Annotated in this window: 51 protein-coding genes and 1 pseudogene (2 of these 52 running past the window's edge); 19 read left to right on the top strand and 33 right to left on the bottom strand. The window is 72.0% G+C overall.

The genetic code is table 11. From position 1 onward, the window contains the following. Positions 1–2,576, bottom strand: the 5' portion of a protein-coding gene (gene lanL, locus OG393_RS06535; RefSeq protein ID WP_327373672.1) for a class IV lanthionine synthetase LanL. The gene continues 109 nt to the left of window position 1, outside the view; 2,576 of the gene's 2,685 nt are visible here — the first part of the coding sequence; its start codon is at positions 2,574–2,576; the stop codon falls past the left edge of the window. 1,566 nt (positions 2,577–4,142) lie between these two features. Here lanL and OG393_RS06540 point away from each other — a divergent pair. Together OG393_RS06540 and OG393_RS06545 are read left to right on the top strand one after the other, a co-directional pair. Further along, positions 4,143–5,261, top strand: coding sequence for a sugar ABC transporter substrate-binding protein (locus OG393_RS06540; RefSeq protein ID WP_327373673.1), 1,119 nt, complete (start codon positions 4,143–4,145; stop codon positions 5,259–5,261). Between the two features lie 620 nt (positions 5,262–5,881). Then, positions 5,882–6,097, top strand: a complete 216-nt coding sequence (locus OG393_RS06545) for a DUF6243 family protein (RefSeq protein ID WP_327373674.1) — start codon at positions 5,882–5,884, stop codon at positions 6,095–6,097. Positions 6,098–6,243: 146 nt separating this feature from the next. Here OG393_RS06545 and OG393_RS06550 read toward each other — a convergent pair whose 3' ends face one another. Continuing rightward, entirely contained in the window at positions 6,244–6,645 is a 402-nt protein-coding gene (locus tag OG393_RS06550) for an SHOCT domain-containing protein (protein ID WP_327373675.1), read from the bottom strand. Between the two features lie 301 nt (positions 6,646–6,946). Beyond that, the gene (locus OG393_RS06555; RefSeq protein ID WP_327373676.1) at positions 6,947–9,301 is read right to left on the bottom strand and encodes an arylsulfatase; all 2,355 of its coding nucleotides are present in this window, start codon (positions 9,299–9,301) and stop codon (positions 6,947–6,949) included. Between the two features lie 240 nt (positions 9,302–9,541). On the opposite strand from OG393_RS06555, the gene OG393_RS06560 reads away from it, so the two are divergent. Then, positions 9,542–10,906 carry an anaerobic sulfatase maturase gene (locus OG393_RS06560; protein WP_327373677.1) on the top strand — a complete coding sequence of 455 codons (1,365 nt, stop codon included), beginning with the start codon at positions 9,542–9,544 and terminating at the stop codon, positions 10,904–10,906. 46 nt (positions 10,907–10,952) lie between these two features. On the opposite strand, the gene OG393_RS06565 is transcribed toward OG393_RS06560, so the two are convergent. The 6 genes from OG393_RS06565 to OG393_RS06590 form a co-directional block, all read right to left on the bottom strand. Next, positions 10,953–11,150 carry a hypothetical protein gene (locus OG393_RS06565; RefSeq protein ID WP_327373678.1) on the bottom strand — a complete coding sequence of 66 codons (198 nt, stop codon included), beginning with the start codon at positions 11,148–11,150 and terminating at the stop codon, positions 10,953–10,955. Positions 11,151–11,264: 114 nt separating this feature from the next. Next, positions 11,265–13,961 (bottom strand): LuxR C-terminal-related transcriptional regulator, encoded by a 2,697-nt coding sequence (locus tag OG393_RS06570; protein WP_327373679.1) that lies wholly within the window; start codon positions 13,959–13,961, stop codon positions 11,265–11,267. Positions 13,962–14,061: 100 nt separating this feature from the next. Further along, a complete protein-coding gene (locus OG393_RS06575) occupies positions 14,062–15,294 on the bottom strand; it encodes a PP2C family protein-serine/threonine phosphatase (RefSeq protein WP_327373680.1) in 1,233 nt (410 codons plus the stop codon). A 555-nt stretch (positions 15,295–15,849) separates the two neighbouring features. Continuing rightward, positions 15,850–16,062, bottom strand: a complete 213-nt coding sequence (locus tag OG393_RS06580; RefSeq protein ID WP_327373681.1) for a hypothetical protein — start codon at positions 16,060–16,062, stop codon at positions 15,850–15,852. Between the two features lie 165 nt (positions 16,063–16,227). After that, positions 16,228–17,682, bottom strand: a complete 1,455-nt coding sequence (locus tag OG393_RS06585) for a PepSY-associated TM helix domain-containing protein (protein WP_327373682.1) — start codon at positions 17,680–17,682, stop codon at positions 16,228–16,230. Positions 17,683–17,771: 89 nt separating this feature from the next. Further along, on the bottom strand, positions 17,772–18,323 hold the full coding sequence (locus tag OG393_RS06590; RefSeq protein WP_327373683.1) for a hypothetical protein: 552 nt from the start codon (positions 18,321–18,323) through the stop codon (positions 17,772–17,774). A 395-nt stretch (positions 18,324–18,718) separates the two neighbouring features. Here OG393_RS06590 and OG393_RS06595 point away from each other — a divergent pair, with 395 nt between their 5' ends. Genes OG393_RS06595 through OG393_RS06605 form a run of 3 tightly spaced genes read left to right on the top strand, consistent with a single transcriptional unit; the run spans position 18,719 to position 20,990 of the window. Then, positions 18,719–19,354: a metal ABC transporter ATP-binding protein gene (locus tag OG393_RS06595; RefSeq protein ID WP_327373684.1), complete on the top strand. Its 636-nt coding sequence runs from the start codon at positions 18,719–18,721 to the stop codon at positions 19,352–19,354. After that, positions 19,351–20,220 carry a metal ABC transporter permease gene (locus OG393_RS06600; protein ID WP_327373685.1) on the top strand — a complete coding sequence of 290 codons (870 nt, stop codon included), beginning with the start codon at positions 19,351–19,353 and terminating at the stop codon, positions 20,218–20,220. Before OG393_RS06595 ends, OG393_RS06600 begins: the two co-directional genes overlap by 4 nt. Continuing rightward, positions 20,178–20,990, top strand: coding sequence for a metal ABC transporter solute-binding protein, Zn/Mn family (locus tag OG393_RS06605; protein ID WP_327373686.1), 813 nt, complete (start codon positions 20,178–20,180; stop codon positions 20,988–20,990). Before OG393_RS06600 ends, OG393_RS06605 begins: the two co-directional genes overlap by 43 nt. A 289-nt stretch (positions 20,991–21,279) precedes the next feature. On the opposite strand, the gene OG393_RS06610 is transcribed toward OG393_RS06605, so the two are convergent. Further along, complete coding sequence (locus tag OG393_RS06610; RefSeq protein ID WP_327373687.1) at positions 21,280–22,965, bottom strand: class I adenylate-forming enzyme family protein; 1,686 nt, start codon at positions 22,963–22,965, stop codon at positions 21,280–21,282. Beyond that, complete coding sequence (locus tag OG393_RS06615; RefSeq protein ID WP_327373688.1) at positions 22,962–24,758, bottom strand: CoA transferase; 1,797 nt, start codon at positions 24,756–24,758, stop codon at positions 22,962–22,964. Before OG393_RS06615 ends, OG393_RS06610 begins: the two co-directional genes overlap by 4 nt. A 146-nt stretch (positions 24,759–24,904) precedes the next feature. On the opposite strand from OG393_RS06615, the gene OG393_RS06620 reads away from it, so the two are divergent. Then, positions 24,905–26,113, top strand: coding sequence for an acyl-CoA dehydrogenase family protein (locus OG393_RS06620; protein WP_327373690.1), 1,209 nt, complete (start codon positions 24,905–24,907; stop codon positions 26,111–26,113). Here the strand turns inward: OG393_RS06620 and OG393_RS06625 are convergent. The 6 genes from OG393_RS06625 to OG393_RS06650 all read right to left on the bottom strand — a co-directional run bounded on the left by OG393_RS06625 (position 26,100) and on the right by OG393_RS06650 (position 30,832). After that, positions 26,100–27,179 (bottom strand): sugar ABC transporter permease, encoded by a 1,080-nt coding sequence (locus OG393_RS06625; protein WP_327373691.1) that lies wholly within the window; start codon positions 27,177–27,179, stop codon positions 26,100–26,102. The genes OG393_RS06620 and OG393_RS06625 overlap by 14 nt on opposite strands. Next, on the bottom strand, positions 27,176–27,670 hold the full coding sequence (locus OG393_RS06630; RefSeq protein WP_442817269.1) for an MFS transporter: 495 nt from the start codon (positions 27,668–27,670) through the stop codon (positions 27,176–27,178). The genes OG393_RS06625 and OG393_RS06630 overlap by 4 nt, the downstream gene beginning before the upstream one ends. Positions 27,671–27,813: 143 nt before the next feature. Then, positions 27,814–28,080 (bottom strand): metal-sensitive transcriptional regulator, encoded by a 267-nt coding sequence (locus OG393_RS06635; RefSeq protein WP_327373692.1) that lies wholly within the window; start codon positions 28,078–28,080, stop codon positions 27,814–27,816. Between the two features lie 171 nt (positions 28,081–28,251). Further along, positions 28,252–28,836 carry a rhodanese-like domain-containing protein gene (locus tag OG393_RS06640; RefSeq protein WP_327373693.1) on the bottom strand — a complete coding sequence of 195 codons (585 nt, stop codon included), beginning with the start codon at positions 28,834–28,836 and terminating at the stop codon, positions 28,252–28,254. A gap of 178 nt (positions 28,837–29,014) precedes the next feature. Continuing rightward, complete coding sequence (locus tag OG393_RS06645; protein WP_327373694.1) at positions 29,015–30,403, bottom strand: MBL fold metallo-hydrolase; 1,389 nt, start codon at positions 30,401–30,403, stop codon at positions 29,015–29,017. A 102-nt stretch (positions 30,404–30,505) separates the two neighbouring features. After that, complete coding sequence (locus OG393_RS06650; protein WP_327373695.1) at positions 30,506–30,832, bottom strand: rhodanese-like domain-containing protein; 327 nt, start codon at positions 30,830–30,832, stop codon at positions 30,506–30,508. 192 nt (positions 30,833–31,024) lie between these two features. Here OG393_RS06650 and trxA point away from each other — a divergent pair, with 192 nt between their 5' ends. The 6 genes and pseudogenes from trxA to OG393_RS06680 all read left to right on the top strand — a co-directional run bounded on the left by trxA (position 31,025) and on the right by OG393_RS06680 (position 35,694). Then, positions 31,025–31,396, top strand: coding sequence for a thioredoxin (gene trxA / locus OG393_RS06655; protein WP_327373696.1), 372 nt, complete (start codon positions 31,025–31,027; stop codon positions 31,394–31,396). A gap of 190 nt (positions 31,397–31,586) precedes the next feature. Continuing rightward, positions 31,587–31,985, top strand: a complete 399-nt coding sequence (locus OG393_RS06660; protein ID WP_327373697.1) for a DUF302 domain-containing protein — start codon at positions 31,587–31,589, stop codon at positions 31,983–31,985. Between the two features lie 284 nt (positions 31,986–32,269). Then, complete coding sequence (locus OG393_RS06665; protein WP_327373698.1) at positions 32,270–32,626, top strand: carboxymuconolactone decarboxylase family protein; 357 nt, start codon at positions 32,270–32,272, stop codon at positions 32,624–32,626. 185 nt (positions 32,627–32,811) lie between these two features. Further along, on the top strand, positions 32,812–34,209 hold the full coding sequence (locus tag OG393_RS06670) for an MBL fold metallo-hydrolase (protein ID WP_327373699.1): 1,398 nt from the start codon (positions 32,812–32,814) through the stop codon (positions 34,207–34,209). Next, complete coding sequence (locus OG393_RS06675; RefSeq protein ID WP_327373700.1) at positions 34,206–34,949, top strand: sulfite exporter TauE/SafE family protein; 744 nt, start codon at positions 34,206–34,208, stop codon at positions 34,947–34,949. Before OG393_RS06670 ends, OG393_RS06675 begins: the two co-directional genes overlap by 4 nt. A gap of 149 nt (positions 34,950–35,098) precedes the next feature. Next, positions 35,099–35,694: pseudogene (locus OG393_RS06680) on the top strand (nucleotidyl transferase AbiEii/AbiGii toxin family protein). On the opposite strand, the gene OG393_RS06685 reads toward OG393_RS06680, so the two are convergent. The 3 genes from OG393_RS06685 to OG393_RS06695 form a co-directional block, all read right to left on the bottom strand. Next, the gene (locus tag OG393_RS06685; RefSeq protein ID WP_327373702.1) at positions 35,695–35,898 is read right to left on the bottom strand and encodes a DDE-type integrase/transposase/recombinase; all 204 of its coding nucleotides are present in this window, start codon (positions 35,896–35,898) and stop codon (positions 35,695–35,697) included. A 144-nt stretch (positions 35,899–36,042) separates the two neighbouring features. Continuing rightward, the gene (locus OG393_RS06690) at positions 36,043–37,371 is read right to left on the bottom strand and encodes a class I SAM-dependent RNA methyltransferase (RefSeq protein ID WP_327373703.1); all 1,329 of its coding nucleotides are present in this window, start codon (positions 37,369–37,371) and stop codon (positions 36,043–36,045) included. Between the two features lie 103 nt (positions 37,372–37,474). Continuing rightward, positions 37,475–39,523 (bottom strand): APC family permease, encoded by a 2,049-nt coding sequence (locus OG393_RS06695; RefSeq protein ID WP_327373704.1) that lies wholly within the window; start codon positions 39,521–39,523, stop codon positions 37,475–37,477. Between the two features lie 234 nt (positions 39,524–39,757). On the opposite strand from OG393_RS06695, the gene OG393_RS06700 reads away from it, so the two are divergent. Together OG393_RS06700 and OG393_RS06705 are read left to right on the top strand one after the other, a co-directional pair. Then, positions 39,758–40,426: a potassium channel family protein gene (locus OG393_RS06700; protein WP_327373705.1), complete on the top strand. Its 669-nt coding sequence runs from the start codon at positions 39,758–39,760 to the stop codon at positions 40,424–40,426. After that, positions 40,426–41,109 carry a potassium channel family protein gene (locus OG393_RS06705; protein WP_327373706.1) on the top strand — a complete coding sequence of 228 codons (684 nt, stop codon included), beginning with the start codon at positions 40,426–40,428 and terminating at the stop codon, positions 41,107–41,109. The genes OG393_RS06700 and OG393_RS06705 overlap by 1 nt, the downstream gene beginning before the upstream one ends. A gap of 241 nt (positions 41,110–41,350) precedes the next feature. Here OG393_RS06705 and OG393_RS06710 read toward each other — a convergent pair whose 3' ends face one another. The 7 genes from OG393_RS06710 to OG393_RS06740 form a co-directional block, all read right to left on the bottom strand. After that, positions 41,351–42,097, bottom strand: coding sequence for a DUF3159 domain-containing protein (locus OG393_RS06710; RefSeq protein ID WP_327373707.1), 747 nt, complete (start codon positions 42,095–42,097; stop codon positions 41,351–41,353). Positions 42,098–42,100: 3 nt separating this feature from the next. Further along, complete coding sequence (locus OG393_RS06715; protein WP_327373708.1) at positions 42,101–42,499, bottom strand: OB-fold nucleic acid binding domain-containing protein; 399 nt, start codon at positions 42,497–42,499, stop codon at positions 42,101–42,103. Positions 42,500–42,588: 89 nt separating this feature from the next. Further along, positions 42,589–43,275: a response regulator gene (locus tag OG393_RS06720; RefSeq protein WP_327373709.1), complete on the bottom strand. Its 687-nt coding sequence runs from the start codon at positions 43,273–43,275 to the stop codon at positions 42,589–42,591. 152 nt (positions 43,276–43,427) lie between these two features. Then, on the bottom strand, positions 43,428–45,986 hold the full coding sequence (locus tag OG393_RS06725; protein ID WP_327373710.1) for an ATP-binding protein: 2,559 nt from the start codon (positions 45,984–45,986) through the stop codon (positions 43,428–43,430). Between the two features lie 476 nt (positions 45,987–46,462). After that, positions 46,463–47,233, bottom strand: coding sequence for a DUF3710 domain-containing protein (locus OG393_RS06730; RefSeq protein ID WP_327373711.1), 771 nt, complete (start codon positions 47,231–47,233; stop codon positions 46,463–46,465). A gap of 1 nt (position 47,234) precedes the next feature. Continuing rightward, a complete protein-coding gene (dut, locus tag OG393_RS06735; protein WP_327373712.1) occupies positions 47,235–47,747 on the bottom strand; it encodes a dUTP diphosphatase in 513 nt (170 codons plus the stop codon). Then, on the bottom strand, positions 47,747–48,331 hold the full coding sequence (locus tag OG393_RS06740) for a PaaI family thioesterase (protein ID WP_327373713.1): 585 nt from the start codon (positions 48,329–48,331) through the stop codon (positions 47,747–47,749). Before OG393_RS06740 ends, dut begins: the two co-directional genes overlap by 1 nt. 58 nt (positions 48,332–48,389) lie before the next feature. Here OG393_RS06740 and OG393_RS06745 point away from each other — a divergent pair, with 58 nt between their 5' ends. Continuing rightward, positions 48,390–48,863: a DUF3093 domain-containing protein gene (locus tag OG393_RS06745; RefSeq protein ID WP_327373714.1), complete on the top strand. Its 474-nt coding sequence runs from the start codon at positions 48,390–48,392 to the stop codon at positions 48,861–48,863. Positions 48,864–48,950: 87 nt separating this feature from the next. Here the strand turns inward: OG393_RS06745 and OG393_RS06750 are convergent, their stop codons facing one another. The 4 genes from OG393_RS06750 to OG393_RS06765 form a co-directional block, all read right to left on the bottom strand. Next, entirely contained in the window at positions 48,951–49,922 is a 972-nt protein-coding gene (locus OG393_RS06750) for a hypothetical protein (protein ID WP_327373715.1), read from the bottom strand. Between the two features lie 12 nt (positions 49,923–49,934). Next, positions 49,935–50,231: a DUF4193 domain-containing protein gene (locus OG393_RS06755; RefSeq protein WP_003955561.1), complete on the bottom strand. Its 297-nt coding sequence runs from the start codon at positions 50,229–50,231 to the stop codon at positions 49,935–49,937. 394 nt (positions 50,232–50,625) lie between these two features. After that, positions 50,626–51,852 carry a sensor histidine kinase gene (locus OG393_RS06760; RefSeq protein ID WP_327373716.1) on the bottom strand — a complete coding sequence of 409 codons (1,227 nt, stop codon included), beginning with the start codon at positions 51,850–51,852 and terminating at the stop codon, positions 50,626–50,628. Between the two features lie 4 nt (positions 51,853–51,856). Then, positions 51,857–52,510, bottom strand: a complete 654-nt coding sequence (locus tag OG393_RS06765; protein ID WP_327373717.1) for a response regulator transcription factor — start codon at positions 52,508–52,510, stop codon at positions 51,857–51,859. A 400-nt stretch (positions 52,511–52,910) separates the two neighbouring features. Here OG393_RS06765 and OG393_RS06770 point away from each other — a divergent pair, with 400 nt between their 5' ends. Beyond that, a complete protein-coding gene (locus OG393_RS06770) occupies positions 52,911–53,084 on the top strand; it encodes a hypothetical protein (protein ID WP_327373718.1) in 174 nt (57 codons plus the stop codon). A 225-nt stretch (positions 53,085–53,309) separates the two neighbouring features. Here OG393_RS06770 and OG393_RS06775 read toward each other — a convergent pair whose 3' ends face one another. Together OG393_RS06775 and OG393_RS06780 are read right to left on the bottom strand one after the other, a co-directional pair. Further along, a complete protein-coding gene (locus tag OG393_RS06775; protein WP_327378332.1) occupies positions 53,310–54,119 on the bottom strand; it encodes an inositol monophosphatase family protein in 810 nt (269 codons plus the stop codon). 69 nt (positions 54,120–54,188) lie between these two features. Next, the gene (locus OG393_RS06780; protein ID WP_327373719.1) at positions 54,189–55,316 is read right to left on the bottom strand and encodes a ferrochelatase; all 1,128 of its coding nucleotides are present in this window, start codon (positions 55,314–55,316) and stop codon (positions 54,189–54,191) included. A gap of 133 nt (positions 55,317–55,449) precedes the next feature. Between OG393_RS06780 and OG393_RS06785 the strand changes: the two genes are divergently transcribed. Next, positions 55,450–56,703, top strand: coding sequence for an MFS transporter (locus OG393_RS06785; protein ID WP_327373720.1), 1,254 nt, complete (start codon positions 55,450–55,452; stop codon positions 56,701–56,703). Next, on the top strand, positions 56,684–57,671 hold the 5' portion of the coding sequence (locus OG393_RS06790; protein WP_327378333.1) for a D-arabinono-1,4-lactone oxidase. The gene runs 320 nt beyond the window's last position; 988 of the gene's 1,308 nt are visible here — the first part of the coding sequence; the start codon lies at positions 56,684–56,686; its stop codon lies off the right edge, out of view. The genes OG393_RS06785 and OG393_RS06790 overlap by 20 nt, the downstream gene beginning before the upstream one ends.

The raw sequence follows: 57,671 nt of genomic DNA on the forward strand, positions 1-57,671 counted from the left end.
TACTCGTTGGGGAAGACGACGTGGCGGTGGCGGTGGGCCCGTTCGGCGAGGACGAGGCGGGCGAGGTCCTCGGCCGCCGCACGGTAGGAGTCATCCCCCGTCGCGGTGAACATGTCGAGGAGGAAGTCCCCGTTGCCCGCCAGTCCGTGGCATTGGGTGAGGGCGGCGCGGGAGGCGCGCTCCACGACGGCCCGTGTGGCGCGGCGGGCGAGATCACCGAACCGTTCGTCCCCGGTGGTCTGCCACAGCCGGACCAGGAAGGACCCGATACCCGCCGAACCGTGGCACCAGTACGGTGCCGTGGGCAGGTCGCCGGCCTGGGCCGGCCACTGGGCCGCCTCGCCGACCATCACGGCGTCGGCGATCAGGTGCTCGCCCACCGCCACGGCCAGGTCGAGGTGCTCTTGGCGCTGGGAGACGGCCGCGGCGGCGAGGAGGAAGCAGCCGATGCCGGATGCTCCGTGTGCGAAGCCGAGATAGCGTTTCCCGGCTTCCGCGGAGGCGGCCTCCGCGGGGACCGGCCAGCTCACGCCGGACGGTTCGGACCGCGCGGCGGCGGCCAGTCGGTCGGCCGCGTCGACGACGAGTCCGGCGAGGCGCGGGTCACGGGTGCGCTGCCACAGATGGGCGGCGGCCAGTCCGCTGCCCGCGGAGCCGTGGGTGATGTCATGACTGGGTGTCTGTTCCTGCGGGGCCAGGGCCAGCGCCATCGCGTGGTCCATGAGGGCCCGGTCGTCGACGGCGTGTCCGGCGTCGTACAGCGCCCAGGCGGTCCCTCCGCCGCCGAAGTGCAGGCCGGGGCGGATGGAACGGGTGTCGGTCCGGGCCGCTATCCAGTGGCCGGCGGTGGAGATCAGCTCCGGCAGCCGCGGGTCGCCGGTGAGTTCGAAGTACCGTGCCAGGACCGCCAGGACACCCGCCGCGCCCTGCTGCACGGTGCAGGGATCGGTCTCCCCCGCCAGGGTGGACACGGGCCACAGCCGCTCCTCGTGCGGGGTCATCGAATCGACGAGGTGGTCCACGATCCCCGCCACCGCGTCCCGCGCCGTGTCGCGCCACGGGGCCTCGTCCGCCGGGCCGGCGGCCGGGCGCTCCGGGCGTGCCCCCTCCGTGTGCGCCCCCTCCGTCCGGCGGAGGGCCGCGCGCGCCTCGGCCGGGTCCCAGCGCTGGGCCGGATCGTCCTTCATGAGCCCGAGGATCATCTCGGTGAGGCCGTCCGGCAGGCGGAGCACCCCGTCGCAGACGCTCAGCCACTCGGCGAGGCGTCGCTCCGCCGCCCGGTCGGCTGGTTCCTCCGACAGCAGGTTCGGTACCTTCCCGGCGAGGACGAAGCAGACGGTGGCGCCGAGGCTGTAGTAGTCGGCCGTCGGGGCGACGGGCGCGCCGGCCAGACGCTCGGGAGCGCTGAAGCCGGGGGTGCCCACCGTCGTCGGGAGGGCGTCGTCGTCCTTCAGGACGGCGAGTTCCAGGTCGATCAGGCGCAGTTCGCCGTCCGGCCGGACCATGATGTTGGCGGGTGTGAAGTCCCGCAGGACACAGTCGTGGGCGTGGGCCTCGGCCATGAGGTCCACCAGGCGCCCGGCCTGCGCCAGCGCCTCGGTGCGGTAGCGCGAGCTCCCGGCGTCGCGGAAGCGCTCGGCGACCCAGTTACGCAGAGGGATGCCCGGAATCTCCTCCTGGGCCAGGAACAGGTGTCCGCCGTGCTCGAACATGGCGAGGGGTTCCGGTGCCAGGCCCGTGCCGCGCAGGGTCTCCAGTGCCCGCGCCTCGGCGCGCAGCCAGTCGCGTACGTCGCGGCCGGACGCGTCGGCCTCCACGTGCGGCCGGGCCTCCTTGATGACCACGGGCGCCCCCGTGGTGACGTCCGTGCCCCGGTAGACGCCGCCCTTGTTCGTGTGGCGGATCGCCTCCCGTACCGAGAACCGGCCGCCGAGCACCACGTCGCCCGTCCGTGCCTTCTCGGTGCGCGGTGGGGCCGGCGCCGGGTCGGGGAAGGGACTGACCGCCCAGGACGGCGGAGCGTACCGGCCGACGCGTACGTCCTCCACGGGGTTGCCGTCGGGGTCCTCGATGAACCACACCAGCAGTCCCTCTTCGGACAGCCGCCGCCGGCCGACGAAGGCGCCGTAGCGGTAGTGCACCAGGCTGTTCACGGCATACGCCTGATCGGACAGGATCCGGGGGCCGGCCAGCCCCGCGGTGGCCTGGTGCAGTGCCTGCGCGATCCGGGCGGCGTCGGCGTCGGAGCGCGGATAGACGGTGATGAACTTGCCCGAGCTTCCCCGCGGCGTGGCACGGGAGTTGAGCGCGCTCACCTTCTCAAGGGACCGGGCGAACTTGAACGGCGATTCCTCCCGCAGCAGCACGTCCAGGGCCTTGGCGAGAACGGCCGGCGCGGAGGCGGACGTGGCCGACACGTGCAGCTTCCAACCCTGCTCACGCCGCGTCGTGCGCGGGGGTGTGAGGCGGCACCACATCTCGTCTGCGTCGGAGGTCCAACGCGCCCCCGAACCCGTGGCGTCCAGGGCGCGGCGGAGTACATCTTCGAGGTCGACTTCGGTTGCGTGGCTCGTCATGCCTGTCCCTCTCAACGGCGAGGACCGCTGGTTGGAATATGCCTTCGGTGAGAAGAACATATAATCCGGGCCCTGAAAACGTCAGTGAGTGCGGCGAGCGCACGGGGTCATTCGGATGCCGGGCGATGTCAACCGGCGCATAAAAGTGGCGTACAGGAGCGCACGGGGCGGGAATACCCCATGAATACGTACTCGTTGATGTGACTGAAGGGACTCGTGAGCGTGAAGTAGACGGAGTTGACCTGCCCCGATCCTGCGCATACCACGGATACCGAATCACGGTGAACCGTCGGGGAGCGCCTTTCCGTAATCCATGACATCAGGCCTTCGCACCGAATATCGACCGACCAAGCTCTTGACATCGACACCTGCCGGCCTGCCTCTCCGGAGCACCGAATGCCGGCCGAGCAACGACCCTGACCATGACGAACACCGCCAGGGCGCCGTTTCCGCACCGAATCCTTCCTCCGAGCCGGGCCGCAGTAAAGAGTCCGATCACGCCACGAGAACGATCAGGCCCGAGATGCGCACCACCAGCGCTCACGATCAGGCATGCGAGCCGTCACTTCGCCCGCAAACGTCGGCCACTCAACAATTTCCGAACAGCCGCTCGGACTTGACTCGAAATAGCGAATCCCGAATCCTCGGACCCGGTCGGGCACACGACACTCCGGACACCAATCCACCACGCGCCCGTGTCCGCGACCGGAAAACGGAAGAAGAAGACGCGCCGGACGACCTGTGGCGACGGAAGTCGACGGAAGTCCTTGACGCCTCCGGCTCCTTTCACCGGCACGGCACGCGGCACCCCGACCGGTGGCGGCGACACTCGCGGCGGCCGATGACGCGAATCCGATCACGCCCGGCGGCCCGGCCGTCGCCACGCGGCTGGCCGAGAGGTGCGGTCCGCCGGACGGGCTCCTGCGGCCGGTCAGGACGCCGGGCGGGTCCGAGTCGGCCGCCGCCTCGGCGATCCTGGCGGTCGGGTGGATGCGGCCCATCACTTCGGGACGGACGCGCGCGACATCCAGGCAGCCGAATGCGCGCGGCACGGGCTGCCCCCCGCACGGGTGAGAACTTCACGACCGGTGAGGGCACAGGTCGACGACCTGATGACCGGCCGGGGGACCGACAAGCGCCGGGAGCAGGCCGGCAGGCCGCTCGATCAGGCTGGCGAAAGCGGACAGGGGAGGCCCTCCGGCGGTCTCGTGCCGGCGAGCGCACACGGTCAAGCGGTCACGCCCGCGGTCATGCCGTGGGAGGGGTCTCCGCCCCCTCGCGTCCTCAGAGCCTCGGCCCTCACCGGACTCCGGCCCCGGAGCCTCCGGCTGCGACACCGGGCCGGGAGCCGTCGCGGCATCGACCGACGACTCTCCGGCCCCGACGGAACGCGCCCCGGGGCTCCTTTCCCTCCCACACACACAACTGCTTGAACGATTGATCACAGAGAATCACGTTGCCATCACGTTAACGGAAGACCTCTTGACCCTCAGCCACCCAACGGCTTCACTTTCGGCCACCTTGGCTGTAAATGATGCAGCCTGTCAGGGAGGTTGGATTCAACCAATGAACGCACATCTGCGTCGTGCCGCCGTCACAGCCGCGGTCACCGCCATGCTCATACCCCTCGCGGCCTGCGGGACCGAGGAGGAGCCGGGCGTGAGGCTGAGCGACGACATCATCGTCGGACTTCTCCTCCCTGAGAACCAGGCCACCCGCTACGAGCAGTTCGACAAACCGGTCATCGAGGAGCGGATCGCCCGGCTCACCAACAACAAGGGCACGGTCCGCTACGCCAATGCCCGCAACGACGCCGCGCTGCAGGCGCGCCAGCTCGAATCCATGATCACGACCGGGGTCGACGTGCTGATCGTGGACGCGGTGGACTCCAAGTCCATCGCCGACGCGATCAGGAAGGCAGACGAGGCCGGCGTCCCCGTCGTCGCGTTCGACCGCCTCGCCGAGGGCCCCATCGACGGCTACGTCTCCTTCGACAACGAGCAGGTCGGCCACATCCAGGGCAAGGCCCTGCTGGAGGCCCTCAGGAGCGGCGCTTCTTCGGGGTCCGGCTCGCCGACAGGCAAGATCGTGATGATGAACGGCTCGCCGACCGACCCCAATGCCGCCGTCTTCAAGAAGGGCGCGCACACCGAACTCGACGGCGAGGTCGAGGTGGGCATGGAGTACGACACCCAGGACTGGAAGCCGGAGAACGCGAAGGCCAACATGGAGGCCGCGATCGCCTCCCTCGGCAAGGACACCGTCATCGGCGTCTACTCCGCCAACGACGGTATGGCGGGCGGCGTCATCACGGCGCTGAAGTCCGCGGGGGTCACCGACCTCCCACCCGTCACCGGTCAGGACGCGGAGCTGGCCGCGGTGCAGCGCATCGTCGCCGGAGACCAGTACATGACCGTCTACAAGCAGTACGCGCCGGAGGCCGCCGCCGCCGCCGAGATGGCGATCCTGCTGGCCCGGCACATCGGGCTCGGCCCCGCCGCCCACACGGACATCGAGACGCCCACCGAGAAGTCGGTGCCGACCGTGCGTGTCCCGGTCATCGCGCTGGTCAGGGACAACATCAAGGACACCGTCGTCAACGACGGTGTCTACACGGTGGAGCAGATCTGCGTCCCGGAGTTGCTGGATGCCTGCGCAGAACTCGGGCTCACGCCGGAAGCGTGAATGCCGCGCGTGACGGCGGGCGCGTGAACCTCGGCGACACCGCGAGTCGCCCCACCGCGCGTCGTGACGGAGCGAACACCGCCTGACGCGGCACCGCCGGTCCTCGGGAGCCGCCCGCATGCCCCCGGCGCGGGCGGTCCTCGATGCCACGTCGGAGCCGAGGTCAAGGACGTTCACGGGCGAGGCCCGGCCGGCCGGAGGCGGCCGATACGCCCCCGCCGAACGTCGAGCCGATGGCGGTGTCACCTCGCTGCGGGCCGATGACGACGCCGTCTCATACCGCCGGTGTGTCGCGACCACTGACGACACCCACGGCCGCCCGGTACCGCGCATCCGGACCTGCCGCGGGCGGGCGGCGACCGCGGCAGGTGCCGGCCGTGCCGAGAACCCCGGAAGGAAACGGCTGGCCCCGGGCGCCCGCCGAAGGTCCCGCCGACGCCGGGGCGCCGAAATGATCGGCGTGCGGGGTCGACGGAACCGGGTAACGTCCCTGCCATGTTCTTCCAGACGCCGATTCACGGGTGAGAGCGTGACGGGCACCCGCCGACGTCCCAGGACGTCGCCGCCCGTCTCCCACCGATGAATCCGTAGACCACTTCACACCATGACCGGGAGAACCCGTGACCGACAGCAAGAACATCAACAACCCCGTGGGCCAGGGCGGCGGCCAGCGCAAGAAGCTGTCCCGCGCCGAACGGCAGAACAACGGTCCGCACCGCAACCTCGACCGCCGGAACGCAGCCGACCGGAAAGCGGAGCTGGTACGCAAGATGCGCCAGAAGACAGGCGCCAGTGAGGGGACCGGGCAGACGGGCGACGACACCGCACAGAGCTGACGCACCGCCGGCCGCAGAGCGGCCCCGGTACGGCGGCAGGGCTGCCCTGGCGGGCCGCTCACGCCTCGCGGTGGACCGCCAGGGGTCGCCCCGTTCCGAACAGGGTCGGAGCCTGTCGGTCGAAGGCCGCCCGACAGGCTCTCGGCTCAGTGGAGGATCTTCTCCTTGGCCCGCTGGAACTCGGCGTCGGTGATGTCGCCCCTGGCGCGGATCTCGGAGAGCTTGGCGAGTTGATCCGCCTCGTTCCCGGACCCACTGTCGGCGGTCTCGCGGATGTAGTCGTCGAGTGCCTTCTGCTGGGCTTGGACGTGCCTCGTCTCGCGCTTGCCCATGCCCTTGCCCCGGGCGAGGACGTAGACGAACACGCCGAGGAAGGGGACCAGGACCACGAAGACGAGCCATCCCGTCTTGGCCGCACCGCTGAGCTCGTCGTCACGGAAGACGTCGCCGATCACCCGGAAGAGCAGAACGATCCACAGGACCCACAGGAAGATCCACATGACCGTCCAGAACGCTCCGAGCACCGGGTAGTCGTAGGCCAGAGTCATGTCACCACTCCTTCTTCCTCGCCTCCGCCGGCCAGCGGGGGCAGCCCGGGACCCTCTCCGGTGTCGAGCGGGCACGAGGCGGGTGAGGCCCCCCTGGCCACCGGCACGGCGACGGGGGTCAGCACGTACGTCTCGGGAGCCCGGCAGGATCGCTCGAAGACATTGCGCGTCGTCCGGGCAGGTGTGTCAGCCTCGGGCGCGTCTGCCTCACGTGAGTCACCGACCCCCGCGACACCGGTCCTGTTCCGGGGCATCCTCCCGCTCCCTTCCCGTAGCTGCTGGTCCGATGGGCTCCGGACGTTCAGTCGATCATGAACCAGCCGCGTACCTGCGCCTCGTGATCGACGTAACGCGCGCCGGAGACGTCGACGACGACCTTGTCGATCGTGCCTCCGGTGAACGGGAACGGCCCCTGGTAGTCGGGCGTGACCGGCGAGGCGTCGTCGCGGCCCACGCAGATCCCGTCCCCGACGACGCAGAAGGCGCCGGGCTGGGTGACGATGTCGTCGTGGCCCACTTCCTGGTCGTCCACGTAGAGCGTGAGGGTCCCCGTGGCACCGGGCATCGCCGGGTCCGTGCTGCGGCCGTTCGCCGCGAACTCGGCCGTGAGCACGTGCCTGCCCGGCGGGACCTCCCGGTCGGCCGCCACGACCTGCAGGTGGGTGCCGACCCAGTTGAACGCGTAGTGCAGGCGATGGTCCTTGACATAGAGGCTGTGGCCCCCGGCGACACCTCCGTGGGCGTAGAGGACGCCCTCGGCATCCGCCGATCCGACGTCCACCCCTGCGGCGATGGTGTACGACCGGCCACTGGTCACCACGCCGGACTGTTCGGGCACCGCCGGGGAGTCGGGGTAGTACACGTACCGGTCCCGCTCGGGGCTTCCGTGCGGGCGCTCGGCGAGCACCTGTTCCAGGGCGCTGCGGTCGTCGAGCGGCAGGCCGTTGTAGAGGCCCGCGTGGTAGTACCAGAGGCTCTTGAGGGTCTCCAGCCGTTCCGGCTCCCGCGCGGCGAGGTCCGTCGACTGCGCGCGGTCGGTGGTGAGGTCGTAGAGCTCCCACACGTCGTTCTCGAAGTTCCCCCAGCCGCTCAGGGGCGGGTGAACCGTGCAGGCCAGCCACCCTTCGTGGTAGAGGGACCGCTGCCCCAGCATCGCGTAGAACTGGGTCCGGCGCCCCGGCGCCGCGGGGTCGGTGAGCGAGGCGGCGAAGCTCTCGCCCTCGATCGGGTTCTGCGGGCAGCCCTTGATCACCTCGGGAGGTTCGATGCCGAGCAGGTCGTAGACCGTGGGCACGACGTCCACCGCGTGGACGTACTGCCCCCGCACCTCTCCCCGGGCCTCGATCCCCGCCGGCCAGGCGACCAGACACATGTCGGCCACTCCGCCCTCGTAGCCGGCCCAGCGCTTCCAGTACGGGAACGGGGTGTCGAACGCCCAGGCCCACCCGGTGTTGTAGTGGTTGTAGGAGGACGGACTGCCGAGCTCGTCGATGCGTTCGAGGGAAAGCGCGGTCGGCGTGTCCACGCCGTTGAAGAACCGCCACTCGTTGAACGTTCCGTTCGGCCCGCCCTCACCGCTGGCCCCGTTGTCGGAGACGGCCACGATGATCGTGTTGTCGAGCTCGCCGGAGGATTCGAGGAAGTCGAGCACCCGGCCCAGCTGGTCGTCGCTGTACGAGACGTATCCGGCGAACACCTCGGCCATCCGGACGAACAGGCGTCGCTCGTCGGCACTGAGGTCGTCCCAGGGCCGGACGGTGTCGAGCATCGGCCACAGTTGGCCGTCCGGCCCGGTCGCCGTGGGCTCGCCATGGGGGTTGATCGGGGAGAGTCCGGTGTTCTCCGGCAGCAGACCGAGTTCCTTCTGGCGGCGCAGGATGCCGGGCCGGATGGCCTCGTACCCCTCGTCGAAGACGCCTTTGTACCGGTCGGCCCACTCCTTGAAGACGTGGTGCGGCGCATGAGCCGCGTCCAGGGAGAGGTACATGAGGAAGGGCTTGCCGGGATCGACGACTTTGGCGGCCCGGATGAACTCGACGGCCTTGTCGGAGAGGTCCTTGGCGATGTGGTACCCCTCTTCGGGCGTGGCCGGCGGGTCGACCGGGTGGTTGTCGTAGATCAGGTCCGGGTACCAGCAGCTCGATTCGCCGCCGAGGAAGCCGTAGAACCGCTCAAAGCCGCGCCCCAGGGGCCAACGCCCCTTGTACGCGGCCATGTTGATCTCCTCGCCGGGGGCGAGATGCCACTTGCCGACGCAGTAGGTGTTGTAGCCGCGCTCGCCCAGCACCTCCGAGATGAATCCGTTCTCGAACGGGATGCGGGTGGAGATCCCGGGGAAGCCGGAACTGAACTCGGCGATCGTCGCCATCCCGTTCGACGTCGCGTTCCTGCCGGTCATCAGCGAGGCCCTGGTCGGGGAGCACAAGGCCGTGGTGTGGAAGTTCGAGTAACGCACTCCCATGTCGGCGATCCGCGACATCGCCGGCGTCTTCACCGGGCCGCCGAAGCACTCCATCGTCCCGTATCCGACGTCGTCCCAGGCGATCATGAGTACGTTCGGAGCGTTCTCGGGCGCCTTCGGCGCGAGGAACGGCGCCCAGTCCGGCTGCGAGTCCCGGATGTCGAGGGCGATCTTCCCCTTGAAGGGCTTGGCCATGGCGATTCTCCTCGTGGCCCCGAGTGCCGACCTGCTGTCCCTCCACGATGCCCGGGGACGGCCCGGCTCGCCTCACCCCTGACGGGTGACACGGCACGGCGGCGGCACGCGGCGTCGCCGAGCCCCGGCCGGGACGACGTGCTCGCCTCGCGGGCACCGATGACGGCGTACGAGGGAATCTGCCCGGCGTCACCCGTGCCGGGTGACGCCGTGAGCGACACGGGGCCCCATCCTGGGCCGGTGAGCACCGCAGAGCTGCCCGATCCACGTGTCCGGCGCCGTCCCTTCCATCTGCTGGCCAAGCCGACGGGGGCGATCTGCAACCTGGACTGCACCTACTGCTTCTTCCTGTCCAAGGAGCTGCTGTACGAGGGCAGCAGGTTCCGGATGGCGGACGAGCTCCTGGACGCGTACATCAGGCAGCTGATCGAGGCGCACGGCCCGGCGCCCGAGGTCACGGTGGCGTGGCAGGGGGGTGAGCCGACGCTGATGGGTCTCGACTTCTTCCGCCGTTCCGTGGAGTACCAGCGCCGGTACGCCCGCCCCGGCCAGCGGATCGTCAACACCATCCAGACCAACGGCACGCTCATCGACGCCGCGTGGGCCCGCTTCTTCCGCGACAACGACTTCCTCGTCGGCCTGTCGATCGACGGCCCCCGCGCGCTCCACGACGCCTACCGGGTCGACAAGGGCGGCAAGCCCACCTTCGACCGCGTCATGAACGGGCTGGCTCAGCTGCGCGAGCACGGTGTGGAGTGGAACGCGCTGACCACGCTGCACGACGCCAACGCCGGACACGGCCGCGAGGTCTACGCCTTTCTGCGCGACGAGTGCGGCGCCGAGCACATGCAGTTCATCCCGATCGTGGAGCGCGTCACCCCGCACGACCTGCCCCTGGCCGACGACGGCTGGGGCGCCCGCGCCACGGACCGTCCCCTGTACCGGCAGGAGGGCGACCGCGTCACCGACCGGTCGGTGACCGGGCAGCGGTACGGCCGGTTCCTCATCGACGTCTTCGAGGACTGGGTCCGCCACGACGTCGGCCGGGTCTACGTCCAGATGTTCGACGTGGCGCTGGCCAACTGGCACGGCGAGCCGCCCTCCCTGTGCGTGCACTCCAGGACCTGCGGCAGCGCCCTCGCCCTGGAACACAACGGGGACCTGTACTCCTGCGACCACTTCGTCGAGCCGGAACACCTGCTCGGCAACATCGGCGACCGGCACCTGCTGGAGCTCGTCGACTCACCGCGGCAGCGGAAGTTCGGCCAGGACAAGTACGACACCCTGCCCCAGCACTGTCTCGACTGCGACGTCCGCTTCGCCTGCCACGGCGGCTGCCCCAAAGACCGCTTCGACACCACACCGGACGGCGAGCCGGGCCTCAACCACCTGTGCGACGGCTTCAAGGCGTTCTTCCACCACGTCGACCACCCGATGCGCACGATGACCGGGCTGCTGCGTCAGGGACGGGCCCCCGCGCTCGTCATGCGCGAGTACCGGGAAGCCGACGCGCGACGGCCGCACAACGCCCCGTGCCCGTGCGGAGGGGGACGCAAGTGGGCCCGCTGTCACGGCAGGCCGGTCGTCACGGCGGGCCCGGGGTAGCGCCACACCCGACAGCCACGGGCGGCGCCCGACACGTCACGCAACCTCACGGAGCGGTCCTGCGCATCTCCACCACGTGGAGTCCCAGCGACTGGAACCGCGCGAGCAGCCCGTAGAGATGCGCCTCGTCGACGACCTGGCCGAACAACAGGGTCTGTCCGGCCAGGACGCAGCTCTCCAACTCCGGAAACGCGTCGGTCATCGTCCTCGACATCTGTCCCTCGACGCGGATCTCGTATCGCATGAGCGCATCCCTCACGGGTGTGGTCCCTCCGGGCACCCTCCCGCCCATGGTGCGCCGTCGCACGGGTCGGATCATCACCCCGGCGGGGTGACATCACGCGAACACCGGACGGAGTCACAACAAGTCGAGTTCCCGGGCCCGGCGCACGGCCTCACTCCGCCGGGTCACCGCGAGTTTGCGGTAGATGTGCTTCAAGTGGGTCTTGACCGTGTTGACGGACAGGAAGAGCTCGGCGGCGATCTCGTCCGTCGACATCGTCTGCGCCAGCCGGCCCAGCACCTCGCGCTCGCGTTCGCTGAGCGGCTCGGTCACGGGAACGGGGCAGGGCTCGCCGGTGTCCACCGTGCGTAGCTCGGCGAACAGGCCGGTCGCCGGCCGGCCATGTGCCCGCCGCGGAGTCGGCCCGCGGTCGAGCAGTTCCCGAAGCCAGGGCCCGGCCTCCAGGAACGGGCGCGCCAAGCGCTCCGGCCGGGCGGCGGCCAGGGCGCGGGCGACAAGGTGCCTGGCCGCGGCCTCGTCGCCCAGCCCGCGGGCGGTCTCGGCCCGCACCAGCAGGGCCCGGACCGTGACGGCTGGTCCGTGGCCGCCTGGGCCGCGCAGCGTGTCGAGGAGGGAGCGTGCCCCTTCCTCGTCACCGGATGCCAGCCGGGCACGGGCCGAGGCGATCACGCACTCCGGTCCGGCGTCCGACCGCCCGGCCAGTGCCTCAGCCGCCGCGTGCGGGCGCCCCAGGGCCGTGTGCGCGGTGGCCGCGGCGAGCGCCATCTGGGCGTCCAGCCACGAAGGCATCTCCGTGGACGGCGACTCCGGTATGCCGCCGAGGACCCGCAGAGCCCTGGCGGGGCTGCCCTCGGCGAGCAGCAGCCGTGAGCGGGTGACGGTCAGCCAGGCCGCCGCGACCGGGTCGCGGGAGCAGGACGGTGACAGGGCCGCCCGGTGCACGTGAGTCCGGGCGGAGGCGAGTTCGTCGCGCTCGATCCCGACGGCCGCCAGCACCAGTTGTCCCAGCGAGGTACGCGCCGAGGACGGCACACCGGACCGCTCCGCCTCGACGACCGCCTGCCGCGCGTGTGCCTCGGCCCGCCCCGGCCACCCCTCCAGGAAGTCGATCAGTGCCAGGCACTCCAGGGAATCCTGCCGGGGAAGGGCCGTCGAGGGGGCGGCGGGCGCCTCCACGGCGGCGGACAGCGCCACCCGTGCGGCGCCGAAGCGGCCCGCCCGGAGTCGAGCCGAGCCCAGAGCGGCGAGCCTCAGCGTCCGGATCTCCGGGTGCGCCTCCAGACGCTCCGCGAGGACCTCCCGCGCGCCGATCTCCTCGGCGCGGCGGCCGGCGGTCTCGGCCGTCTCCGGCGAGCCGAGCAGCCGGCCGGCCAGCACCCGCAGCAACGCGCAGCTCAGATGGGCCGCCGACGCGCCCCGTGCGTCGGCCGGGGGCAGGTGGGCCTCCGCACGGGACAGAGCCGTGAGACCGCGGTCGATGTCGTACCGAGCCAGTGCGCAGGCAGCGCGAACCAGGTCGGCGGCGGGGCCCGGCACGGACGACGGCATCGCGGTGAACAACTCGCCGAGACGGTCCGCGCCCAGCCCCGTGAAGAGTTGCCCGATCGCCAGGTCGTCGACGAGCCGGTCCGCAGCGAACGTCCAGTCCCCCGCGTCGGCGGCGTGTGGCAGAGCCTCCATGAGCAGTCCGGCATCGCTCAGCCAGCGGGCGGCCACGCCGTGCAGTGCGCGCTCCAGCCCAGGGTGCCGGGTGTTCAGATGAGCGCGCAGGATCTCGGCGAACAACGGATGGAGCCGGTACCACCCGTGACCGATCCGCTCGACGAACGCGTTCGCGCGCTCCAGTTCCGCGAGGACGGGACCGCCGTCCTCGCGTCCGGTGAGGGCGTCCGCCAGTGCCGGATGGACCCGCGCACAGACACTGATCCGCAGCAGCAGGTCCTGGCTCATGACGGATTGGGTGTGCAGCACCTCGGACAGCAGGAAGTCCGCGACCGCGCTCTGCCCCGTCTCGAACTCCTTCAGGAAACGCTCCGGGTCCTCCGCCCGCTGCGCCGCGAGGACGCACAGCCGCAGCCCCGCGGCCCACCCACCGGTCCGCTCGGTCAGCTTGCGGATGCCCTCGTCCGAGAGGGACATCCCGTGCCGACGCACCAGAACACCCGTCTCCTCGGGCCGGAACGCCAGGTCGGCACCGCGGATGTCGGTCACCTCGCCGGCGGCCCGGTACCGGTGCAGCGGCAGCAGCGGCTCCGTACGGCTGACGAGGACCAGGCGCAGCCCCGCGCCGGCGTGGTGGAGCACGAACCGCAACCCCTCGGCGACCTCCGGCGCGGACATCCGCTCGAACTCGTCGAGAACGAGGATCACCGGCTCGGTGCGGCCGTTCAGGTAGGCCGCGAGCCGGGACAGGAGCAGGTCGTCGACCCCGTCGGGGCGAACGGGACTGCCGATACCGTCGGGGAGGGCGACCCCTCGGTGGCGCAGGGCCTCCAGTACGTAGGCCCAGAAGATCCCCGGGTCGTTGTCCCCGGACTCGACCGTCAGCCACACCAGCCGGCCCGGCAGGGATGGCCGGCCGGCCCAGTCCGCGACCAGCAACGTCTTGCCCGCCCCCGCCGGCCCGTTGACCAGCACCAAGCGCCCGGGACCGGACAGGGCCCGAGTGAGACGCTCGGTCACGCGGCGCCTGCGGACGAACACTCCGGGCACCCTGGGGACGGCGAACCGCGCGGCGAGAACGGGCTCGCCGTTCGGCGTCAGGGCCCCGGCGGCGCCTTCGCGGGCAGAGCCGCGGGATCTGTGGGGCATGGCACTCACCACGTTGGCAGAACTGCCCGAAGAATCAAATCGGACATGGTTCCGATTCCGGTTCCACCGCGGCGCGGCTCTGACTCCCGACGCCACGGGGTCACAGGCGGATGAGGACCAGCGCCGTGTCGTCGGTGTTCCCGGTGGGTGGGAGCAGGTCGGCCAGAAGGGCATCGGCCAGCGCCTCGAGGTCGGCTCGCCCGTGGTGGACGAGGGAGTCGGCGAGGCGCGCGAGGCCGACGTCGATGTCCTCGGTACGGCGTTCGATCAGACCGTCGGAGTAGAGGACCAGCGTGGCTCCCTCGGCGAAGGCCGTACTGGCCTCCGGCCGCGAGACGTTCTCGAGGCCCGCGCCGAGCGGCGGATCGGTCGCCTGGTCGAGGAAGACCACGGTGCCGCCGGGGTGGAGCAGGGCGGGCGGAGGGTGGCCGGCACAGCTGTACGTGAGGGTGTGGGTGCCCCAGTCGATGAAGATCTTCACCACCGTGGTGGACTCGGCACCGTCGACATGGCGGGCATAGAGGCCGAGTGCCTCCAGAGCCCTGGCCGGGCCGTCGGTGACACGGGCGGCCGCGCTCAGCGCGCTGCGCAGCTGGCCCATGACGCAGGCCGCTTCCAGGCCATGGCCGACGACGTCTCCGACAGCGACCGCGATACGGTCACCCGGCAGGTCGACCAGGTCATACCAGTCACCGCAGACGTTCAGGGTCCCGACGGCAGGCCGGTAGCGGACCGCTGCCCGGTGGTGACCGACGGGTGGGGGGGCCGGCAGCATCGCCGCCTGCAGGGCCAGGGCGACCTCGCGGTCACGCTCCTGCGCCCGGCGCAGACGCTCGTTGATCTCCTGCAGTTCGCGTGAGCGGGTGTAGAGCTCGGCCTCCAGCACGCGGGCCCGGCTGCTGTCCCTGTCCGTCTCGCCGCGGGCATGGATGAGCTCGGTGATCTCCTCCACCCGGTGCAGGATCAGCACCACCCGTCCGTCCGGACCCAGCACGGGTGCGTTGACCGGGCTCCAGTAGTGCTCCACCCAGTGGCCGGGCCGCTCGGGGTCCTCGATGTCATAGCGAAGCAGCGCCATCGTGTCGCGCTCGCCGGTGGCCACCACGCGCTGCATCGACGCCTGGGTCTCCCGCATGCCGGCCGAGGCCGGGTCGTTGGGGTTCTCGGGGAAGACATCGAAGATGTACCGCCCCAGCAGCTGCTCGCGGGTGCGCCCGGTCAGCCGGAGGAAGTCCTCGTTGGCGTCGGCGTACACCAGGTCAGGAGTGAGCAGAGCCACCATGCCCGGCAGGGCGTGGAAGATCGTCGCGTAGTCGATCTGCGACTTTCCCATGTGCCCACCTCGGCGCCGACCGTCTCCGTTCTCATGGTCATTCTCCACGACAGGAGACGCAAGGGGACCAGGCCGCCGCTCCCCAGGGGGACCGCCGGCGGCGGTCAGTGGTCGGGGTTGGCCGTGGTGACGCCGCGCCGGGTGTGCGGGCGCTGGAGGCGGGGGCGACTTCGGCGAGGACTCGGGTGACGGCGGGTGAGTGGTCCACGCTTCCCCTTGACACATCCACGTCCCGGAAACGGCAACGAACGTCGCCAGGATCGGGCCGTGATCGCACGCTGTGGGCGGAGGTGGTCACCGTGAACGATGTGATCGACGGAAACGGGACGAACAGCGACGCACGGAACGGTTCCGTGTACGACGTGGTGGTCGGTGCCGGGGCCGGTGGCCTGAACGCGGCCCTGGTACCCGGCCGCGGAGCGGCCCCCGCACGCCCCTCGCGGGGTGCGTCACCCGGCGACCGGCCGAGCTCGCGCTCCACACGGCGTACACGGGCTCCGCACGTCATGCCGCCCACGAGGTCCGTGACGGCGCCGGTCCGGAGCTCCGCGCTGGTCAGTGGCCGCCCGAGTGGTGCCCGGGAGTCGCGTCGCCCTGCCCGGGGCCGGACGACGCGGGGCCCACGATGCCGGGCGCGACGGGCCCGACCGCCGCACCCGCCGCGTAGGCACCGACGAACACCACGCCCAGCAGGAGGAGGAACCCGCACACCGCGAGCGGTGGCGGGAAGCGGGGGAACACCCTCGTACGAACCGGCCTGTGGTCCACGGCAACGGCCTCCGGTCGCGACCCGTCCCGTCGACGGGGGTACGCCAGGAGTCGGATACCGGGGAGGGGTAGTTCCCCCGACAGGGGAGTGACGTGAGTCACTCCGCCCGGAGGCGGGTCCCGGTCACGGCCCGGGGCCACACGGGGTGGACCCGGGCCGGGGCGTCACACCGCGCGGGCGCGCCGCGCCAGGGCGACGGCGACGTCGGCAACCAGGAACGCGGCCAGGGTGACGCCGAGGAGGGGCAGCGCCCAGCCGAGTGCGATCACGAGCGGGACGCCGATGACCAGCACGGGCAGCGGGAGCTGCCGCCAGGTCCCGCGCGCGGGAGCCTTGCCGACAGGTGCGGAGCGGTCCTCGCGGGTGGGGCGGCGCTGCCACCACATGCGGTAGCCCCAGAAGGTCACCGCGATCAGTCCGACGGCGATCAGGGCGAGCAGGATCTGGTTGACGATCCCGAACAGCACGCCCATGTGCCCCTGGACGCCGAGCTTGGTCAGCTTGGCGAGGACCGGGTAGTCGGCCCAGCGCACGTGCGAGGTGACCGCACCCTTGGCACCCTTGGCTACGTCCACCGCCACACGGTCGTAGTGGACCGGCCACACGTTGTCGGACTGCGCCACCACCCAGCCGCCGGCGGCGTCGACGGGCGGGGTCAGGGTGACGGTGCCACCGAGACCGGCGTTCCGAGCCGTCTCCAGCGCCTTGTCGAAGTCCGCCGGGTCCGCCCGCGGGCTCTGCCCGGACATGTCGTGTCCGGCGTGGCCGGCGTGCTCGTCGCCGCCCGCCGCCGGGGCCGGGGCGTCGGGCAGCTGAGTGTCCAGTTCCGGGGCATGGCCCTCGGCGGCGTCGAGGACCTGGCCGAAACGCTCACCGGCGTAGTGGGACCAGGTCAGACCGGTCGCGCTCAGGAAGAACAGGCCCAGGGCGAGCCACACGCCGGTCGCGGCGTGGAAACCACGGGTGCGGCGCACGCCGCGGGCGGTGCGGTCGGGCAGCAGGACGCCGCGCGCCGACCTGGCCCGCTGCCCGCGGTCGCGGCCGATCCACAGCACCAGGCCGCCGGCGACGATCACCCACAGCCAGCTCGCCGCGACCTCGGAGTAGAGCCGGCCGAACTCCCCGAGGTGCAGGTTGCGGTGCAGGTCGTCCAGCCAGGTGGTCGCCGGGGTGGAACCGAACCAGGTGGTCAGTTCTCCCTTCACCTCGGCCGTGTACGGGTCGACGAAGACGGTCCGCTGCTTCTCCCCGAGCTCCGGGAGGGACAGGACGACCCGCGTGGTGTCCTCCGGGCCCGGCGGGGTGACCACCGAGTCCAGGGCGCCCTCGGGGTGGACGGCCCGGGCGGCGACTATCTGCTCCGACAGCGGCAGGACCCGCTCGCCGGCCTTCTCCACCCGCAGCTGGTCGCCGTAGAGGAGCTGGTCGAGCTGCGGAGTGAAGGCGTAGAGGAGGCCGGTCACGGCCGCGACGAAAAGGAACGGGGCGACGAACACCCCGGCGTAGAAGTGGAGCCGGACGAGCAGGGCGCGCACGCCCTGCCGGGACCGGCCGGCGGGCGCCGCCCCGGGCGCTCCGGAGGGGTCTCTCGGTCTGGTCGTCTCGGTGGCTGAAGACATGGGTGTGCTCCAGGGGGAGGTACGGGAACCGCACCGGACGCACGGGGCGCCGCCGGTACGGGAAGGGCCGCCGGGTACGGCGGTGACGATCAGGCGTGCGTCGCCCGGGGAGGGCCGCGCCGGGAGCGGGCGCGTGCGAGCAGGGCCCCGCGCGGGGCGGGCAGGGTGTCGTCGGGCTCCGCGCCCGGCCGCTCGGGAAGGACCGGCACCGTCACCGGTACGAAAGCGCGCGGGAGCGGCGGCAGGAGCAGACGGGACAGGCGCCCCAGGACGCGCTCGCCGTGGATCAGGAACACCGCCGCGCCGAGCGCCGCGAGCGTGTGGGCCAGCGTCATGCCCGTGTCCACGGAATGCCCGGACGCCCCCGGGCCGGCCGGCATGCCGTGGTGCCCGGGGTGGCCCATGTGCTCCACGCGCTCCCCGCCGGGCGACGTCGTGGCGTCGCCGTGGCCGCCGGTCATGGCGTGGAAGACGAGGTGCAGGACGCTCTGGGCGAGGCCGAGGGTCACGACGGTGGCCGCGAAGCGGTGACGGCGCATCGCCGAGAGCGCGCCGCACACGACCGCCGGCACGGCGAAGAGCCCCGCGAGAGCGGTCGCGCCGGGCAGCCGTCCCCCCCGCCGCCACGTGCCCGGCGGCACCCAGCAGCAGGCATGCGGAGGACCCGAGCAGACCCGCCCAGGTCCGCCTCAGCCAGTTCCCGGGTCCGCGCACGGCCACAAAATAGCGCCGGCCGGACGGGGCCGGGACCGCCGCCGCGGCGATCCCCCGCCGACACGATCGCCCACAGACCGTCAGTATCTGTTCCACACAACGGAGTTGACCTCCCTGGACGGGGAGTGGCGCCCCTCGCCCCGCTGACGGGTGAGGTCCCTCACAGCGATGAGCGACACGACCCCCCTCCCTGGACCAGCTGGCTGCGGGTGCCGGACCAGGAAGTCGTCGAGTCCCGGAACCAGCGCGTCGCGCCGTCCGACTACTGCGGTGGCGGGAGGGGTGAACAGCCCCTCACTCGTGCTGCGGTGAAGGGTGTGGGATGGGCGGGTTGGACGTGCGGATGCGCGGGGTCACGTGCCGGCACGGCCGGGTGGAGGCGGTCTCGGGGGTGGACCTGGAGGTCGCCGCCGGGGACCGGGTGGCGCTGACCGGGACGAACGGCTCGGGCAAGACGACGTTGCTGCGTGCCGTGCTCGGTCTGCACCGGCAGGCGGGCGGCTCGATCCTCCTCGGCGGGCGCGGCACGCGTACGGCGGCCGAGTGGGCCTGGCGGCGGCGCTCCTGCGCCTGGATCCCGCAGAAACCGGCGGCCGGCCGGTTCCCCTTGCTCGGTGCCGAACTGCTCGCCAGCAGCACCGCGCCGGCGGAGGCCAGGGAAGCGGCCGACCGGCTCGGGGTGGGCGGGCTGGTCGAGCGGCCGCTGCACACCCTGTCGGGCGGGCAGCTCCAGCGGATGTACCTCGCGCGGGCGATCGGCTGTGTCGCCGCCGGAGCGCAGGTGCTCCTGGCGGACGAGCCGACCGCCGCGCTGGACTTCGACGGGCAGGCGGAGGCGGCGGACGTGCTGGCGTCGTTGCCGGTGACCCTGGTCGTGGTCACGCACGACCGGGCGCTCGCCGATCGGTGCGACCGGGTGCTGGAGATGGCGGCGGGCCGGCTGCGGGAGGTCCGGTGAACACCCTCGCGACCGCCGACGTCGGCGCGCTGCTCCAGCTCGTCCCGGTCCAGCGGGCCGGGCTGGCCCTGCTGCTGGCGGCCGTCGGGCTGCCCGTCATCGGCGTGATCATCGTGGGGCTGGACATCATGCCGGTCCGGTTCGCGATGATGCACGTCGCCCTGCTGGGTATCGCCGTCGGGCTCATCACGGGACTCGACCCGATGCTGTGCGCGCTGGTGGCCTGCGCCCTGGCCGGGGCGGGCGTGGCGCCCCTGGCCCGCACCCCGGACGGACTGTCCGGTGCGATGGGGCTGCTGATGAGCCTGGCCATCGCGGGAGCACTGCTGCTCCTGGCGGTGTCCGGCGTGAACGCCTCGGGCGCGTTCGCGCTGCTGTGGGGCTCGATCCTGTCCGTCGGCACACCGGATCTGGCCGTGCTCGGCGTGCTGGCCGTCGTCGTGCCGGCGCTGTTCTGGTGGCGGCGGCGGGACGTCGGCCTGTTGCTGTACGACCGGGAGCTGGCCGAGTGCTCGGGCGTCCCGGTCCGCGCCCTCACCGCCGCGCTACTGGTCCTGGTGGCCGTGGCGGTCGCCGGAGCGATCAAGCTGACCGGGGCGCTGCTCGTCGACGCGCTGACCCTGCTGCCCGCCCTGGCCGCCCGGCGGCTGGGCAGCTCACTGAAGTCGATCACCCTCTGGGCGATCGGTATCGGGGTCGCGGTGAACCTGACCGGGTTCCTGCTGGCCCTGTGGCTGGACTGGCCCCCTGGGCCCGTCCTCGTCCTGACGGCGGGGGCGGTCGTCCTCGCCGTGCACCTCGTATCCGAACGGAGAACCACCTCATGGCGCGCACCGGCGTCCGCATCCCTTCCCTCCTCGCACTGAGCGCGCTCGGCCTGGCCCTCGTCACCGGCTGCGGCGGCGACAAGGACGACACGTCCTCCCCCTCCTCGATGCCGGCCGACGGCGAGCGGAAGCCCGTGGTCGTGGTCACCACGACCTGGGAGGGCGCCTTCGCCACGGCGGCCGGCGCCGAGGACGTCAAGGTCATCGTCCCGCAGTCGGTGCACCACGCCCCCGACTACGACCCGAAGCCCTCCGACCTCGCCGCCGTCGCCAAGGCCGACTTCGTGCTGTACGCGCCCTTCGAGCCGTACGCCGCGAAGATCAAGGAGGCGGCGGGCTCGAAGGCGAAGCTGGTCGAGGTGAACCTCGACAACGACCCGGACAAGGTCAAGGCCGAGGTGGACAAGCTGGCCGCGCTGTTCGGCACCGCCGAGGCCGCGACGCGGTGGAAGACGGGTTTCGACAGCGAGTACGGCAAGCTCAACGAGGACGTCCGGGCCGCCTGGCCCGGCGGCAGGAGCCCCGTCACGGTCACCCAGGTCTTCACCACGTGGGCGGCGAAGCTGGCGGGCATCACCCCGGTCGGCACGTACGGACCGGAGGCGGTGACCCCCGCGCAGCTGGCCGGGCTCTCCGGCAAGAAGCCTGCCCTGGTCCTGGACAACGCCCACATGTCGACCGGCACCGTGCTGCCCGACTCCGGTGCCAAGCAGGTGCAGATCGTCAACTACCCGGGCGAGGACCTCGACCTGCTGGCCGTGTACCGCAACGCGGCGACCGAGATCAAGAAGGGGACGGGCGGGTCCTGACCCCGTACGCGGCGCGTGCCGTGCGGCGGCTCACTCGGGTGCGTCCCACGCCGGACGCACCCGGCTTCCGCTTCCGCACGGTCTCACCTCGCCTCGGGAATCCCACCGGTCCGGATCCGCGTCCGGCCCACCGATCGGTCCCCGTCCGGCAACCGGCCTCGGTCAGGCCGATCTGACGACGCGTGACGGTCGTCGGTGCTGGGCCCCTCGGCGGAGGGTTCCGACCCGGTCGCGCTACGCGTGAGTCGGGGCCGGCCACGCGTCCCCTCAGGTGGCCGGCCCCGACGCGTCAGCCCGCCTCGGCGAACGACGGGGTGCCCGCCGGAGCGGCGAGGCCCGTGACGCTCGTGGTGAGACGTTCCCGCAGTGCGGCCCGGTCGGGCTTGCCCGCCGCCGTGAGCGGCATGGCCTGGACGACCAGGAGCCGTTCGGGGTGCTTGCGGCGGTCCACGCCCCGGGCCGCGAGGTGCTCGCCGAGGGACTCCAGGGTGGGCGCCTCCGCCCCCCGGGGAACCACACAGGCCGCCAGCCGTTCGCCCATCAGCGGGTCGGGGACCCCGACACACACCACGTCCCGGACCCGCGGGTGCGAGGTGAGCTCGCGTTCGACCTCGGCCGGGCTGATGTTGGCGCCGCCGCGGATGACGATGTCCTTCAGCCTCCCGACCACGTGCAGAACGCCGTCGGCGTCGAGGAATCCCAGGTCGCCGGTGCGGACCCAGCCCTCGGGCGTGCGGTAGAGGGTGTCCAGGTCGGGTGCGCCGACGTAGCACAGCGGGGACATCGGGCCCCGGGAGATGATCTCGCCGACGGCGTTGTCGGCGAGCGCGTCGTGGGTGTCCGGGTCGGCGATCCGGATCTCGGTGACACGCGGGTCGGGGCGGCCGGCGACGACACCCGAGCCGTCCGTGGGCGGGACCGCGTGCGCCAGCCCGGTGTGGCAGTTGACTCCGTCGGCGGAGCCGTAGAGGTTGACGACCGGGCAGCCGAACGCCTTCGCCGCCGCGGCCGCGGTGGTCTCGTCCAGCGGGGCCCCGCCGAGCACGAGGGCGGTGGGCGCCGGGAGCTGCTCGGCGTCGGCGTCGAGGCGTTCGAGCAGCATGCGGACCATCGTCGGCACGCCCAGGACGTGGGTGGGCCGGTGCTCCCGGAGGGCCGCGAGGGCGGCGTCCGGAGTGAAGTGGTCGAGCAGGACCAGCGTGCCGCCGTGCCGGGCGAGGGTCACCGCCGTGCCGTTGGATCCGAACGCGGAGGCCAGCGGGACGAGGAAGAGGCAGCGGGGCGGTGTCCGGTCCGGCATGAGCGAGGCGAGGAAGTTGCCGCGCCCGCCGGCCAGGGCGTTGTGCGAGTACGCGATCATCTTCGGCTCGGCCTCCGAGCCGGAGGAGACCAGGATGCGGGCGGCGCTGTCGGGGTCGGGGCGGGCCGGTGCGAACGCGTCCGGGTCGCTGCGCAGCAGCCCGGCCCAGGCCACCGTGCCCTCCGGTGCCTCCCCGGGGCCGACGGCGACGACGTGACACAGCTCGGGCAGGGAACCGGCGAGGGTGCTGAGGTCGGCGGCGTGGCGGAACTCGCGGTGCTCGACGGCGGCGATGACGGCGACGGCCTGGGCGCGGCGCAGCAGGCATTCGGCTTCGAGGACGCCGCGGCCCACGGGAAAGGGCAGGGCGACGGCGCCGAGGGCGGCCAGGGCCAGGTCGGCGATGACGGCGTTGCGGTGGTCGGGGAGTTGTACGCCGACCACGTCGCCCTCGCGTATCCCGAGGTCTCTGAGGCCGGCGGCGAGACATCGGACCTTACGGTCCAGGGCGGTGTAACAGAGTTTGCCCTTGGCGTCGAGGACCGCGGTGTGGTGTGGGTCGGCGATCTGGCGGGCCCGGAAGAGGCTGTACAGGTCGAGGTCGGGGCAGGTTCCGTCGGTCGCCCAGGAGCGGCGGAGTCCGGCGGGCAGCAGGTCGTACAGGTCGACGGTCATGCGAAGCTCCAGGGGGCCGGGACGGCGGGGGCGCCGTGCGCGTCGCGGTGGATCGCGCCGGCGAATCGCGGATCGTGGTGCAGGTCGGACAGGTCTGTGGTGACGGTGGTCGCGGCCAGGCCGCGGCCGTGCAGCAGGGCCAGCGCCTCCGTGGTGGGCAGCGCGGTCAGGTCGTGGACCGCGGCGCCCCGGGCGTCGCGGTCCGCGGGAGCGATCCAGCCGTCCGCCGTGGGCAGGGGACGGCGGAAGCCGGCGGGGCGGCGTGGGTTCTCACCGCGTCCGATCCTCGCCAGCGCGGGCGCGGTCAGGGTGTCGGCCGCCCCCAGCAGGGAGGAGTCCACGCGGACTCCGTGGCCGGTGCGCTCGCGCAGCAGGAGTCCGGCCAGGACGGCCTCGGCGCCGTGCAGTCCGCCGAGTACGTCGAGCAGTGTCATCAGGGACGGTGCGGGCGGCCGGCCCTCGGGGCGCACCGCCTCGCCGACGCCGGTACGGGCCTGGACCATGAAGTCGGTGCCCATGGGGGCGTCGTCGATCCGGTCCGCCCAGCCGCCGGTGTACGCGTACACGAGGGCGGGGTTGGCCCTGGCCAGGTCCTCCGCGTCCAGGCCCAGTTCGGCTGCCTTGCCCGGGGCCCAGTTGTGGAGGAACACGTCAGCCCCGGCGGCCATGCCGGTCAGCCTGCGGCGGTCCGCCGCCGCCTTGATGTCGATCTCGACGGCCTTCTTGCCGCGGTTGAGGGCGAGCCAGCGCGCCGATACGCCCGAGGAGGTGGGCGGCATACCGCGCAGCGGGTCCCCGCCCGGCGGCTCGATCCTGATCACCTCGGCACCCAACTGGGCGAGGAGGTGGGCGGCCAGGGGCGCCTGGATGCGCCGGCCCGCCTCCAGCACGGTCAGGCCCGTCAGCGGACCGCCGTCGGCCGCCGGTCCGACGGGCCTCGCCGTGCGCACGGGCCGCTGCGACGTGTCGCCGCCGAGCGGCCGGAAGGACCACGGGGGCGCGCCGTCGGCCTCGGCATGTCGCTCCGCCAGGGTCCGCAGGACACACACCTCGGCACCCGAAAGGTCCGCGGCCCTGCGGATCTCCGCCAGCGGCCTGGCGCGCGTGACCTCGTGCAGTACCGGTGGGAAGGGCGCGCACGCCGTGGCGTAGCGGAACTGGAAGGGGCGCCATCCCGCCCGGATCGCGTCGGCGGGCGCGTCCAGGGTCCGCCAGAAGGCCGCCCACACACCCGGGTCGAGGGTCTCCAGCTCGAAGAGGACGCCCTCGGCGCAGGAGAAGGGTGGTCCTCCGGGGGCGAGTTCGGCGGCCTCGCCCTCGTCCGCGCCGGCGGCGGCCAGGTACTGGGAGACCGCGAGCAGTCCGGCCCGGTCCGCTCCGGTGCTCAGGCGGCTCGTTCCGGTGACTCCGCGAGCCTGCCCGATCAGAGCGGCGAGCAGGCCCTGGACGGTGAGCACGGCGGTGGCCGTAGCGGTGTAGTCGGCGGCCAGCCCGGCCGGGGGGCCGGTCCGACGGCCATGGACGGCCATCACGCCTGTGGCGGCCTGGACCGTGGCCTCGTCGACAAGGCCACTCCCGGGGCCGCCCCAGTACGCGGTGGCGGACACCGGGTCGAAACCGTGACCGCTCACCGTGATCCCCCCGTTCCCGACCGCGCCCGGCGCACGGTTCGCACGGGCCCCGAGCAGGTTCAGGTGCGCGGCGACGACGCCGGCGATCTCCACGGGTCCCGAGACGGTGGTGTCCATCGCGCCGAGTGGTCCAAGGGTCGCCGTGGTTGCTGGTGACGCCATGCCTCTCCTCTCCCGGCGCGCGGCGGTGGCCGGCGCCCGAGTCGTACCGAAGACGGGAACCAGGACGCCGGTGCGCCCGACCAGTTCCACAGAGAGAGTCGGACACACGTTCCCGGGAGTTCCCGGGCAGTCGAGGAGGCAACGCCGTGCAGGATCCCGCCGTGCCGGTGGACAACCCCACCCGATCCGGGCCGGCGCCGGCCGGGTTGGGCGAGCGTGTACGACAGTTCGTCGGCTCCGTGGTGGTACCGGCGGAGCCGGTGCTCGACGCCGGCGGACCGGCGGCGGCCGATGCCCTGGCCGAACTCCAGGCCCGGGCCCGCGCGGAAGGGCTCTGGGCCCTGCCGCTCCCCTCGGAACTGGGCGGCGGCGGACTGTCGTTCGCCGCGTACGCGCGGCTGGCCGAGGCCGAGGGAGCCAGCGACCACGGCCCCGCCGCCCTCGGTTCCGCTCCCCTGCTGGACGTGACCCTGCTGTCCCGGCACGCGACCGACCCGGTCCGCGACGCCTGCCTGCGCCCTCTCGTCGCGGGGACCATGCGGACCTGCTACGCCATGACGGAACCCGACACCCCCGGCACCGAACCCTGGCTGACCTCCACCACCGCCACCCGCGCACCGGACGGCGGCTGGCGCGTCAGCGGCCGCAAGTGGTTCGTCTCCGGGGCGGCCGGAGCCGACCTGGTGACCGTACTGACCAGGACCGGGGGCGCTCCGGGCGACCGGGACGGCCTATCACTGCTCCTGGTCCCGACCGACGCGCCCGGATTCCGGGTGGTGCGGGAGCTTCCCGTGCTCGGCGCGACGGGACAGTACGAGATCGAGTTCGACGGCGTCACGGTTCCGGACGGACACCTCGTGGGGCCGGAGGGCGGAGCTCTGGCCGTCGCGGGTGAGCGGCTCGCGATCGGCAGGGCGCTGCGCTGCCTGCGCTGGCTCGGCCAGGCCCAGCGGGCCTTCGACCTCATGTGCGATCGGGCCGTCACCCGCCGTGGGTCGGGCGGTGTGCCGGCCGACCACCAGCTCGTCCAGCAGCACGTGTTCGACGCGCTCCTGGCCCTGCGCACCACCCGGCCGCTGGTCCACGAGGCGGCGGCGCTGATCGCCGCCGGGCAGGACGCCCGTACGGAGGTGGGCCTGGCCAAGGTCGCCTCGGCGCGGATGCTCCAGCAGGTGGCCGACGCGGCGATCCAGGTGTTCGGAGCGGCCGGCCTGGGCCCGGACACCCCCCTGCCCGCGCTGTTCCGAGGCGGAAGGGCCGCGCGCATCCTGGACGGCCCCGACGAACTCCACGTCACCTCGGTCGCCCGCCGGGTCCTCCGCGGACACTCCGGGGGCGCCGCTACACGCGGGTGAGGTCGACCAGACCGTTCAGCGAGGCCAGGCCGAGAGCGAGGAAGAAGTCGCCCCAGACCAGTTCGTGGCACTCGGCCAGGCCCCGGCCGGCGTCGTAGCATCCGTCCAGCAGCATGCCCGCGGGGCGGCCGGACTTCCCGTACGTGAGGTGGCCGGCGGCCAGGGTGCTCAGCGTGACGACCCCCCGGTAGGAGCAGGCGTGTGCCCAGTCCTCGGACACACGGGCGAGTTTGAGGAGAGCGACCGCGGTGATCGCCGCCGCCGAGGTGTCCAGGGGGCCGCGCGGGGCCGTGGTGTCGTCCGGGAGCACGAAAGGACCGGACAGGGCTCCCTCCAGCGAGAGCAGGTGCCGGGCCGCCGCTGTCAGTCGGCCGCGGTCATGGGCGGCGACCTCGGGAAGGAGCAGGGCCTCCGCGACCGCGAGGAGCAGCCAGGCCCGGCCTCGGCTCCACCCGGGCCCAGGCTCCTCGCACGGTTGCCAGCCCGCCCCCGTCCCCTCGAACCTCCAGGCGGGGAGCGGTTCCCCGTCGGCTCCGAGGCACAGGTCCAGGTGCTGGTGCAGGTGCCCGGCCGCGGCCGCGGGCGCGACCGTCGCCAGCAGGGGCACGGTCCCGGGCACGCCGTCGGCACGGGCCTGCAGCCGAGGGCCGCCGAAGGCGTCCCCCCAGGGGACGACGCCGAGTTCGGGGTGGCGGGCCGCGAGAACGGCACGCGCGGCACGCTCCTGAAGCGCGGCCGCCTCCGAGTCACCGTCGGCGAGGGCGGTCGGGTACCAGAGGATCAGGCCCCGGGTGACCGTGTCCGCGTCGGCCCAGGGTGCCAGAGCCGCCGTACGACTGGCAGCCGCACGCCGATCGGCCGCCGATCCGCTGTAGCGTGCCCGCAGCCACAGCAGCCCGGCCCAGAAGCCGCCGGTCCAGGACCCGCGGCCGGTCGTCTTCCAGACCCCGTCCCGGGGATCCGCGTACAGCGGGAACCGCTCCCCGACCTGGGACTCGGTCGTGGTGACACGCTCCATCACGGCGGCCAGGGCCCGGTCCGCCCAGTCGCCCGCCACGCCGCTCACGGGGCCGACACCCGCCGGTCGCGGCGAGACCACACGTACGCGACGGCCACGGCGGCCGTGAACTCGGCGGCACGCCGGCCGAGATCCGCGGCGAGCCCGGCCGACGGAAGTCCCGCCGCGAACGCCCCGAGTTGCACGCCCGACTGCTTCGTTCCGGTCACCGCACCGCGCCGTTCGGGGGCCACGGCTGCCAGGACGGCCGTGTCGGTGGCCGGGGCGGCGAGCGCCTGCGGGACGCCGCTCAGAGCCACCGCGCCCAGCAGGAGCCCGGCACCGGGGGCGGCACCGGTCAGGGCCAAGGCGACGGCCGAGGCCACCAGCAGCAGCGAGCGCCGTGGACCGGTCCGGTCCACGATCCGCCCCCCGACCGGGGAGAGGAGGGCGGCGGTGCCGAAGCCGACGGTCGTGGTCAGGCCGAGCACCGTAGGAAAGACGTCCAGGTCGTCCACCGGGCGCGGGCCGAGCGCTCCCAGCAGGAACAACTGGAGCATGGAGACCGCCATCACGCAGGTGAGCAGGGCCGTGAGTCGCGGATTCGCCCGCCCGGCCTGGCGCCCGCTTCCGTCCCTTGTGACACCACAGATCTCGTCTCCGTCTCTCGCGGTGCGGTGGGGTGGTGCGGACCGGTCGTGTGTCACGCGAGCGTGAGGAAGAGCTTCTCCAGTTCCTGCTCGGTCATGGGGGGTGCGCCTTCCTCGCTCTCGGCGAGGCACTGGCGCATCCCGCTCGCGACGATCTTGAATCCGGCCCGGTCGAGGGCGCGGGACACGGCGGCGAGCTGCGTGACGACATCCTTGCAGTCGCGGCCGGCCTCAATCATGGCGATGACGCCCGCGAGCTGCCCTTGAGCGCGCCGCAGCCGGTTGAGGATCGCGGTCGCCGCCTCTTCTTCCACCTTCACCGGGTTCCTCCCTCTCACCGACCATCGACTCAAGAATACCCCGCTGGGTATAACGCTAGCGGTGTGCGGCCGATTCCCGGGAGCCTACCTGGGGCGGGTCCATCGAACCGCCGCCACCGAGGATGCCCAGACTGACGCCGATCAGGACGGACGCCACGAGGACGAGCGTGATCACGAGCGGTCCCGCAGGGAGGCGATGACGGTGCGGATGTCGGTGCGCGGGCCGCGGTTGTAGGGCAGCTTGGCCAGCATCATGCCCATGGCACAGGTGTTGCCGAGCGCGGCGAACGTCAGCCCGGCGCCGATCGCGGTGCCGATCAGGTGCGCTCCGGGCACGAACACGCCCAAGACGCCGGTGACGAGCACGATCGATCCGGCAATCAGGCGGACCTGGCGCTCCAGGTCCCAGCGCGCCTCGCCCCGGTTGACGGGAGCGCCGGCGGCCTCCCAGGCCATCATGCCGCCGTCCAGGACGCGCAGGTTCGACAGACCGGCCTCGGCAAGGGCCTGCTCGGCCTGGGCAGCGCGGGCACCGGAACGACAGACAAGGACGACGTCCTCGCCGAGGTGGGTCAGGAGTTCGGCGCGGTGCTCACGCAGGGTGTCCAACGGGACGTTGTAGGAACCGGGGATGTGGACCGTCCGGAACTCGCCCGGGGTCCGCACGTCCAGCACGCGGGGACCGCGCCCGCTGTCGATCAGCCGCTGAAGGGCGGTGGGGGTGAGGCCGGCGATACGGGAGGCGTCGGTCGTCATGAGAACTCCGTCGTGGTGAGGTGACTCCGCAGAGAAATACGGAGCGGGGTATATGTGAGGTCAGGGTCGGGGGCCGGCGCCCACGCCAGGAGGGCCCGTCAGGGCAGAGGGTCTCCCCGTAGGGGCGCCGGCGGTTCGTCGCGGCCGAGAGGGCCCGGCCTGTGATGACGGCAGCCGGTCAGACGGTCGCGGGGGTGTTCAGTGGCGACCAGGCGGCGTAGCCGCCGAGGATGTCCGAGACGTCGGTGAAGCCGTGGTGGCGCAGCAGGCTCGCGGCGATCGAGGAGCGGTGGCCGCCCGCGCAGTGCAGGACCAGGGGCCGGTCGCGGGGAACCTCGTCTAGGCGGCGGGGCAGCTCGCCGAGCGCGATGTGCAGAGCGCCGTCGATGAAACCGTTGTCTCCGCGCTCGCCGCAGTTGCGGACGTCGATGACGACCGGCGGGTTGTCGCCCGCCAGCGCGGCACGGACCTGGGCGGCGGTGAGGCGGCCGGCCGGGGTGACCTCGTCGGCCAGGGCGGTCAGGGCGTCATCCGGAGAGCGTAGGTATCCGGCCACGCGGTCGAAGCCGATCCGGGCCAGGCGCGTGACGATCTCCTCCTCGCGATTCTGCGGGGCGACGACCAGCAGGTCGGCGTCGGCGGGCAGGACGGTGCCGGCCTGCTCGGCGAAGCGGCCGTCGGCCGGCACGTTCACCGAGCCGCGCAGGTGTCCGGCGGCGAACTCCTGCGGGTCACGAGCGTCGACCACCACGGCGCCGGAGGCGCGGAGGCCGGTGAAGTCCTCGACACTCAGCGGCCTCGGTGCGGCGGCCGGATCGAACAGCGGTCGCTCACTGCGGTTCAGGATCGCGTCGTAGACGAAGTAGCCGGGAGCAGCGGACTGACCGGCGGTCACGATCGCCACGAAGCCCTCCCGCGACATGGGCGCGCAGGCGTAGTTGGTGGCACGCTGCTCGCCGACGGTGGACTGCTTCTCCGTCGAAAGGTTCTTGCCGCAGGCGGATCCGGCGCCGTGCGCGGGGAAGATCCGCACCTCGTCCGGCAGGCCCATCAGCTTGTTCTGGACACTGTCGTAGAGCATGGCGCCGAGTTCCTCGGCGGTGACACCGACGGAGGCGAGCAGGTCGGGGCGGCCCACGTCGCCGATGAAGAGCGCGTCGCCGGTAAGCACGCCGTACGGGACGGTGTCCTGGCCGTGCTCGTGGACCAGCACGCTGATCGATTCCGGGGTGTGCCCGGGGGTCTCCATGATCTCCAGGGTGACGTCGCCGAGGCTGATCGTCTCGCCGTCGGCGAGCTTGCGGATCGGGTACTCCGTCTCGGCGCGCCGGCCGTAGCCGATCCAGGCGCCGGTCTCGGCCGCCATCTCGAGGTGTCCGGCGACGAAGTCCGCGTGGAAGTGAGTGTTGATGACGCCGACCACGGTGAAGCCGCGAGCCTCGGCATCCGCCAGGTACTCCGAGACGTCCCGGCGGGGGTCGACGACCACCGCCTTGCCGGTGGTCTCGTCGGCGATCATGTACGACGCCTGCGAGAGGCAGTCGAGGTAGTACTGGGCGAAGAACACGGAAACCTCCGTAGGCGATGACTCAGATACCCTGGGGGGTACCCGAGAGGTCAAAAGGTGGCCCGCCCCCCGGAGGGGCGGGCCCGCGTGAACGGGGGAGGGTCAGACCACCCCGGGGGCGGACCCCGTCACGACCGGGCGGCCCGTGCCGGCCCAGCCCCGGGTCCCACCGGCGACGGAAAGGGCATCCACCCCGACGGCGGCAAGGCGGTCCGCGGCCCACTGACTGCGGTTGCCGCTCGCGCGGATCACGTACACCGTTCGCCCCTTGAGTACGCGGGGCAGCGCGGCGGCCAGTGCGGACAGCGGGGCGAGGTGCGCACCAGGCACATGCTCCATCCGGTACTCCTCAGGCTCCCGCACGTCGAGAACCACGGCGCCGGCAGTCCAGGCCGCGGCGAAGGTCTCCAGATCCACTTCACGAGCCATGAGCGAGATTCACCTCCAGATACCCCCCTGGGTATTAGGTCTTCGACGGTAAGCACCTCCCGCCGGCGCTGTCAAATACCCCCCTAGGTATCTATTGGTCAATGGAACCGCGGGAACTCGGAACAATCCCGCCCTTACGTCCGTTGAAGCTCCCATATACCCCACCGGGTATACAGGAGGAGAGTGGAACCCATGCCGACCGTCGAGTTGACCAAGGAAAACTTCGAGGAGACCGTCACGGGCTCTGAGATCGTGCTGATCGACTTCTGGGCAGGATGGTGCGGACCCTGCCGCATGTTCGGCCCCGTCTACGAGCGGGCGGCCGAGCGCCACCCGGACATCGTCTTCGGCAAGGTCGACACCGAGGCACAGCCAGAACTCGCCGGCGCCTTCCGGATCTCATCCATCCCCACCCTGATGGCCGTCCGCGACCGGACCGTTCTCTACGCACAGCCCGGCGCACTGCCGCCACAGGCCCTGGAGGAACTGATCACCAGGATTCGGTCCACCGCCATGGACGACGTCCACCGGCAGGCCGCCACCCGCACGGCCGAGCGAAACTGACGCCCGGAGCGTCATCCCGAGGTCAGCCCGAAGGACCGAACTGTCTCTCAACGCCTGTCGTCCGTCTCTGGACGGGTGCGTCAGGACATCATGCCGTTCGCGGCCCAACCCTGGGCCGACCGCCGGCAGCACGACGACCGGGGCGGCCGTATGCCGAGGCGGTCGCCATCCGAAGAGTGAGGTGAAGACCATGCCCTACGACCGCATCATCAAGGTCTCCGGAACCTTCGACGAGACGGTGGAGACCGTCCGGCGCGCCCTCGCCGACCAGGGCTTTGGCATCCTGAGCGAGATCGACGTCCAGGCCACGCTCAAGGCGAAACTCGGCCACGACATGGAGCCGTACCTGATCCTCGGAGCGTGCAACCCCCCACTCGCCCGTCAGGCCCTGGATGCCGACCGCTCGATCGGGCTGCTGCTTCCCTGCAACGTCGTGGTCCGCACCGACGGCGACCAGGTGATCGTGCAGGCGATCGACCCCGCGACCATGGTCACGCTCACCGGCGTCGACGCCATGGCTCCCGTGGCGGGCGAGGCGGCGCGCCGCCTCGACGCAGCACTCGCCACCGTTACAGAAGGCAGTACGTGAGCCGTCGGGACACGTGCAGAGCCAACCACCGCCCGCCCCCCGAGGCCGCCGCACGGTGTACCCCGACATGACGTCACCCGGGGGGCCGCGACGCACTGGCCCCCGGCGGGATGCGGCGCAACGATGGAGGCACGGACCGGCCGTCGGCCCTGCGCGGCAACCGTTACGGCGAACATGCCGGTGGTGAGCCTGCCGCGCATCACCACTGTCGCCCTCCACCGCCCGGCGCCGTGTTCCCATGCGTCGCTCCGGTGGCAGGCGGCCGCCAGGAGCGGAGACGCATCATGTCGTACGGCACCCAGGTACGGGACGAACTGCGGGCACCCGGCCGTGACCTGCGGCGCGCGATCCCGCAGGTGTACGAGGGCTACAAGCAGCTCCACGACAGCGCGCTGGAATCCGGTGCACTGGACGCCAAGACCAAGGAACTCATTGCGTTGGCCATCGCGGTGAGCAAGGAGTGTGACGGCTGCATCGCCCACCACGCCCAAGCCGCCGTCCGGCACGGCGCCACCGAGCAGGAGGCAGCCGAGACGATAGGGGTCGCCGTCTTGATGAATGGTGGGCCGGGTACGGTCTACGGCCCGCGCGCCTTCGCCGCCTTCCGCGAGTTCCAGGAACAGAAGACCACCGCCGCTTGAGCACCCTTCCCGTGGTACGAACGGCGCGATCCCGACAGCTCAGCGCCAGGCCCGCGGGCCGTGATCACACATCAGCCACGCCTGAGGGTACGGTCGCCACCCTTCGAAATATACCCCCGGGGGTAAGGGTGTTAGAGTGATTGCATACCCCAGGGGGTAATTTTCACGTGAAGGGAGCATCGACCGTGTTCTTCGTTGACACCCTTGAGCTCAAGGGTCTGGGCAACCGCAGTTACCTCGCCGGTGGTGAGCAGGCGGCAGTGGCTGTCGATCCGCCTCGCGACATCGACCAGGTACTCGCGGCTGCCGCGCGACGAGGCGTGCGGATCACTCACGTCGTCGAGACGCACATCCACAACGACTACGTGACCGGCGGCCTGGAACTGGCCCGCATCACAGGCGCCGTCTACCTGGTGCCGGCCGCTGCGCGCGTCTCGTTCCTCCGGACCCCGGTCGCCGACGGCGACACCGTGGACGTCGACACCGATCTGGCCCTGACCGCCGTGGCGACCCCCGGGCACACTCCGCACCACACCGCCTACGTCCTCGGCGAGGCGGGCCGGCCTGTGGCCGCGTTCACCGGTGGCTCCCTCCTCATCGGCACGGTGGGTCGGCCGGACCTGGTCGAGCCGCGACTGACCGAGGAACTGGCCCGCGCACAGCACGCCTCTGCCCACCGTCTGGCCGACACCCTGCCCGACGACACGGCTGTCCTGCCCACGCACGGGTTCGGCAGCTTCTGCTCCTCCGCGCAGGCCGACGGCGACGCGACGACGATCGGCAAGGAGAAGGCGGCCAACACGGCTCTGACCGTGGACGTGGACACCTTCGTCGCCGAGCTGCTCACAGGCTTGGAAAACGTACCCGCCTACTACGCGCACATGGGTCCGGCCAACGCGGCCGGCCCGGCGCCGGTCGACCTCACCGCGCCCGCCGTCGCCGACCCGGAGGAGATCGCCGCGCGGCTCGCGGCCGGTGAGTGGATCGTGGACCTGCGCAACCGGATCGCGTTCGCCGAGGGGCATGTCGCGGGTTCCTTCAACTTCGAGGTGGACGGCAAGCTCGCGACCTATCTGGCCTGGATGATCCCGTGGGGCAGGCCCGTCACCCTGCTCGCCGAGTCGGCTGGCCAATTGGCGGCGGCTCAGCGGGAGCTGGTCCGGGTCGGCATCGACCGACCGGCAGCCGCCGCGACCGGCGGTCCCGCGACCTGGCTCCGTGACGGTGAGAGCGCCACCTCCTTCCCGCGCGCCACGTTCGCGGAACTCGCGGCCGAGGACCCGGCGGGAGTCGTAGTCCTGGACGTGCGCCGCGATTCCGAGCGTGCCGAGGGCCGGATAGCGGGATCGGTCCACATACCGATCCACGAGGTGCACCGCCGTCTCGGCGAGGTCCCGGACGGGACGGTGTGGGTGCACTGCGCGGGCGGCATGCGCGCGGGCATCGCGGCATCACTGCTGGACGCCGCCGGACGACAGGTCGTCGCCGTGGACGACGACTTCGACGCCGCCGCCGAGGCCGGACTGACCGTCATCACCGGCCCGGTCGTGGACGAACGCGGCAACGGCGGCTCGATAGCGTGAGCGTCCTGATCCTCGCCCTGGTCGCCGGGGCCGTCATCGGCCTGGCCCTCGGTGCTCTCGGTGGCGGTGGCAGCGTGCTCGCGGTCCCGGCGCTGATCTACCTGCTCGGGTTCTCCCCGGCGGCAGCGACCACCGCCAGCCTGATCATCGTCACCGCCACCTCGGCGACCGCCCTCTACGCCCACGCCCGGGACGGCAACGTCGCCTGGAAGACCGGTGCGCTGTTCGCGCTCGCGGGCGTCGTACCGGCGTTCCTCGCCGGAGCCGTTGCAGGGCGCGTCCCGGCGGCCCTGCTCACCGGGGCCTTCGCGGTCGTCGCCGCGCTGGCCGCGGTGCGGATGCTCTGGCCGACCGGGTCCGGGCCTCCGGAGCGGATACGGCCCGCGAAGGCGGCCGGCGCCGGGGCCGGACTCGGTGCCGTGACGGGACTTCTCGGCGTCGGCGGAGGGTTCCTCGCGGTTCCCGCCCTGGTGGGCGTTCTGGGCCTGCGGATGAAGCAGGCCGTGGGCACCAGCCTGCTGGTCATCACCGTGAACTCGCTGGCCGCGCTCACCGCACGGACGGGGACGGGCGGAGACCTGCGCTGGGAGGTGATCGCCCCCTTCACCGCTGCGGCGATCCTCGGCGCCTGGGACGGCAAACACCTCGCGTCCAAGATCGCTGGGGAGACCCTGCAACGCGTCTTCGCCTACGTCCTGCTGGGGGTGGCGGCCCTCATGCTCGCCGACGTGATCGTCTGAGCGGGCAGGCGGACGGCCAGGACTCCACGGTACGACCACTCCCCCCTGAACGCCCGAGGATCCGCGTCAGCGGCGGCCTGCAACACAGGGCCGGCGCATGGACCGACACGGCCGCAAGCCCCCTTGAGGACCAGCTCCCCCCTTACCCTCTGGTCCTCACCGGTGGCTATGCCGTCCGGACGCACCGCCTCGTGAACCGCCCCAGCCAGGACCGCGATGTCGCCACCGAGAACCCGGCGCCCATGGCCGACATCGCGGCTACGCTGCGCGCCGGCCTGGAAGCCCGAGGCTGGAAGGTGCACGCGCTGGAGACCGCCCCGCTGTCCGCCCGCGGCCACCGGGCAGGACTGCGAGCGAGGTCGACATCCTCAAGGAGATCTTCTGGCGGCCGGTCACCCAGAGCCCGTACGGGCCCGTCCTCGCGGAGGAGGACGTGATCGGGACCAAGGTCCGCGCCCTCGCTGGCCGCGGAGCACCTCGTGACCTGATCGACGCGTTCGCAGCCTCCCGCCGCTGGAACACTGCCGATCTCGAGGAATTCGGCCGCCGCCACGCCCGCGGCCGCTTCGAGCGCGAAGACCTGCAGGCCAACCTCGCCGGAACCGAGTGGACCGACGACGAAGCCTTCGCCGCCTACGGCCTGGACCAGGCCACCATCACCACGCTTCGTACCTGGGCCGTGGAGTGGGCCGACGACCTCGCGACCCGACTCCTCGAAGAGTCCGATGACCCGGATATCGACTGATCACGTCCGGATGAGACTGCATTCGCCGCCGCGGTCGGAGTGGAAGATCACGCCGTCCACATCGCCACCGCGCGTGGTGGCGGCCATCTTCAGCGACGCGGCGACCAGGGCAGCGTCGTGATGCGCACCCATCGCATAGCCGAGCGGTCGGCGCGAGACCAGGTCGATGACCGTGGCCAGGTACAACTTTCCCTCCTCGGTCACGATTCGCACAGCCCCCTCACAGAACTCCGCGTCGAACTTCCGCCTCTTCTCCGCCATGACTCCCGACTTCCCCTGCAGTCACGGCCTCTACGCTACGAGGGGAAGGTCAGTCGAGACACGCAGACACTACTGCGAAACCGCAGGTCAACGGCCCTTTTCGGCCGGCTCAAGGATCGCGACGCACTCCACATGGTGGGTCATCGGAAACAGGTCGAACGCCCGCAGCGTCCGGACCCGGTAGCCGCCGTCGCGGAAGTAGGCGATGTCACGGGCCAGGGCGGCCGGGTCGCAGGCGACGTAGGCGATCCTGCGCGCGCCCAGGCCCGCGAGGTGCTTGACGGTCTGCTTGCCGGCGCCCGCGCGGGGCGGGTCGAGGACGATCAGGTCGACGTCGGTGATCCGGGTGCGCGGGAGGGCGGACTCGACCTTGCCCTGCTCGATGCGCACGCGCGGGTAGTCGGCCAGGTTGTGGCGGGCGTCCTCGACCGCGCGCTTGCCGGATTCGATCCCGACGACCGCGCCCTGGTCGCCCACACGGTCGGCGATCGCGCCGGCGAAGAGTCCGACGCCGCAGTAGAGGTCGAGAGCGGTCTCGCCCTTGCGGGGCATCAGGCCCTGCATCACGGCGAGGACGAGGGTCTGGGCGGCCTTCGGGTGGACCTGCCAGAAGCCGCCGTTGCCGACCCGGTAGGTACGGTCGTCGGCGCGCTCGCGCACGAAGGGGCGGCCGTGGACACGGTGGACCGAGCCGTCCTTCTCGTGGACGCGGAGGATCGAGACCGGCTTGTCGAGCTCGACGATCGGCAGCTGGGCGCCCGGACGCGGGGTCAGGACCACCTGGCGGTCCCCGGAACCGGAGGCGGCGATGGCCTCGACGGAGGCCATGCCCTCCCAGTCGCGCTTCTCGATGCCGAGTTCCGAGACGCCCGGCGCCGCGATCATGCAGTGGTCGATCACCTCGACCTCGTGCGAGCGGTGCCGCCGCAGGCCCGCGTGGCCGTCGGTGTCCACGGCGTACTGGACGCGGGTGCGCCACTGCGGGACCTCGCCCGCCGGGAGTTTGTCGCCCTCGGCCGGCATGACGGTGCCGTCCCAGCCGGCTTCCTCGGGGGTGAGCCCGGCGAGGCGCCGCAGCTGCTCGGCGATGACCTCGCCCTTGAGGCGGCGCTGGGCACCGGGCTTGGCGTGCTGCCAGTCGCAGCCGCCGCAGCGGCCGGGTCCCGCGAAGGGGCAGGGGGCCTCGACCCGGTCCTTGGAGGCGTCCAGGACGGTGATCGCGTCGGCGCGCAGGAAACGGGAGGTCTCCTCGCCCTCGGTGACCTTGGCGACGACCCGTTCGCCCGGGAGGGCGTGGCGGACGAAGAGGACGCGGCCCTCCTCGGTGCGGGCGATGCAGTGGCCGCCGTGCGCGACCGGGCCGACCTCGACCTCGTACTCCACCCCGACGAGCGACGACTCAGGTGCGTTCTGCATGACGGGGGAACTCCAGAGAATGAGAGTGGTGGGCTGCCGAAGCGGCAGCCCACCACTCTACGTGCCCGCGAGGACGGAATACGCCCTCGGTACTCGGCGGCGGTCAGTTCTTGGCGGCGGTCTCCTTGGCGCGCTTCTCTACCGGGCCGCGGCGCACCGAACCCGGCGCGTTCCAGTCCTGGCGCTTCCTGGCCCGTTTCCGGGCCGCCTCGGAGGACCGCAGCTGGTACGGCACCGAGGTCACCATCACCCCCGGGGTGAACAGCAGCCGTCCCTTGAGGCGCAGGGCGCTCTGGTTGTGCAGCAGGTGCTCGTACCAGTGACCGACGACGTACTCGGGGATGTAGATGGAGACGGCGTCGCGCGGACTCTCCCGGCGGATGTTCTTCACGTACTCGATGACCGGCCGGGTGATCTCGCGGTACGGCGAGTCGAGGATCTTGAGCGGTACGTTGATTCCGCGCCGGTCCCACTCCTCCCTGAGCGCCTTGGTCTCGGCCGGGTCGACGTTGACACTGAGCGCTTCCAGCTCGCTGGCGTGCAGCAGCTTGGCGTACGCCAGCGCGCGCAGCGTCGGCTTGTGCAGCTTGGAGACCAGGACGACGGAGCGGACCCGGGAGGGCCGGACGTACTCGTCGGGGCGTTCCTCGGCCGCCGCGATCTCGGCGGCCACGGAGTCGTAGTGCCGGCGGATCGCCGTCATCGTCCCGTAGAAGATCACCATGCCGAGCAGGGCGACCCAGGCGCCGTGGGTGAACTTCGTGGCGAGGACGACGACGAGGACGAGTCCGGTGAAGAAGGCTCCGAAGGTGTTGATCGCCCGGGACCGGATCATGCGGCGGCGCTTGGCGGTGTTCCGCTCGCTGCGCAGGTGGCGGTTCCAGTGCCGCACCATGCCGATCTGGCTCAGGGTGAAGGACACGAAGACACCGACGATGTACAGCTGGATCAGCTTGGTCGAGTCGGCTCCGTAGACCCACACGAGCAGCGCGGCGGCGCCGGCCAGCAGCACGATGCCGTTGGAGAAGGCGAGCCGGTCTCCGCGGGTGTGGAGCTGTCGGGGCAGGTACCGGTCCTGGGCGAGGATCGAGCCGAGGAGCGGGAAGCCGTTGTACGCCGTGTTGGCCGCGAGGAAGAGGACGAGCGCGGTGGCCGCGGCGAGAACGACGAAGAGGAAGGTGCCTTCTCCGAAGACGGCGGCGGCGACCTGGGAGATGACCGGGTCCTGGACGTATCCGTCGCCGACCGGGACACCGTCGAGGAGCAGGTCCTGGGCGGGCTTCTCGGCCATCCGTACGTCGGTGGCCATGGCCAGGAAGATGATGCCGCAGAACATCGTGACGGCGAGGCCGCCCATGAGGGCGAGGGTGGTGGCCGCGTTCTTCGACTTCGGCTTGCGGAAGGCGGGGACGCCGTTGGAGATCGCCTCGACGCCGGTGAGGGCGGCGCAGCCGGAGGAGAAGGCGCGCAGCAGCAGGAAGACGAGGGCGAAGCCGGCCAGGCCCTGGTGCTCGGGCTTGATCTCGAAGTCGGCGGTGGGCGCCCGCATGGTCTCGTCGAGGGCGATGCCCCGGTACGCGCCCCAGGCGATCATGATGAAGACGCCGGTGACGAAGACGTACGTCGGGATGGCGAAGAGGCTGCCCGACTCCTTCACCCCGCGCAGGTTCATCAGGGTCAGCAGGATGATCACGCCGACCGCGCACAGCACCTTGTGCTCGACGACGAACGGGACGGCCGAGCCGAGGTTCTCGATGCCGGAGGCGATGGAGACGGCGACGGTCAGGACGTAGTCGACGAGCAGGGCGCTCGCCACGGTGAGTCCTGCCTTGGCTCCGAGGTTGGTGGTGGCGACCTCGTAGTCGCCGCCGCCGCTCGGGTAGGCGTGGACGTTCTGCCGGTACGAGGCGACGACGGTGAACATGAGGACGACGACGGCCAGCGCGATCCACGGGCTGAAGTGGTATGCCGAGAGGCCCGCGATGGAGAGGACGAGCAGCACCTCACCGGGTGCGTACGCCACCGAGGAGAGAGGGTCGGAGGCGAAGACGGGGAGGGCGATCCGTTTCGGGAGGAGCGTTTCCCCGAGCTTGTCGCTGCGCAGGGCCCGCCCGATGAGGATCCGTTTGGGCACGTCGGTCAGTTTGGGCACGCAGAGGATCGTAAGCGTTCGAAAACCGCCACGCCCACCGGCACCCCCGATCGGCACCGAATCTCCCTGCCTACCACCTCGGATGAGGTCCCGGCCAGCGTCGCCGCATAAGCTCGGAGCGGGCAGCACGGTAGGGCGTTGCCCGCCGTGGCCCGGGCCGGACGGGCGAGGGAAGTTGTGGGCAGGGTGTATTCGCAGGTCGGCAAGGCGATCAGGAGTGCGGGGTAAGGGGACGTGCACATCGTCATCATGGGCTGCGGGCGAGTGGGAGCCGCTCTCGCGCAGACCCTGGAACAGCAGGGGCACACCGTCGCGGTCGTCGACCAGGACCCGACGGCTTTCCGCCGTCTGGGCTCCGGCTTCGGCGGACGGCGCGTCACGGGTGTGGGCTTCGATCAGGACACGCTGCGCGAGGCGGGTATCGAGGAGGCCGGTGCCTTCGCCGCGGTGAGCAGCGGGGACAACTCCAACATCATCGCCGCACGGGTCGCGCGCGAGATGTTCGGCATCGAGAACGTGGCCGCCCGGATCTACGACCCGCGGCGCGCCGAGGTCTACCAGCGGCTCGGCATCCCGACCGTCGCGACGGTCCGGTGGACCGCCGACCAGATGCTGCGGCGGCTGCTGCCGTCCGGCGCGGAGCCCCTCTGGAGCGACCCGAGCGGGGGCGTCCAGCTGGCAGAGGTGCACACCTCGCCGGCCTGGATCGGGCACAAGGTCAGCAGGCTCCAGGAGGAGACGGGGGTGCGCGTGGCGTTTCTCACCCGGCTGGGTGAGGCGATTCTCCCGACCTCGCAGACGGTGCTTCAGGAGGGCGACCTCGTGCACGTGATGATGCGTACGGACGAGATCGACAAGGTCGAGGCGGCCTTCGCCGAGGGTCCTGAGGAGGGCGGTCACTGATGCGTGTCGCGATTGCGGGCGCGGGTGCGGTGGGTCGTTCCATCGCGGGCGAGCTCCTGGAGAACGGCCACGAGGTGCTGCTGGTCGACAAGGCGCCGACCGCCATCTCGGTGGAGCGGGTGCCCCAGGCGGAGTGGCTGCTGGCCGACGCCTGCGAGATCACCTCGCTGGACGAGGCGGCGCTCCAGCGCTGCAACGTGGTGATCGCGGCGACCGGTGACGACAAGGTGAACCTGGTCGTGTCGCTGCTCGCGAAGACCGAGTACGGCGTGCCGCGCGTGGTCGCCCGGGTGAACAACCCGAAGAACGAGTGGCTCTTCAACGAGTCCTGGGGTGTGGACGTCGCCGTGTCGACGCCGCGTCTGATGTCCGCCCTGGTCGAGGAGGCGGTGAGCGTCGGCGATCTGGTCCGTCTGCTGCGCTTCAGCCACGGTGACGCGAACCTGGTGGAGCTGACGCTGCCGCCGGAGTCCGCTATCGCGGGGACGGCGGTGGGTGATGTGGCCTGGCCCCAGGACACCTCGCTGGTCACGATCATCCGCGGTTCGCGGGTGCTGACCCCGACCGCCGAGGAGACCCTGGAGGCCGGTGACGAGCTGCTGTTCGTGGCGGCTCAGGCGCGTGAGGAGCAGCTGGAGGACCTGCTGTCGGCGCGCAGCGGCGACGGGTCGGGCACGGCCTGACGGGAGGGGCGGTGCCGGGAACGGACCGGAGGGGCCCGGGGAAGCGGAATGGCTTCCCCGGGCTCCTTGGCGTCTGAGAGTGCCTGTCGGGTGGCCTTCGACCGACAGGCGGACGCGGTCCGGTACGTGCGATCCCAAGGCGCCGGACGCCGCTGTAGCGGAGCCACCGGGGTATCCCGGCAACGTCGGCAGCGCGCGTGCCAGTGGCGTGACCGCCCGGCCAGAGGCCACCCGACAGGCTCTACGCCTCCGGTCGCTGCGCGGCCTGCGCCTTGCGGGCCTTCTCGGCCTCCTCCTCCGCCTCCATCTCGGCGAAGACGTCGATCGGGGGCGGCGCCTTCGCGAGGAAGACCCAGGTCAGGTAGACGGCCAGCAGGAAGGGCGGGATCTTCAGGGCGACCAGGACCCAGCCGAACTTGGTCGTGTCGGCCCACCAGTACATGGGGAAGAGGATCGCGCACTTGCCGAGGAGGATCAGGCCCCAGGCCCAGCTCGCCTTCGCGTACGCCTTCTTGCGGCCGGGGTTGCGGGTCCGCCAGGAGAGGTTCTCCTTGAAGACCGGGCCGAGGATGAGGCCGATCAGCGGGACGCCGGCGAGCGTGGTGATGATGTAGGCGAGGGCCAGGCCCAGTGTGTACAGCATGCCCGGCAGGTAGAAGTCCTTGGCGTTGCCGGTCATCATCGCGAAGACCACGCCGAAGGCGACCCCGAAGACGCCGCTGAAGGCGTGCTTCACGGTGTCCCGGCGGATCAGGCGGACCGCGACCAGCACCAGCGAGACCGCGAGCGCTGCGATCGCCGAGAGGTGGAGGTTTTTGTCGATCGTGAAGATCGTCACGAACAGCAGGCCGGGCACGACCGTCTCGACCATCCCGCGCACGCCGCCGAAGGCCTCGAAGAGCGCGGCCTCGGTCACCTCCTTCGATGCCTGGGCGTCCTGGGCGTCCTGGGCCGCCTGATCGGTGGTCGGCTTGTCGAGGGACGTCACCGGCTACTCCTGTCCGAGCGGTCGGAGCTCGTATTTGGGGTTGAAGAGGACCCGCCGGCCGTGGCTCATGGAGATCCGGCCGGAGGCGATGAGCTTGCGGCCCGGTTCGATGCCCACGATGGACCGCCTGCCCAGCCACACCACGTCCAGCGGGGCCGTGCCGTCGAACAGCTCGGCCTCCAGCGCCGGCACGCCGGCCCGCGGACGGAGGGTGACCGTGCGCAAGGTACCAGTCACCTTGACCACCTGGCGGTCGGAGCAGTCGCAGATACGGGTGCACCCCGACGCCTGGGTGTCCTCCTGGAGTTCTTCTGACTCCAGTTCCTCCTGGGAGGTGGACAGCCGGTCGAGCATCCGCCGGAAGCGCCCGGCCGGCTTCTCTGTACGCGGTGCAACACTCATACAGAAAGCGTACCGGCCCCCTTCGTGAGGGGTACCGGCCCTTCGGTTCCGTCCGTGGCCGGCCCGTCCGTCCGGGGCGTCCGCTCGAATCAGCGCTCGAAGCGGTACCCCCTGCCCGGTTCGGTGACGAAGTGGCGCGGGTGCGAGGGATCGGCCTCGAGTTTGCGCCGCAGCTGCGCCATGTAGACCCGCAGGTAGTTCGTCTCGGTGCCGTACGACGGCCCCCAGACCTCCTGGAGGAGCCGCTTCTGGCCGACCAGCCGGCCGCTGTTGCGGACGAGGACCTCCAGCAGGTGCCACTCGGTAGGGGTGAGGCGAACGTCGCGCCCGTCCCGGTGGACCTTCTTGGCCGCCAGGTCGACGGTGAAGCCGGCCGTCTCGACGCGTACGGCGTCGCCCTCACCGCCGCCGACCGGTTCGGCCCGGCGCACGGCCGCACGCAGCCGCGCCAGGAGCTCGTCCATGCCGAACGGCTTGGTGACGTAGTCGTCGGCACCCGCGTCGAGCGCCTCGACCTTCTCGTCGGAGGTCTGCCGGGCCGAGAGCACGAGGATCGGCACCCGGGTCCATGCCCGCAGCCGTCTGATGACCTCCACTCCGTCGAGGTCGGGGAGGCCCAGGTCGAGGACGACCACGTCGGGCTGGTGCGCGGCGGCGAGCCGGAGGGCGGTGGCACCGTCGGAGGCCGTGTCCACCTGATACGTCCGGGCCTTGAGGTTGAGCACCAGCGCGCGGACGATCTGCGGCTCGTCGTCGACGACGAGAACCCGGGTCATCGAAGCGGTCCTTCTCTCTGTGGGTTGGGGGGGGTCCCGGCGTGGCCTCCGCCGGGGCGTGCGCGCGGCGGGAGCCGGAACGCGGCGTGCGGAGGCAGGCCCCGGGCGGGCGGCGCGCGGGCCGTCCGGGAGCGGGCCGGCTCCCCGCGACGTCAGGGGGCGATCCGGGCCGCGGCCGGTTCCCCGACGGGTGCGGGCGGCGGGCTCGCTCGCACGGCCCTCAGCGAGAGCGTCATCGTCAGACCCCCGCCGGGGGTGTCCTCGGCGGTGACGGTGCCGCCCATGGCCTCGGCGAAGCCCCGCGCGACCGCCAGGCCCAGACCGACCCCCGAGCCGCGGGGGGCGTCCCCGAAGCGCTGGAACGGTTCGAAAATGCCGTCCTTGCTCTCGTCGGGCACCCCCGGCCCGCGGTCCACCACCCGCAACTCGACCCGGTCGCCCAGTGCGCTGGCGGCGACCACGACCGGCACCGCGGGCGGACTGTACTTGACGGCGTTCTCGACGATGTTGGCGACGGCCCGCTCCAGGAGTCCCTTGTCGACCTCGACCATCGGCAGGCTCTCCGGGACGTCGAGCCGGGCGCTGCCGGCGGGGACACCGCCGAGCGCCATGGGCACCACCTCGTCGAGGTCGACGGCGCGGATCAGCGGAGTGACCGTGCCGGTCCGGAGCCGGGACATGTCCAGGAGGTTCCCCACGAGGTGGTCGAGCCGGTCCGAGCCCTCCTCGATCCCGGCCAGCAGCTCGGCCCGGTCGTCCTCGGACCACTCGACGTCGTCGGATCGCAGCGAGGAGACCGCCGCCTTGATCGCGGCCAGCGGGGTCCGCAGGTCATGGCTGACGGCGGCGAGCAGCGAGGTGCGGATCTTGTCGCCCTCGGCCAGCTTGCGGGCCTCCTCGGCCTCCCCGACGAGCCTCTGCCGGTCCCGTACCACCGCGGCCTGGGCGGCGAAGGCCCCGAGGACCCGGCGGTCCTCCGCGGGCAGGACCCGGCCGGTCAGCGCGAGCGCCAGGTGGTCCCCGACGGGCATGTCCGCGTCGGCGTCCTCGGGGCGGGCCGCGGGTCGCGTGCCGACGCTCGCCACGCAGGTCCACGGGTCGGCGTCGCCCACGCGTTCCAGCAGCGCCACGGAGTCCACGGAGAAGGTCTCGCGGCCCCGCTCCAGCAGGGCCTCCAGGCCGGACTCCCCGCGCAGCACGCCGCCGGCGAGAGAGGACAGCACTTCTGCCTCGGCTCGCAGCCTGGCCGCCTGCTGGGTGCGCCGGGCGGCCAGGTCGACCACCGAGGCCACGGACACGGCGACACCGAAGAAGACGGCGATGGCGACGATGTTGCCGGGGTCGGCGATCACGATCCGGTGCACCGGCGGGGTGAAGAACCAGTTGAGGAGGAAGGAGCCGAAGACCACCGAGGCCAGGGCGGGCAGCAGCCCGCCGAGGAGGGCGGCGGCGACGGTGAGGGCCAGGAAGAGCAGCACGTCGTTGGCGAGGCCGGGGTCGGCGTCGACATGGGTGAGGACCAGGCTGAGCAGCGCGGGCCCGGCGACGCCGACGAGCCAGCCCAGGACGATCCGGGAGCGCCCGAGGCGGGCGCCCCGGGCGACCGGCAGACCGCGTCCCCCGGCCGTCTCGCCGTGGGGCACGGTGTGGACGTCGAGACCGGGGCCCGACGCGCGGGCGACGCTCCTGCCGACACCCGGGCCGGAGCCGTACCGCCAGGACTTCCGGCGCCCGGAGCCGAGGACGATCCGGGTGGCGCCGGCGCCGCGGGCGAACTCCAGCAGGCCGGTGGGGACGTCGTCTCCGACGACATGGTGGAACGTTCCGCCGAGATCCTCCGCCAGGGCGCCCTGAAGCGCCAGTTCCTTCGGCGATGCGGCGCTCACGCCGTCGCCGGGCGCGATGTGCACGGCGAGCACCTCGGCCCCCTCGCACTTCTCGGCGAGGCGCGCCGCGCGGTGGATGAGGGGACGGCCCTCGGGTCCCCCGGAGAGGCCGACGACGATCCGTTCGGGGGGCTGCCGGGTGGCGCGGATGCCGTGCTCGCCGCGGTGGCGGCGGAGGTGTTCGCCGACCCGGCCGGCGGTCCACAGGAGCGCCAGCTCGCGCAGCGCGGTCGGGCTGCCGGGCCGGAGACCCGGGGAGTGGGCGGCGTCGCCCCGGTCCGGCCGGGGGATGCCGCCCTGCGTCGTGCCGTGACGGAGCGCCTCCGGCGGCAGGTCGACCAGCTCGATCTCGTCGGCGCGGCGGACGATCTCGTCGGGAACGGTCTCCCGCTGCGGCGCTCCGGTGATCGACTCCACGATGTCGCCGAGCGATTCCAGCTGCCGGACGTCGAGGGTCGATATGACGTCGATGCCGGCGGCGAGCAGCTCCTGCACGTCCTGCCAGCGGGCGCCGTTGCGGGCGCCGGGCGCGTTGGTGTGGGCGAGTTCGTCCACGAGGGCCAGGGCGGGTCTCCTCGCCAGGACCGCGTCCACGTCCATCTCGGTGTGGGGGGCCGCTCTCCGGTGGACCGGGGGGCGGTGCGGGATCTGTTCGAGTCCGCGCAGCGCGGCCTCCGTGCCAGGGCGGTCGTGGTGCTCGGCGCAGGCGACGACGCAGTCCGTGCCGTGCCCGACGCGCCGGTGCCCCTCGGAGAGCATCGCGTACGTCGTGCCGACGCCCGGGGCCGCCCCGAGGTAGATCCGTAGCCTGCCGCGTCCGCCCATGGCACGACCCTACGCCGGGCGCTCCGGGCGTCAGGCGACGGGAGAGTTCGCCGGGGCGTTGTTCCGCGTGGTCGGCGAGACCGACCAGGGCGAGGAGAAGGGCGGCGCGTTCCTCGCGTTCCCCGGGGCCACGGGGGATCTCGAAGGAGACGCCGCGCAGCGCGTGCACGGCAGCGGCGCCCGTGCCGAAGGAACGGAGCAGTGCAGGTTCTCGACCCGGACCATGGGTCCGTCGGCCGGGTCCTCGGTCACCGCCGTGCCGGTCCGCGCGCTGCTCTCGCTCGTCCGGGGCGCCCCCTCGTCGATCATGCCCGCCCGCCAGTATGGGCCGTCGGGAGACCGGTGGACCAGGCTTCGCGGGCCGGGTACCGGGACGAGGACCGGTGGGCCGGTCCCCGCGCGGAAGCGACGGGGACCGGCCCACCGGCCGGGGATGTTCTCCTCGGGGGTCCCGGTGTCGCGCGGGGCACCGGGGGTCAGCGGACCTCGGTGGTCTCCGGGCCGCGCTGCAGCTGGCCCATGCCGCCGGAGAAGCGCGAGCCCTCCTGCTCCTCCTGCTGGACTCCCTCGGGCACCATCTGGGCGTCGTTCGGGAGCTTGAGGACGATCGGGTCACGGGGGGCCATCGGCCCCTCGCCCCGGACCACCACGGTGTCCCGGACGATCTGTTCCAGAAGGCCGGCCGCCTCGGGCTGCACCGCTCCCTGGCCGGAGATCACTCCGCGCAGGAACCAGCGGGGCCCGTCGACGCCCACGAAGCGCACGAGCTGGACGCCCCCGGTGCCGTCGGGCAGCTGCACCGGCACCTGGGCGCGCAGCTCCCAGCCCAGCGGACCCTCGACCTCGTCGATGACACCGCCCTGCTGGGTGATGCCCGAGGCGATCTCCTCGCGGACCTCGCCCCAGATGCCTTCCTTCTTGGGCGCGGCGAACGCCTGCAGCTGCACGGCGCTGTCACGCAGCACGACCGTGGCGGCGACGATCGCGTCGCCCGCCACCTCGACCCGCAGCTCCATGCCCTCGACTCCGGGCACGAAGATGCCGCCGAGGTCCACCCGGCCGTCCTCCGGCTTGGAGACCTCGGAGATGTCCCACGGTCCGTCGGGCCGGGGAGCGGGCGGAAGGTTCATCCGGCGCGACGCGCCGGCCGTGTCGTCGGTGTCGAGCTCGTCGACGACCTGCTCGGCCTCGCCCGCTGCGTCCGCCACGTCCCCAGCGGAACCACTCTTCTTGCGACGTCCGAACACGTCACTGTCCTTCCCGGTCGGATACGACCGAAGCGTATCGATTCCCACCCGTGGTGCCGTCCACGGCGGCATGGCCGCCGGTGGACCCGAAGCCCGCCTCGGCCCGCGCCGACCCGGGAAGTTCCGCCACCTCGTGGAAGCGCACCTTCTCGACCTGCTGGACGACAAGTTGGGCGATCCTGTCGAATCGTTCGAACCGCACGCTCTCGCGCGGGTCGAGATTGACCACGATCACCTTGATCTCTCCACGGTACCCGGCATCCACTGTGCCGGGGGCATTCACGAGGGCTACTCCGCAGCGGGCGGCCAGGCCGGAGCGCGGGTGCACGAAGGCCGCGTACCCGTCGGGCAGCGCGACCGAGATCCCGGTGGGGAGCACGGCCCGCTCACCGGGGGCCAGGACGGCCGCCTCGGTGGTGACGAGGTCGGCGCCGGCGTCGCCGGGGTGGCCGTAGGCCGGGAGCGGCACGTCGGGGTCGACCCGCCGGATGAGTACGTCTACGGGATCGCGCATCAGGGGTTCACCTCGAAGGCGCGGGAGCGCCGGACCTGGTCGGGGTCGGACATGGCCGCCTGGATCTCCTCCGGGCGTCCGTTGTCGATGAAGTGGTCGACCTTGACCTCGATGAAGAGGGCGTCGGCGCGGACGGCGACAGGGCCGTCGGGCCCGCCGATCCGGCCGGTGGCGGTCGAGTAGATCTTGCGCCCGCGCACGGCGGTGACCGCGGCCTCCAGGTGCAGCGCGGTGCCGACCGGCACCGGCCGTGCGAAGTCGGTCTCCAGGCGTCCGGTGACCGCGATCACCCGCAGCAGCCAGTTCAGGGAGCCGAGCGTCTCGTCGAGCGCGGTGGCGAGGACCCCGCCGTGCGCGAGGCCGGGGGCGCCCTGGTGGTCGGGGGTCACGGTGAACTCGGCGGTGACGGTCACGCCCTCGCCGGCCCGGGCCGCGAGGTGGAGTCCGTGGGGCTGCCCGCCGCCGCACCCGAAGCAGTGCTCGTAGTGCGCGCCGAGCAGCTCGCCGGGGGCGGGCGCGTCGGGGTGGCGTACCGGCGGTATGGCGTCGGCCGGCGGGGTGAGGGCGGCAGATGTTGCAGTCACAGCCGCAGACCTTACCCGCGCGGGTGGGGGCGGGTCGCGCCGTGCCAAGCTTGGAGGCATGCAGCCTTCCGCACCGTCCTCCGTGCCGCGCTTCGACGAACGTCTGACCGCCCCTCTCTCGTGGTGGGCGATCGTGGCTCTGCTGGCTCTCTCCGGCGGTCTGGTGATGTTCCCGCTGGGCACGGTTCCGATGCTCGGCGGCCTGATCGCCGTGGCAGCGGCGGCGGCCGTGGTGGTCTCGTCGTACGGCTCGGCGCGGATCAGGGTGGTGGCCGGTTCCCTGGTCGCCGGGGACGCGCGGATCCCGGTCTCGGCGCTGGGGACTCCGGAGGTTCTGGACGCGGAGGAGGCACGTGCCTGGCGCAGCTTCAAGGCGGACCCGCGGGCCTTCATGCTGCTGCGGAGTTACGTCCCGACGGCGGTCCGGGTGGAGGTCACCGACCCGGCGGACCCGACGCCGTACGTCTACCTGTCCAGCCGGGACCCGCGGGGTCTGGCCGCTGCGCTGGAGGCCGTCCGCGCTGAGGCCTGAGCGGCTTCGGGCCGGGGGCGCGGAGGTCTGAGCGGCCTGGTGTCCGGTGGCGCCGTCCCGCGTCCACGGGAGGGGGCGGGGCGGACCTCAGTAGCCGATCTCCTCGGGGCGCTCGGGCTGCTCCAGCGGCGGCAGTCCTTCGAGGTCCTCCCAGGGGATCCGGCGGTTCCGCAGGTCCTTGCGGATGCGCGCGGCGACTTTCCTGGTGTCGCGCCGGTTCATCACCGCACCGACGGCGGCTCCGACCATGAACGGCATGAGGTTGGGCAGGTTGCGCACCATGCGCTTCATGATCTGCTGGCGGAGTTCGCGCTTGAGCTGCCCGCCGAGCGCCGCGTTGACGGTGGTCGGCCGGGCGGGGTCGATGCCCCGTTCCTCCGCCCAGGACGTCAGGTAGGCCGTCGAGCGCTGGGTGAGCGAGCCGGGGGGCCGCAGGCCGTAGACCTCGTGCAGTTCGGCGATCAGTTTCAGCTCGACCGCCGCGACGCCGGTGATCTCCGCGGCCAGTTCGGCGGGCATCGCGGGGGGTACGGGCAGCATGGCGGCGGCGCCGATGCCGGCGCCGATGGTCGAGCTGGCGTTGGTCGCGCCGGTCACGAGCTTGTCGGCGATCTGCTCGGGGCCGAGCCCGGGGAAGTGCTTGCGCAGCGTCGCCAGGTCCCGTACGGGAATCCGCGGAGCGAGCTCGATCAGCCGGTCGGCGAGGTAGCCGATGCCGGCCTTGGCACTCTCGCCGCCGCGCCTCACTCCGCGTTTGACGGCGTCCATGCGGGCGCGGTCGGGACCGGCCCGGTCCGGCCGGGTGTGGTCCGGGTCGGCGGCGCGCCTGACGGCGTCGAGACGCCTGCCGCGCGGTGCGTCCGGTTCCGGCGTCGTGGCTGCTTCGAGCGAGGCCGGTCGGCCTCGCCCGTCGTCACGTGCGCCGGGGACGGGCAGGAGGGCGGAGTCGGCTTCGGGGGTCTCCTGGACACCCTCCGCCGTGCCGGAGCCGCCCTGGTACGCCTCCGGCCTCCCAGGGAGCCGGAAGCGCCGCTTCCGAGACGGTGTGTCGCCTGCCACGGCCGACCGGTCTCAGTCGCAGTCGCGGCAGATCGGCTGACCGTTCTTCTCCCGCGCCAGCTGGCTGCGGTGGTGCACGAGGAAGCAGCTCATGCAGGTGAACTCGTCGGCCTGCTTCGGCAGGACGCGTACGGCGAGCTCTTCGTTGGACAGGTCCGCGCCGGGCAGCTCCAGGCCCTCGGCGGCCTCGAACTCGTCGACGTCGACCGTCGAGGTGGACTTGTCGTTCCGGCGGGCCTTCAGTTCCTCAAGGCTGTCCGAATCGACGTCGTCATCGGTCTTGCGTGGGGTGTCGTAATCCGTTGCCATGTCGCTCTCCCCCTCTGGGTGGTTGCGGTGTCTCCAGCGCACGTAACGCGTGAGAGGCCGGACTTGTGCCCGACCCGAGGCGGAGATTTTGCCTCACATCAAGGTCTGTTACTCAATCGACACCCAATCCGTCCTCTCGCGAGTGATCGGCTTTGGGTGGCGAAGCGGACCGTACACGGTCCACCTGCCGTCCTTCACGGGCGCCACCCCGTGTACTTCCCGTCATCCAAGACCCCGGAAACCCGGACTTTTCCCGGTTTTCCACCGGAATTCTCGATCACGGAGAGTGGATGACCGGCCTGCGGCCCTGTGATCGATCACACAGGGGCGCCTCAGGAACGGGTCCTGAAAATTCCGCGCAAAGCGAACAGAAGCGGCTGGTACCCGAAGTGTGTCAGATCGGAAGAGTGACACGCATCACGAGACCACCGCCCTCACGAGGCTCCGCGATGATACGGCCGCCGTGGGCCCGCGCGACGGAACGGGCGATCGACAGGCCGAGCCCGACCCCCTTGTCACTGCCGGTCCGCTCCGTCCGCAGCCGTCTGAACGGCTCGAACAGGTTGTCGATCTCGTACGCGGGAACCACGGGACCCGTGTTCGATACCACCATGACCGCCTGGCCGTGCAGGACCTCCGTGGTGACCTCGACCCAGCCGTCCTCCGGGACGTTGTAGCGCACCGCGTTCTGGACCAGGTTCAGGGCGATCCGTTCCAGCAGGACCCCGTTGCCGGGCACGACGACGGGTTCCCGCGCGCCGCGGATCTCGACCCCCTTGGCCTCGGCCTCGGCGTGCACCTGGTCGATGGCGCGGGTGGCGACCTCGGCGAGGTCCACCTGCTTGCGCTCGACGACCTCGTTGTCGCTGCGGGCGAGGAGCAGGAGGCCCTCGACCAGCTGCTCGCTGCGCTCGTTGGTGGCCAGCAGCGTCTTGCCGAGCTGCTGGAGCTCCACCGGCGCCCCGGGGTCCGAGAGGTGCACCTCCAGGAGCGTCCGGTTGATCGCCAGCGGGGTGCGCAGTTCGTGCGAGGCGTTGGCCACGAACCGCTGCTGGGCGGTGAACGCCCGCTCCAGACGGTCCAGCATCTCGTCGAAGGTGTCCGCGAGCTCCTTCAGCTCGTCGTCGGGGCCGTCCAGCTCGATCCGCCGGGTCAGGTCGGAACCGGCCACCTGGCGGGCGGTCCGGGTGATCCGGCCGAGCGGCGCGAGGACGCGGCCCGCCATGGCGTAGCCGAAGGCGAAGGCGATGATGCTGAGCCCGAGGAGGGCGAACAGCGAACGGCGCAGCAGGTCGTCCAGCGCGTGCTGGCGCTGCGTGTTCACACACGCGTTCATCGCCGCGTTGAACACGTCCGGCTGCGCCTCGCTCGGGAAGTTGCAGACCTCGCTGGTGACCTTGCCCTCCACGATCTTGAACGGCAGGTCGCTGCCGATGTGCAGGGCCTGTGCCGCGAGCAGGTAGATGATCGACAGCAGCAGGATGCCGGCGATCAGGAACATGCCGCCGTAGAGCAGCGTGAGCCGTATCCGGATCGTCGGGCGCAGCAGCGGCCGGACCGGGTCACGTGGGTCCCAGGTCGGCTTCGGGGGCGTCTGGGGGGGCGCGGGGGTCGCGGGCACGGCGTCAGATCCGGTAGCCGGAGCCGGGCACGGTGACGATGACCGGGGGCTCGCCGAGCTTGCGGCGCAGGGTCATCACCGTGACCCGTACGACGTTGGTGAAGGGGTCGGTGTTCTCGTCCCATGCCTTCTCCAGGAGCTGCTCGGCCGAGACGACGGCGCCTTCGCTGCGCATGAGGACCTCCAGGACGGCGAACTCCTTCGGAGCGAGCTGGACCTCCCTGCCGTCACGGAAGACCTCGCGGCGGTTGGGGTCGAGCTTGATGCCGGCGCGCTCCAGGACGGGCGGCAGCGGCGTGGTGGTGCGCCGGCCGAGGGCCCGGACGCGTGCGGTGAGCTCGGTGAACGCGAAGGGCTTGGGCAGGTAGTCGTCGGCGCCCAGCTCCAGACCCTCGACCCGCTCGCTGACGTCGCCCGCGGCGGTGAGCATGAGGACACGGGTGGGCATGCCGAGCTCGACGATCCTGCGGCAGACGTCGTCGCCGTGGACCAGCGGCAGGTCGCGGTCGAGGACGACCACGTCGTAGTCGTTGACGCCGATGCGCTCCAGGGCCGCGGCGCCGTCGTACACGACGTCGACGGCCATGGCCTCCCGGCGCAGTCCGGTGGCCACCGCATCGGCGAGCAGTTGCTCGTCCTCGACGACGAGTACGCGCACGGGGCAAGTCCTTCCTGAGAGCCCTGATCCTGTGCGCGAAGGGCGCGGACCGGGCGGTGCTGGGCACTGACTGTGCGTGTCCATCCTGCCCCGAACGCGCGTAAACCGGCTGTAAGGCGGGCTGCGGGCGCCTCTGCCGTGGCCCGCCGGGGGCCCTGCCGGGAAGAGGGGGAGTGCGGGCGCGCTTCGGGGGTGAAAAGGGGCGCGCGAAGAATTCACCTGATTCACGGGCCAGTTGAGGTTTCCGTGCGGAAGGGCTTGGGGAGGACGACTGCACACCCCGTGATCACGCCCTGTATGTGGCACGCCACAAGCCGTTCTGTCCCCCAGAGGTTTGCAGCGTGTGATCCACCCACCCTCGGCACACCCGTGCCACCGACCCATGACGAGGGGGCACACGATGGACGCTTTCACCGCAGGACTGCTGCAGCGCATCAGGACTGCGCAGACCGACCTCACACGGGCTCGCGAGACGGGCGACGACTTCCTCGCGGACGTCGAGCAGGCTGAGCTCGAAGACCTGCACCGCCTGGCCGCCGAGCACGGCGTGGAGGTCGGCGCGGCCTGCGCCTGATCCCGGACCGGCCTCAAGGGGCTCCCGTGCCGTCATCGGCACGGGAGCCCCTTCGTTTCGGCCGGGTGCGCGAACCGGGTCCGTCCGGGCGCGGGCGTCCGCCGGTCCGGGAAGCGGCCTGCGGCGCCGCACGGCCGCTTCCGGTGTGCCGTGGCGGGTCCGGGCCCGGCACGGCACGCCGAACGTGTCCCAGAGCCTGTCGGATGGCCTTCGACCGACCGGCTCTCAGTCGTGCCAGGCGCCGTACTCCTCCAGGAGCGCCTGGAGCGGCTCGAAGACACCCGGCGAGGCGGCGACCGTCAGGTCGCCCGAGGCGGGCTCGCCAGGACGTCCCCCGGTCAGGCAGCCCGCCTCGCGGGCGATCAGCTCGCCCGCGGCGAGGTCCCAGGGGTTGAGGCCCCGCTCGTAGTAGCCGTCCAGCCGGCCCGCGGCGACATCGCAGAGGTCGATCGCCGCGGAGCCGCCGCGGCGGATGTCCCGCAGGCGGGGGATCATCCGCTGGGCGACAGCGGCCTGGTGGGCCCGGCGTGCCTGCACGTAGGCGAATCCGGTGCCGATCAGCGCCTGGTCCAGCGGGGGCGCCGGGCGTGCGGCGAGGCGGCGCTCGCCGAGGAACGCGCCGCCTCCGAGCACCGCGTGGTAGGTCTCCCCGCGCAGCGGGGCCACCACCACTCCGACGACGGCCTCCCCGTCTCGTTCGGCGGCGATGGAGACCGCCCAGGTGGGCAGGCCGTAGAGATAGTTCACGGTGCCGTCGAGCGGGTCGATCACCCAGCGCACGCCGCTGGTGCCGGGGGTGGCGGCGCCTTCCTCGCCCAGGAAGCCGTCGTCGGGGCGGCGCTCGGCGAGGAAGCCGGTGATCAGCTTCTCGGCGGCGATGTCCATCTCGGTGACCACGTCGATCGGGCTGGACTTGGTCGCGGCGACGGCGAGGTCGTCGGGCCGGCCGTCGCGCAGCAGCGCGCCGGCCCGACGACCGGCCTCCAGGGCCAGGCCGAGCAGCTCCGCCGCCGCCGGGTCCGCGGCGCCGGCCACCGCCGGCACCGGGGTCGTGGAGTCGGGGGTCGTGGAGTCGGGGGTCGTGGAGTCGTTCACGGGTTCTCCTCAGGCGTACGGGCTGTCGGCGCCGGCCGCCGCGGGACGGTCCGCCCGCGCCGGGCAGCAGCCGATCGGGCAGAGGTCGTGGGAGGGTCCGAGGGTGCCGAGGGCGCAGCGGTCGGTGCGGATGCCGCGCTCGGCCGCCGCGCGCTCCAGGACCAGGTCGCGCACGGCTCCGGCGAACCGGGGATCGGCGCCGACGGTCGCCGAACGCCGTACCGGGAGTCCCAGCTCCGCGGCCCTGGCGGTGGCCTCGGTGTCGAGGTCGTAGAGGACCTCCATGTGGTCCGAGACGAAGCCGATCGGAACCATGACGGCGGCCGGGGCCCCGGCCGCGTGGAGCTCCTCCAGGTGCTCGCAGATGTCGGGTTCCAGCCACGGGATGTGCGGGGCGCCGCTACGGGACTGGTACACGAGCCGCCAGGGGTGCTCGACTCCGGTCCGTTCACGGACCGCGTCGGCGACCACCCGGGCCACGTCGAGGTGCTGCCTGACGTAGGCCCCGCCCTCGCCGTGTCCCGCGGCCGGTCCCGAGGAGTCGGCCGCCGAGTCCGGGATGGAGTGCGTGGTGAAGGCGAGGTGGGCGCGGGCGCGGACGGACGCGTCGAGTTCGGCGAGCGAGGCGAGTACACCCTCCACCATGGGCTCGATGAACCCGGGGTGGTTGAAGTAGTGCCGCAGCTTGTCGACGCGGGGCAGCGGAAGGCCCTCGGCCTCGAGCGTGGAGAGCGCGTCGGCGAGGTTCTCACGGTACTGGCGGCAGCCGGAGTAGGAGGCGTAGGCGCTGGTGGTGAGCACGGCGATGTGGCGCCGGCCGTCGGTGATCATCTCCCGCAGGGTGTCGGTGAGGTACGGCGCCCAGTTCCGGTTGCCCCAGTAGACCGGCAGGTCGAGACCGGCCCGCGCGAAGTCGTCCCGCAGCGCGGCCAGCAGCGCGCGGTTCTGGCCGTTGATGGGGCTGACGCCGCCGAAGAGGAAGTAGTGCTGCCCCACCTCTTTCAGCCGTTCCTTCGGGATTCCTCGGCCGCGGGTCACGTTCTCCAGGAACGGGACCACGTCGTCCGGGCCCTCGGGGCCGCCGAAGGAGAGCAGCAGAAGGGCGTCGTACGGGGCGGGATCACGCTGATCGGACATGGCACCGATCTTCCCACCAGCCGATCGCGGCCGAGGGCGCGGCCCGTCCGAAAAGTCCGCTGGTCGCACGCACTTCAACACCGTAGGCTTTAGCTATTAATTACACCTGTTGAGCAGATGCCCGGAGACCCCCTTGCCCAGTCCGTATCGCGCGATCTTCGCGGCGCCCGGCACCGCTTCCTTCTCAGTGGCCGGTTTCGTCGGCAGGATGCCGCTGTCCATGATGGGCATCGGCATCGTGACCATGATCTCGCAGGTCACCGGGCGCTACGGTCTCGCCGGGGCGCTGGCAGCGACGCTGGCCATGTCCGCCGCCGCGCTGGGCCCGCAGGTGTCCCGGCTGGTCGACCGCCACGGCCAGCGGCGGGTGCTGCGCCCGGTGACGCTGGTCGCCCTGGCCGCGGCCACCGGACTGCTGCTCTGTGTCCAGGGAGGCGCGCCGGACTGGACGCTCTTCGCCTTCACGGCCCTGATCGGCTGCGTGCCGAGCCTCGGTGCCATGACCCGGGCCCGCTGGGCGGGGATCTACCGGGGGGAGGCCCGTCGGCTGCACACCGCGTACTCATGGGAGTCGATCGTCGACGAGGTCTGCTTCATCTTCGGCCCGATCATCTCGATCGGGCTGTCGACCGCGTGGTTCCCCGAGGCCGGGCCGCTGGTCGCCGCGGTCTTCCTGGCCGTCGGCGTCTTCTGGCTGACCTCGCTGCGCGCCACCGAGCCCCCGCCGCACCCGCGCACCCCCGGCTCCGGCGGCTCCGCGCTGCGTTCCCCCGGCCTCCGGGTCCTCGCCCTCGCCTTCGTCGCCACCGGCGCGATCTTCGGCTCGATCGACGTGGTGACGGTGGCCTTCGCCGAGGAGCGGGGACACAAGGCCGCCGCCAGCCTGGTCCTCGCCGTGTACGCGCTCGGCTCCTGTCTGGCGGGCGCGGTCTTCGGACTGCTCCACCTCGCGGGCGAGCCGTCCCGGCGATGGCTGCTGGGCGTCTGCACGACGGCCGTGAGTATGATCCCCCTCCTACTGGCCGGGAACCTGCCGTTTCTGGCCGTGGCGCTCTTTGTCGCGGGCCTGTCCATCGCACCGACGATGGTGACCACGATGGCCCTCGTCGAAGCGCACGTACCGCGCACCAAACTGACCGAGGGCATGACCTGGACGGGTACCGGGCTCGCGATCGGTGTGGCACTCGGCTCCTCGGCCGCCGGCTGGGTGGTCGACGCCCGGGGTGCGGAGGCGGGGTACGTGGTGCCCGTGGTCTCGGGCGCCGCCGCGGTCGTGGTGGGTCTCCTGGGGTATCGCCGGCTGCGCAAGCCGGTGCCGACTGGGGAGGGGCAGCGTGAGCGGGACCACGAAGCGAAGCACCAGGACGATGAGCAGCCCGTGGCGTAACTGGGCGGGGAACGTCACCTCGCGTCCCGTGCGGGAGGTGAGCCCCGCGTCGGCCGAGGAGCTGGCCGAGGCGGTCACCAAGGCGGCCGGGGACGGGCTGCGGGTGAAGTCGGTCGGCACCGGCCACTCCTTCACGGCGATCGCCGCCACGGACGGCCTGCTGATCCGCCCTCACCTGCTGGCCGGCATCCGGCGGATCGACCGGGAGGCGATGACCGTCACGGTGGAGTCGGGCACACCGCTCGAACGGCTGAACGCGGCACTGGCCCGGGAGGGCCTGTCGCTCACGAACATGGGCGACATCATGGCGCAGACGGTCGCCGGGGCCACCTCGACGGGCACCCACGGCACGGGCCGCGACTCCGCCTCGCTCGCCGCCCAGATCCGTGAACTGGAGCTGGTCACGGCGGACGGCCGAGTGCTGACCTGCTCGGAGCAGGGGAACGACGAGGAGCGCGCGCTCTTCGCCGCCGCGCGGATCGGACTCGGCGCGCTCGGTGTGATCACGGCCCTCACCTTCGCGGTGGAGCCCCTCTTCCTGCTCAACGCACGCGAGGAGCCGATGGCCTTCGACCGGGTCACCTCGGAGTTCGACGCGCTGCACGCGGAGAACGAGCACTTCGAGTTCTACTGGTTCCCCCACACGGACAACTGCAACACCAAGCGCAACAACCGCAGCGCGGGACCCGCCGCCCCGACCGGAAGGTTCAGCGGCTGGATCGAGGACGAGTTCCTCTCCAACGGGGTCTTCCAGCTCGCCTGCTCGCTGGGCCGCGCGGTACCGCCGGTCATCCCCTCCGTCGCCAAGATCTCCAGCCGCGCGCTGTCGGCCCGCACCTACACCGACATCCCCTACAAGGTGTTCACCTCGCCACGCCGGGTGCGCTTCATGGAGATGGAGTACGCGCTGCCGCGCGAGGCGGCCGTGTCGGCACTGCGTGAGGTCAAGGCGATGATCGAGCGCTCCC

The sequence above is a fragment of the Streptomyces sp. NBC_01216 genome (assembly GCF_035994945.1).
Lineage (GTDB): Bacteria > Actinomycetota > Actinomycetes > Streptomycetales > Streptomycetaceae > Streptomyces.

Bases quoted from the DNA above. Each gene is read 5' to 3' on its own strand.
- OG393_RS06540 (WP_327373673.1), top strand. From the start codon at position 4,143: ATGAACGCACATCTGCGTCGTGCCGCCGTCACAGCCGCGGTCACCGCC.
- OG393_RS06550 (WP_327373675.1), bottom strand. From the start codon at position 6,645: ATGACTCTGGCCTACGACTACCCGGTGCTCGGAGCGTTCTGGACGGTC.
- OG393_RS06555 (WP_327373676.1), bottom strand. From the start codon at position 9,301: ATGGCCAAGCCCTTCAAGGGGAAGATCGCCCTCGACATCCGGGACTCG.
- OG393_RS06565 (WP_327373678.1), bottom strand. From the start codon at position 11,150: ATGCGATACGAGATCCGCGTCGAGGGACAGATGTCGAGGACGATGACC.
- OG393_RS06570 (WP_327373679.1), bottom strand. From the start codon at position 13,961: ATGCCCCACAGATCCCGCGGCTCTGCCCGCGAAGGCGCCGCCGGGGCC.
- OG393_RS06575 (WP_327373680.1), bottom strand. From the start codon at position 15,294: ATGGGAAAGTCGCAGATCGACTACGCGACGATCTTCCACGCCCTGCCG.
- OG393_RS06585 (WP_327373682.1), bottom strand. From the start codon at position 17,682: ATGTCTTCAGCCACCGAGACGACCAGACCGAGAGACCCCTCCGGAGCG.
- OG393_RS06595 (WP_327373684.1), top strand. From the start codon at position 18,719: ATGGGCGGGTTGGACGTGCGGATGCGCGGGGTCACGTGCCGGCACGGC.
- OG393_RS06605 (WP_327373686.1), top strand. From the start codon at position 20,178: ATGGCGCGCACCGGCGTCCGCATCCCTTCCCTCCTCGCACTGAGCGCG.
- OG393_RS06610 (WP_327373687.1), bottom strand. From the start codon at position 22,965: ATGACCGTCGACCTGTACGACCTGCTGCCCGCCGGACTCCGCCGCTCC.
- OG393_RS06615 (WP_327373688.1), bottom strand. From the start codon at position 24,758: ATGGCGTCACCAGCAACCACGGCGACCCTTGGACCACTCGGCGCGATG.
- OG393_RS06630 (WP_442817269.1), bottom strand. From the start codon at position 27,670: ATGCTCCAGTTGTTCCTGCTGGGAGCGCTCGGCCCGCGCCCGGTGGAC.
- OG393_RS06640 (WP_327373693.1), bottom strand. From the start codon at position 28,836: ATGACGACCGACGCCTCCCGTATCGCCGGCCTCACCCCCACCGCCCTT.
- OG393_RS06650 (WP_327373695.1), bottom strand. From the start codon at position 30,832: ATGGCTCGTGAAGTGGATCTGGAGACCTTCGCCGCGGCCTGGACTGCC.
- trxA (WP_327373696.1), top strand. From the start codon at position 31,025: ATGCCGACCGTCGAGTTGACCAAGGAAAACTTCGAGGAGACCGTCACG.
- OG393_RS06660 (WP_327373697.1), top strand. From the start codon at position 31,587: ATGCCCTACGACCGCATCATCAAGGTCTCCGGAACCTTCGACGAGACG.
- OG393_RS06665 (WP_327373698.1), top strand. From the start codon at position 32,270: ATGTCGTACGGCACCCAGGTACGGGACGAACTGCGGGCACCCGGCCGT.
- OG393_RS06690 (WP_327373703.1), bottom strand. From the start codon at position 37,371: ATGCAGAACGCACCTGAGTCGTCGCTCGTCGGGGTGGAGTACGAGGTC.
- OG393_RS06705 (WP_327373706.1), top strand. From the start codon at position 40,426: ATGCGTGTCGCGATTGCGGGCGCGGGTGCGGTGGGTCGTTCCATCGCG.
- OG393_RS06715 (WP_327373708.1), bottom strand. From the start codon at position 42,499: ATGAGTGTTGCACCGCGTACAGAGAAGCCGGCCGGGCGCTTCCGGCGG.
- OG393_RS06720 (WP_327373709.1), bottom strand. From the start codon at position 43,275: ATGACCCGGGTTCTCGTCGTCGACGACGAGCCGCAGATCGTCCGCGCG.
- OG393_RS06725 (WP_327373710.1), bottom strand. From the start codon at position 45,986: ATGGGCGGACGCGGCAGGCTACGGATCTACCTCGGGGCGGCCCCGGGC.
- dut (WP_327373712.1), bottom strand. From the start codon at position 47,747: ATGCGCGATCCCGTAGACGTACTCATCCGGCGGGTCGACCCCGACGTG.
- OG393_RS06745 (WP_327373714.1), top strand. From the start codon at position 48,390: ATGCAGCCTTCCGCACCGTCCTCCGTGCCGCGCTTCGACGAACGTCTG.
- OG393_RS06755 (WP_003955561.1), bottom strand. From the start codon at position 50,231: ATGGCAACGGATTACGACACCCCACGCAAGACCGATGACGACGTCGAT.
- OG393_RS06770 (WP_327373718.1), top strand. From the start codon at position 52,911: ATGGACGCTTTCACCGCAGGACTGCTGCAGCGCATCAGGACTGCGCAG.
- OG393_RS06780 (WP_327373719.1), bottom strand. From the start codon at position 55,316: ATGTCCGATCAGCGTGATCCCGCCCCGTACGACGCCCTTCTGCTGCTC.